The organism is Plantibacter flavus (assembly GCF_051487245.1).
Classification (GTDB): Bacteria; Actinomycetota; Actinomycetes; order Actinomycetales; family Microbacteriaceae; genus Plantibacter; species Plantibacter flavus_B.
Map to the genome: position 1 here is coordinate 55,735 of NZ_JAHVDH010000002.1, position 56,511 is coordinate 112,245.

Annotated in this window: 55 protein-coding genes (2 of these 55 cut by a window edge); 28 read left to right on the forward strand and 27 right to left on the reverse strand. The window is 69.3% G+C overall.

The window, feature by feature from the left end:
• Window positions 1-223, forward strand: partial view of a FecCD family ABC transporter permease gene (locus KXS11_RS04115; RefSeq protein ID WP_437384188.1) — the final stretch only. The gene continues 830 nt to the left of window position 1, outside the view; 223 of the gene's 1,053 nt are visible here — the last part of the coding sequence; the start codon falls outside the window, past its left edge; it ends in the stop codon at window positions 221-223.
• On the opposite strand, the gene KXS11_RS04120 is transcribed toward KXS11_RS04115, so the two are convergent.
• Window positions 220-717, reverse strand: coding sequence for a GbsR/MarR family transcriptional regulator (locus tag KXS11_RS04120; RefSeq protein ID WP_437384189.1), 498 nt, complete (start codon window positions 715-717; stop codon window positions 220-222). The two genes, KXS11_RS04115 and KXS11_RS04120, sit on opposite strands and share 4 nt — an antisense overlap.
• Before the next feature lie 159 nt (window positions 718-876).
• Here KXS11_RS04120 and KXS11_RS04125 point away from each other — a divergent pair, with 159 nt between their 5' ends.
• Both KXS11_RS04125 and KXS11_RS04130 read left to right on the forward strand, forming a co-directional pair.
• A complete protein-coding gene (locus tag KXS11_RS04125; protein ID WP_437384190.1) occupies window positions 877-1,926 on the forward strand; it encodes an NAD(P)-dependent alcohol dehydrogenase in 1,050 nt (349 codons plus the stop codon).
• 9 nt (window positions 1,927-1,935) lie between these two features.
• Complete coding sequence (locus tag KXS11_RS04130) at window positions 1,936-3,159, forward strand: MFS transporter (protein ID WP_437384191.1); 1,224 nt, start codon at window positions 1,936-1,938, stop codon at window positions 3,157-3,159.
• Here KXS11_RS04130 and KXS11_RS04135 read toward each other — a convergent pair.
• Window positions 3,156-3,947, reverse strand: a complete 792-nt coding sequence (locus KXS11_RS04135; RefSeq protein WP_437384192.1) for a PIG-L family deacetylase — start codon at window positions 3,945-3,947, stop codon at window positions 3,156-3,158. The genes KXS11_RS04130 and KXS11_RS04135 overlap by 4 nt on opposite strands.
• Window positions 3,948-3,960: 13 nt before the next feature.
• Window positions 3,961-5,196 carry a glycosyltransferase gene (locus KXS11_RS04140; protein WP_437384193.1) on the reverse strand — a complete coding sequence of 412 codons (1,236 nt, stop codon included), beginning with the start codon at window positions 5,194-5,196 and terminating at the stop codon, window positions 3,961-3,963.
• Between the two features lie 108 nt (window positions 5,197-5,304).
• Here KXS11_RS04140 and KXS11_RS04145 point away from each other — a divergent pair, with 108 nt between their 5' ends.
• The 6 genes from KXS11_RS04145 (at window position 5,305) to KXS11_RS04170 (ending at window position 10,803) form a co-directional block, all read left to right on the forward strand.
• A complete protein-coding gene (locus tag KXS11_RS04145; RefSeq protein ID WP_437384194.1) occupies window positions 5,305-5,742 on the forward strand; it encodes a VOC family protein in 438 nt (145 codons plus the stop codon).
• A 122-nt stretch (window positions 5,743-5,864) separates the two neighbouring features.
• Window positions 5,865-6,647 (forward strand): AraC family transcriptional regulator, encoded by a 783-nt coding sequence (locus KXS11_RS04150; RefSeq protein WP_437384195.1) that lies wholly within the window; start codon window positions 5,865-5,867, stop codon window positions 6,645-6,647.
• A gap of 56 nt (window positions 6,648-6,703) precedes the next feature.
• A complete protein-coding gene (locus KXS11_RS04155) occupies window positions 6,704-7,675 on the forward strand; it encodes an ABC transporter substrate-binding protein (RefSeq protein ID WP_437384196.1) in 972 nt (323 codons plus the stop codon).
• Between the two features lie 68 nt (window positions 7,676-7,743).
• On the forward strand, window positions 7,744-8,634 hold the full coding sequence (locus KXS11_RS04160) for a siderophore-interacting protein (RefSeq protein WP_437384197.1): 891 nt from the start codon (window positions 7,744-7,746) through the stop codon (window positions 8,632-8,634).
• 16 nt (window positions 8,635-8,650) lie between these two features.
• A complete protein-coding gene (locus KXS11_RS04165; RefSeq protein WP_437384198.1) occupies window positions 8,651-9,709 on the forward strand; it encodes an iron chelate uptake ABC transporter family permease subunit in 1,059 nt (352 codons plus the stop codon).
• A gap of 5 nt (window positions 9,710-9,714) precedes the next feature.
• Window positions 9,715-10,803, forward strand: a complete 1,089-nt coding sequence (locus KXS11_RS04170; RefSeq protein WP_437384199.1) for a FecCD family ABC transporter permease — start codon at window positions 9,715-9,717, stop codon at window positions 10,801-10,803.
• Here the strand turns inward: KXS11_RS04170 and KXS11_RS04175 are convergent.
• Window positions 10,800-12,017, reverse strand: a complete 1,218-nt coding sequence (locus KXS11_RS04175) for a glycosyltransferase (protein ID WP_437384200.1) — start codon at window positions 12,015-12,017, stop codon at window positions 10,800-10,802. The genes KXS11_RS04170 and KXS11_RS04175 overlap by 4 nt on opposite strands.
• Window positions 12,017-13,030, reverse strand: a complete 1,014-nt coding sequence (locus KXS11_RS04180; RefSeq protein WP_437384201.1) for a phosphodiester glycosidase family protein — start codon at window positions 13,028-13,030, stop codon at window positions 12,017-12,019. The genes KXS11_RS04175 and KXS11_RS04180 overlap by 1 nt, the downstream gene beginning before the upstream one ends.
• 113 nt (window positions 13,031-13,143) lie before the next feature.
• Between KXS11_RS04180 and KXS11_RS04185 the strand changes: the two genes are divergently transcribed.
• Complete coding sequence (locus KXS11_RS04185; RefSeq protein WP_437384202.1) at window positions 13,144-13,626, forward strand: hypothetical protein; 483 nt, start codon at window positions 13,144-13,146, stop codon at window positions 13,624-13,626.
• Window positions 13,627-13,650: 24 nt separating this feature from the next.
• Here the strand turns inward: KXS11_RS04185 and KXS11_RS04190 are convergent, their stop codons facing one another.
• The 4 genes from KXS11_RS04190 to KXS11_RS04205 form a co-directional block, all read right to left on the reverse strand.
• A complete protein-coding gene (locus KXS11_RS04190) occupies window positions 13,651-14,502 on the reverse strand; it encodes a carbohydrate ABC transporter permease (RefSeq protein WP_437384860.1) in 852 nt (283 codons plus the stop codon).
• Window positions 14,503-14,620: 118 nt separating this feature from the next.
• Window positions 14,621-15,571, reverse strand: a complete 951-nt coding sequence (locus KXS11_RS04195; protein ID WP_437384203.1) for a carbohydrate ABC transporter permease — start codon at window positions 15,569-15,571, stop codon at window positions 14,621-14,623.
• Entirely contained in the window at window positions 15,571-16,917 is a 1,347-nt protein-coding gene (locus KXS11_RS04200; protein ID WP_437384204.1) for an ABC transporter substrate-binding protein, read from the reverse strand. Before KXS11_RS04200 ends, KXS11_RS04195 begins: the two co-directional genes overlap by 1 nt.
• Window positions 16,918-16,949: 32 nt before the next feature.
• Window positions 16,950-19,175: an alpha-galactosidase gene (locus KXS11_RS04205; RefSeq protein ID WP_437384205.1), complete on the reverse strand. Its 2,226-nt coding sequence runs from the start codon at window positions 19,173-19,175 to the stop codon at window positions 16,950-16,952.
• A gap of 141 nt (window positions 19,176-19,316) precedes the next feature.
• Between KXS11_RS04205 and KXS11_RS04210 the strand changes: the two genes are divergently transcribed.
• The 3 genes from KXS11_RS04210 to KXS11_RS04220 all read left to right on the forward strand — a co-directional run bounded on the left by KXS11_RS04210 (window position 19,317) and on the right by KXS11_RS04220 (window position 21,869).
• Window positions 19,317-20,447, forward strand: coding sequence for an ROK family protein (locus KXS11_RS04210; protein ID WP_437384206.1), 1,131 nt, complete (start codon window positions 19,317-19,319; stop codon window positions 20,445-20,447).
• Window positions 20,448-20,571: 124 nt separating this feature from the next.
• Entirely contained in the window at window positions 20,572-21,288 is a 717-nt protein-coding gene (locus KXS11_RS04215; RefSeq protein WP_437384207.1) for a TetR/AcrR family transcriptional regulator, read from the forward strand.
• A 65-nt stretch (window positions 21,289-21,353) separates the two neighbouring features.
• Entirely contained in the window at window positions 21,354-21,869 is a 516-nt protein-coding gene (locus KXS11_RS04220) for a CarD family transcriptional regulator (RefSeq protein WP_437384208.1), read from the forward strand.
• Window positions 21,870-21,943: 74 nt separating this feature from the next.
• Here KXS11_RS04220 and KXS11_RS04225 read toward each other — a convergent pair whose 3' ends face one another.
• The 3 genes from KXS11_RS04225 to KXS11_RS04235 all read right to left on the reverse strand — a co-directional run bounded on the left by KXS11_RS04225 (window position 21,944) and on the right by KXS11_RS04235 (window position 26,012).
• Window positions 21,944-23,785, reverse strand: a complete 1,842-nt coding sequence (locus KXS11_RS04225; protein ID WP_437384209.1) for an ABC transporter ATP-binding protein — start codon at window positions 23,783-23,785, stop codon at window positions 21,944-21,946.
• Window positions 23,782-25,494, reverse strand: a complete 1,713-nt coding sequence (locus KXS11_RS04230) for an ABC transporter transmembrane domain-containing protein (protein WP_437384210.1) — start codon at window positions 25,492-25,494, stop codon at window positions 23,782-23,784. The genes KXS11_RS04225 and KXS11_RS04230 overlap by 4 nt, the downstream gene beginning before the upstream one ends.
• A gap of 116 nt (window positions 25,495-25,610) precedes the next feature.
• Window positions 25,611-26,012, reverse strand: a complete 402-nt coding sequence (locus tag KXS11_RS04235; RefSeq protein ID WP_437384211.1) for a hypothetical protein — start codon at window positions 26,010-26,012, stop codon at window positions 25,611-25,613.
• Window positions 26,013-26,168: 156 nt separating this feature from the next.
• On the opposite strand from KXS11_RS04235, the gene KXS11_RS04240 reads away from it, so the two are divergent.
• Window positions 26,169-27,005 (forward strand): siderophore-interacting protein, encoded by an 837-nt coding sequence (locus KXS11_RS04240; protein ID WP_437384212.1) that lies wholly within the window; start codon window positions 26,169-26,171, stop codon window positions 27,003-27,005.
• 34 nt (window positions 27,006-27,039) lie between these two features.
• On the opposite strand, the gene KXS11_RS04245 is transcribed toward KXS11_RS04240, so the two are convergent.
• Entirely contained in the window at window positions 27,040-28,038 is a 999-nt protein-coding gene (locus KXS11_RS04245; protein ID WP_437384213.1) for an NAD(+)/NADH kinase, read from the reverse strand.
• A gap of 106 nt (window positions 28,039-28,144) precedes the next feature.
• On the reverse strand, window positions 28,145-29,416 hold the full coding sequence (locus KXS11_RS04250; RefSeq protein ID WP_437384214.1) for an acyl-CoA dehydrogenase family protein: 1,272 nt from the start codon (window positions 29,414-29,416) through the stop codon (window positions 28,145-28,147).
• Between the two features lie 258 nt (window positions 29,417-29,674).
• On the opposite strand from KXS11_RS04250, the gene KXS11_RS04255 reads away from it, so the two are divergent.
• The 4 genes from KXS11_RS04255 to KXS11_RS04270 all read left to right on the forward strand — a co-directional run bounded on the left by KXS11_RS04255 (window position 29,675) and on the right by KXS11_RS04270 (window position 34,552).
• Complete coding sequence (locus tag KXS11_RS04255) at window positions 29,675-30,439, forward strand: alpha/beta hydrolase (RefSeq protein ID WP_437384215.1); 765 nt, start codon at window positions 29,675-29,677, stop codon at window positions 30,437-30,439.
• A 156-nt stretch (window positions 30,440-30,595) separates the two neighbouring features.
• Entirely contained in the window at window positions 30,596-31,321 is a 726-nt protein-coding gene (locus KXS11_RS04260; RefSeq protein WP_437384216.1) for a hypothetical protein, read from the forward strand.
• A gap of 40 nt (window positions 31,322-31,361) precedes the next feature.
• Window positions 31,362-31,868: a signal peptidase I gene (locus tag KXS11_RS04265; RefSeq protein WP_437384217.1), complete on the forward strand. Its 507-nt coding sequence runs from the start codon at window positions 31,362-31,364 to the stop codon at window positions 31,866-31,868.
• Window positions 31,868-34,552, forward strand: coding sequence for an RCC1 domain-containing protein (locus KXS11_RS04270; protein WP_437384218.1), 2,685 nt, complete (start codon window positions 31,868-31,870; stop codon window positions 34,550-34,552). The genes KXS11_RS04265 and KXS11_RS04270 overlap by 1 nt, the downstream gene beginning before the upstream one ends.
• 16 nt (window positions 34,553-34,568) lie before the next feature.
• On the opposite strand, the gene KXS11_RS04275 is transcribed toward KXS11_RS04270, so the two are convergent.
• Entirely contained in the window at window positions 34,569-35,030 is a 462-nt protein-coding gene (locus tag KXS11_RS04275) for a DUF3817 domain-containing protein (RefSeq protein ID WP_437384219.1), read from the reverse strand.
• Between the two features lie 187 nt (window positions 35,031-35,217).
• Here KXS11_RS04275 and KXS11_RS04280 point away from each other — a divergent pair, with 187 nt between their 5' ends.
• Window positions 35,218-36,267 (forward strand): LLM class flavin-dependent oxidoreductase, encoded by a 1,050-nt coding sequence (locus KXS11_RS04280; protein WP_437384220.1) that lies wholly within the window; start codon window positions 35,218-35,220, stop codon window positions 36,265-36,267.
• Between the two features lie 33 nt (window positions 36,268-36,300).
• On the opposite strand, the gene KXS11_RS04285 is transcribed toward KXS11_RS04280, so the two are convergent.
• Window positions 36,301-38,763 (reverse strand): ATP-dependent DNA ligase, encoded by a 2,463-nt coding sequence (locus KXS11_RS04285; RefSeq protein ID WP_437384221.1) that lies wholly within the window; start codon window positions 38,761-38,763, stop codon window positions 36,301-36,303.
• 122 nt (window positions 38,764-38,885) lie between these two features.
• On the opposite strand from KXS11_RS04285, the gene KXS11_RS04290 reads away from it, so the two are divergent.
• The 3 genes from KXS11_RS04290 to KXS11_RS04300 all read left to right on the forward strand — a co-directional run bounded on the left by KXS11_RS04290 (window position 38,886) and on the right by KXS11_RS04300 (window position 42,569).
• Window positions 38,886-39,779, forward strand: coding sequence for a Ku protein (locus tag KXS11_RS04290; RefSeq protein ID WP_437384222.1), 894 nt, complete (start codon window positions 38,886-38,888; stop codon window positions 39,777-39,779).
• 40 nt (window positions 39,780-39,819) lie between these two features.
• Entirely contained in the window at window positions 39,820-40,299 is a 480-nt protein-coding gene (locus KXS11_RS04295) for a VOC family protein (RefSeq protein WP_437384223.1), read from the forward strand.
• A gap of 89 nt (window positions 40,300-40,388) precedes the next feature.
• A complete protein-coding gene (locus tag KXS11_RS04300; protein WP_437384224.1) occupies window positions 40,389-42,569 on the forward strand; it encodes a RecQ family ATP-dependent DNA helicase in 2,181 nt (726 codons plus the stop codon).
• 182 nt (window positions 42,570-42,751) lie between these two features.
• Here KXS11_RS04300 and KXS11_RS04305 read toward each other — a convergent pair whose 3' ends face one another.
• The 7 genes from KXS11_RS04305 to KXS11_RS04335 all read right to left on the reverse strand — a co-directional run bounded on the left by KXS11_RS04305 (window position 42,752) and on the right by KXS11_RS04335 (window position 50,193).
• Window positions 42,752-44,236, reverse strand: a complete 1,485-nt coding sequence (locus tag KXS11_RS04305) for an MFS transporter (RefSeq protein WP_437384225.1) — start codon at window positions 44,234-44,236, stop codon at window positions 42,752-42,754.
• A gap of 89 nt (window positions 44,237-44,325) precedes the next feature.
• A complete protein-coding gene (locus KXS11_RS04310) occupies window positions 44,326-45,126 on the reverse strand; it encodes an ABC transporter ATP-binding protein (protein WP_437384226.1) in 801 nt (266 codons plus the stop codon).
• Window positions 45,123-45,944: an ATP-binding cassette domain-containing protein gene (locus tag KXS11_RS04315; RefSeq protein WP_437384227.1), complete on the reverse strand. Its 822-nt coding sequence runs from the start codon at window positions 45,942-45,944 to the stop codon at window positions 45,123-45,125. The genes KXS11_RS04310 and KXS11_RS04315 overlap by 4 nt, the downstream gene beginning before the upstream one ends.
• Window positions 45,941-46,810: an ABC transporter permease gene (locus KXS11_RS04320; protein WP_437384228.1), complete on the reverse strand. Its 870-nt coding sequence runs from the start codon at window positions 46,808-46,810 to the stop codon at window positions 45,941-45,943. The genes KXS11_RS04315 and KXS11_RS04320 overlap by 4 nt, the downstream gene beginning before the upstream one ends.
• A complete protein-coding gene (locus KXS11_RS04325; protein ID WP_437384229.1) occupies window positions 46,807-47,775 on the reverse strand; it encodes an ABC transporter permease in 969 nt (322 codons plus the stop codon). Before KXS11_RS04325 ends, KXS11_RS04320 begins: the two co-directional genes overlap by 4 nt.
• 65 nt (window positions 47,776-47,840) lie before the next feature.
• Complete coding sequence (locus tag KXS11_RS04330; protein WP_437384230.1) at window positions 47,841-49,334, reverse strand: ABC transporter substrate-binding protein; 1,494 nt, start codon at window positions 49,332-49,334, stop codon at window positions 47,841-47,843.
• Window positions 49,335-49,413: 79 nt separating this feature from the next.
• Window positions 49,414-50,193: a DUF1684 domain-containing protein gene (locus KXS11_RS04335; RefSeq protein ID WP_437384231.1), complete on the reverse strand. Its 780-nt coding sequence runs from the start codon at window positions 50,191-50,193 to the stop codon at window positions 49,414-49,416.
• A 130-nt stretch (window positions 50,194-50,323) separates the two neighbouring features.
• Between KXS11_RS04335 and KXS11_RS04340 the strand changes: the two genes are divergently transcribed.
• Window positions 50,324-50,788 (forward strand): GNAT family N-acetyltransferase, encoded by a 465-nt coding sequence (locus tag KXS11_RS04340; RefSeq protein ID WP_437384232.1) that lies wholly within the window; start codon window positions 50,324-50,326, stop codon window positions 50,786-50,788.
• An 18-nt stretch (window positions 50,789-50,806) separates the two neighbouring features.
• Here KXS11_RS04340 and KXS11_RS04345 read toward each other — a convergent pair whose 3' ends face one another.
• From KXS11_RS04345 to KXS11_RS04355, 3 genes are all read right to left on the reverse strand, one after another.
• On the reverse strand, window positions 50,807-51,547 hold the full coding sequence (locus KXS11_RS04345; RefSeq protein ID WP_437384233.1) for a GTP pyrophosphokinase: 741 nt from the start codon (window positions 51,545-51,547) through the stop codon (window positions 50,807-50,809).
• A gap of 97 nt (window positions 51,548-51,644) precedes the next feature.
• Window positions 51,645-52,100 carry a VanZ family protein gene (locus KXS11_RS04350; RefSeq protein WP_437384234.1) on the reverse strand — a complete coding sequence of 152 codons (456 nt, stop codon included), beginning with the start codon at window positions 52,098-52,100 and terminating at the stop codon, window positions 51,645-51,647.
• Window positions 52,101-52,197: 97 nt separating this feature from the next.
• Window positions 52,198-52,569, reverse strand: a complete 372-nt coding sequence (locus KXS11_RS04355) for an RNA-binding S4 domain-containing protein (RefSeq protein WP_437384235.1) — start codon at window positions 52,567-52,569, stop codon at window positions 52,198-52,200.
• 57 nt (window positions 52,570-52,626) lie between these two features.
• On the opposite strand from KXS11_RS04355, the gene KXS11_RS04360 reads away from it, so the two are divergent.
• From KXS11_RS04360 to KXS11_RS04375, 4 genes are all read left to right on the forward strand, one after another.
• A complete protein-coding gene (locus KXS11_RS04360) occupies window positions 52,627-53,325 on the forward strand; it encodes a CDP-alcohol phosphatidyltransferase family protein (RefSeq protein ID WP_437384236.1) in 699 nt (232 codons plus the stop codon).
• Window positions 53,318-53,836 carry an FHA domain-containing protein gene (locus KXS11_RS04365; protein WP_437384237.1) on the forward strand — a complete coding sequence of 173 codons (519 nt, stop codon included), beginning with the start codon at window positions 53,318-53,320 and terminating at the stop codon, window positions 53,834-53,836. Before KXS11_RS04360 ends, KXS11_RS04365 begins: the two co-directional genes overlap by 8 nt.
• Window positions 53,836-54,540, forward strand: coding sequence for a transcriptional regulator FtsR (ftsR, locus tag KXS11_RS04370; RefSeq protein ID WP_437384238.1), 705 nt, complete (start codon window positions 53,836-53,838; stop codon window positions 54,538-54,540). The genes KXS11_RS04365 and ftsR overlap by 1 nt, the downstream gene beginning before the upstream one ends.
• A gap of 221 nt (window positions 54,541-54,761) precedes the next feature.
• A complete protein-coding gene (locus KXS11_RS04375) occupies window positions 54,762-55,310 on the forward strand; it encodes a MerR family transcriptional regulator (RefSeq protein WP_437384239.1) in 549 nt (182 codons plus the stop codon).
• A 172-nt stretch (window positions 55,311-55,482) separates the two neighbouring features.
• Here the strand turns inward: KXS11_RS04375 and KXS11_RS04380 are convergent, their stop codons facing one another.
• On the reverse strand, window positions 55,483-56,364 hold the full coding sequence (locus KXS11_RS04380; RefSeq protein ID WP_437384240.1) for a ParA family protein: 882 nt from the start codon (window positions 56,362-56,364) through the stop codon (window positions 55,483-55,485).
• Window positions 56,365-56,437: 73 nt separating this feature from the next.
• Here KXS11_RS04380 and KXS11_RS04385 point away from each other — a divergent pair, with 73 nt between their 5' ends.
• Window positions 56,438-56,511, forward strand: the 5' portion of a protein-coding gene (locus KXS11_RS04385) for a pyruvate carboxylase (protein WP_437384241.1). 3,334 nt of this gene lie beyond the right edge of the window; the window shows 74 of its 3,408 coding nt (coding positions 1-74); its start codon is at window positions 56,438-56,440; its stop codon lies beyond the right edge, outside the window.

A 56,511-nucleotide genomic window follows, 5' to 3' on the forward strand; every position in this document is an offset into this window, starting at 1 on the left:
CGCGCTCACAGCACCGCAGATCGCCCGCCGCGCCACCCGGACGGCCGGACCCAACCTCGTCGCATCCGCCCTCATCGGTGCAGGCATCATGGTGACCGCGGACCTCATCGTCCAGCAGAGCCCGTGGGCCGATGGCCTCCCGGTCGGCGTGCTGACGGCCGGCGTCGGCGGCGTGTACCTCGGATTCCTCCTGATCCGCGAGTGGCGGGGTGGCCGGGTCTAGTGCTCCCGGGCACCCGGTGAGGCCGCAGCGTCGCGCTCGCGTTTGAAGCGCTCCCACTCACTGCTGAGACTCCGGTTGTCGATGATCCAGCCCATGTAGTCGCGCATGTTCAACACCCGCTCATGCGACGGCGTGCCCGGTGTCGTGTGCGCGAGAGCCGCCTCCGCGAGGCGCCGCTGCTGGTCGAGGTAGTCGTGCTCGCTCGCGAGGAAGCCACCCCAGACGTCTGCGGCCATCACGAAGTAATGGGAGCGGTCACCCGGCTGCCTCACCCGGCGCACGAAGCCGCTGTCGACGAGACGGCGCGTGTACGTCGACACCGACCCGCGGCTCGCACCGAGCGCTGCGGCGAGCTCGTCGGCCGTGACACCCGTCGTGTCGCTGACGAGCAGGTAGCCGGCGATGCGCCCCTCGATCCGTGAGGCGCCGCGGGTCTGCCAGTAGTCGGCGAAGCGTTCGACGAACCACTCCGGAAACCGTGCCTCATCGTTCACCGGCGTATGCCTCCCTCGTACCAGCAGACCCCCAGCTTGCCACGCTCGGGGAGCGATGTGCTTCCACGGCTGATAGCGTCGATGGTGCCTGCGCCCAGCTCCTCGATGCTGGACGATCCGCAGGCATCGCACCCTCATCCACTTCCGCAGAGGAGCACCGTGACCACTGTCGCCGCCATCATCAAGCCCACCGCCGACGCGCCCTTCGAGGTCGGCACCATCGAGCGTCGTGCGCCCCGCGCGAACGACGTCGTCATCGACGTCCGGTACGCCGGCATCTGCCACAGCGACATCCACCAGGCTCGCGAGGAATGGGGCAAGGCCATCTTCCCGATGGTGCCCGGCCACGAGATCGCGGGCGTCGTGACCGCTGTCGGCGACGCCGTGACGAAGCACCAGGTCGGCGACCGCGTCGGCATCGGCTGCTTCGTCGACTCGTGTCGCGAGTGCGAGAACTGCCTCGCCGGCGAGGAGCAGTTCTGCCTGAAGGGCAACGTTGCCACTTACAACGGCCGCGAGTACGACGGCGAGCCCACCTACGGCGGCTACAGCACGGAGATCGTCGCCGACGAGAACTACGTGCTGAGCATCCCCGAGGGCATCGAGCTCGACGTCGCAGCACCCCTCCTCTGTGCCGGCATCACCACCTACTCGCCCCTCAAGCACTGGGGCGCGGGTCCCGGCAAGTCCGTCGCGATCGTCGGCATGGGCGGCCTGGGCCACATGGGTGTGAAGATCGCCCACGCGCTCGGCGCCGAGGTCACGGTCCTCAGCCAGACCATGTCGAAGCAGGCCGACGGTGAGCGCTTCGGCGCCGACCACTACTACGCCACGGGCGAGGAGGGCGTGCTGAAGTCACTGCGCGGCCGCTTCGACCTCATCATCAACACGGTCTCGGCCGACATCGACATCGACGCCTACCTCGCAACCCTGAAGCTCAACGGCTCGATGGTGTTCGTCGGCCTGCCGGAGAACACCCAGGAGTTCCGGGTGTTCTCGCTCGTCGGCGGGCGTCGCTCGCTCGCCGGTTCCAACATCGGTGGCATCCGCGAGACCCAGGAGATGCTCGACTTCTGCGCCGAGCACGGCCTCGGTGCGGAGATCGAACTGATCGGAGCCGACGAGGTCGAGGGCGCTTACGACCGCGTCGTGCGCAGCGACGTGCGCTACCGCTTCGTGATCGACACCAAGACGATCGGCTCGCGATAGCCTGAACAGATGACCTGGCTCCCGTTCCGCCGCACCGGCGGGGCGGGAGCCGTTTCTCGTCCACCACGCGAACCGCTCGGCCGGGAAGTGCTCGTGCTCGGTGGTGTGGCGTTCTTCGTCATGTTGGGCTTCGGCGTCGTCATCCCGGTCCTCCCCGTCTACGTGCGGAGCTTCGGCGTCGGTTACCTCGAGGTCGGCGCCGTCGTCTCGGTGTTCGCGCTCATGCGGCTCATCGCGAACCCGTTCGTCGGTGCGCTCGTCGACCGGATCGGCGAACGCGTCGTCCTCGCGAGTGGCATCGGGATCGTCGCGGTGTCGAGCGCCCTCGTGGGCCTCGCGGCGGACTATCCGCAACTGCTCCTCCTGCGGGGTGCCGGCGGCATCGGTTCGGCGATGTTCTCGGTCGCCGCGATGACGCTCCTGTTGCGCACGACGCCACCGCACCGTCGCGGTCGCTCGGTCGGCTTCTACCAGGGCGGATTCCTCGTAGGAGGCATGGCGGGGCCAGCGGTCGGTGGTCTCCTCGCGACCGTCTCGCTGACAGCACCGTTCTTCTTCTACGCCGCCACGCTCACCGTCGCGGGTGCGCTCGGCCTGATCATGCTGCGCGGCACCAGGGTCACGTCGTCGACCGAGGAGCAGCCGCCGGCTGAGCCGTTCCGCATCGTGCTGCGCGACCGCCGCTACCAGGCGGCGTTGCTCGCGAACTTCGCGTCCGGGTGGGCCTCGATGGGTGTCCGTGGAGCACTGGTGCCCGTACTCGTCGTCGAGTCGCTGCACCGTGAGGCGAGCTGGACGGGGGTCGCCTTCGCGATCGCGGCAGTCGCGCAGACCCTCGCGCTCGCGCCGGCCGGCCGCTTCGTCGACTCGATCGGCAGGCGCCCGGCGATGCTCGTCGCCTTCCCCGTCGCAGCGCTCGCCCTGCTCGCCATGCCGTTCGTCGGCGAGCTGTGGATCCTCATCGTCGTGCTCTGCGTCTACGGGGTCGCGGCAGCGTTCCTCGGAACAGCTCCCGCGGCCGCTGTCGGCGATGCGGCGGGCGGACGAGGCGGACGCGCTGTCGCGGTGTTCCAGGCGACGGCCGACCTCGGAGCCATCGTCGGGCCGCTCGTGGCCGGAGCGCTGCTCGACGCCTTCTCGTTCCCCGCCGCGTTCGGTTCGGCCGTCGTCCTCATGCTGCTCGTCCCGATCCTCGCTGCGCGGATGCCGAAGGAGGTCCGCGGAGCCCTCTAGCGGCGGGTGCGAGGAGCTGACTGTGCCCGGCGCAGGCGCAGGCCGACCGAGGTCGTGATGTCCTCCCGCTGGCCGCCTGAATGGACGAGCCGTGTGCCCTCGACCGTGAGCTGACTCGCGTGGTGTCCGAGAGCTTCGGTCACCTGGCGGAGCCGGTGCTCCAACACGAACCACTCGCTCGTCTCGGGGCTCTCCTCGAGCATGGCACGGTCGTGGACGAGCTCGGCGAACGGGAGGTCGGCCCGTTGCGCGGCTGCCGCTGCTGCGACGTGCATCCGCACATGATCGGGGTGGCCGTAGCCGCCGCCGTGGTCGTAGCTGATCAGCAGATCAGGTCGGACCGCTCCGAGGAGGGCGCCGAGGTCGGCGACGACGTCGTCGAGCGGCGCGAGTGAGAAGGCGCCGGGGGAGACGTCGTCGGCAGGCCCGGCGAGACCTTCCCGGATCCAGCGCATGCCGGAATCGACATACCTCGTCGTCGTGCCGGCACGACACGCCGGTGCTGCACCGAGCCAGTGCTGTTCGGAGACGCCGAGCACCTGGCACGCACCGCGCAGCTCCTGCTCGCGATGGGCCGACAGTGCCGTGGTGCCGGCGAGTGCGGAGAGCGGGCCGGCGACGACCTCTCCGCGCTCGCCGCGCGTCGCGGTGACGAGGACCACCCGGATGTCGCGAGCCGCGAGTTCGGCGATGAGTGCGCCCGAGGAGAGGGTCTCATCATCGGGGTGAGCGTGGGCGAACAGGACGGTTCGCACGCCGTCGAGGATCGAGCCCGGGGTCGAGGTCATGCGGTGGTGGCGGTCATGAGACGGCGTTGGCGGGTGCCGACTGCGAGAACGGGTGCGCCGCGTCGAGCAGCGAGCGGTAGACCTCGACGAGCGAATCGCCCGATCGCTGCCAGTCGAAGTGCTCCGCGCGCTCACGCGCTGCTGCCGCGAGTCTGGCGATCTGTTCCGGGTCAGCGAGGAGGGCGGAGATGGCCTCACCCCAGACGAGCGGATCCCGCGAGTCGAGGACGACACCTGTCTCGCCGTCGACGACCGCCTCGCGGAGCCCACCGGACGCCGCGACGATCGTCGGGACGCCGCTCGCAGCGGCCTCGAGGGCGACGAGGCCGTACGTCTCCGAGTGCGAGGGGACGAGCACGAGGGTGCTTTCGCGGAAGAGCGCGGCGAGTCCCGCGCGAGACTGGGGGCCGACGAAGCGGACGTCGTCCGCGACCCCGAGGCCAGAGGCGAGCGAGCTGAGTTCTTCGGCGTAGCGGTCGTAGTCGACGGAGATGTCACCCGCGATGACGAGCTCCGGCCTGAGCGTGGGCGGGACGGTTGCGATCGATTCGATCGCGAGGTCGAAGCCCTTCAGCGGGTGCAGGCGACCGGCGACCACGGCGCTCGGCCGACCGCCACGCAGTCCGGCGGCAGGGTGGAAGAGCTCGCCGTCGACGCCCGGCGGGACGATCCGGACGTGGTCGGGGTTGGCGCCGAGCCGCGTGATCGCGGTGTCGGCCTCTGCCGCACTGATCGCGACGACCGCGTCGGACTCGCGCGCCAGGTAGGCCTCGCCGGAGAGGCGGCCGGGCGACTCGGCGCGTTCGCCGTGGGAGAGTGGCGTGGTCGATTCGGCGGCGATGCTGTGGAAGCTCTGCACATGCGGGATCCCGAGCTCTCTGGCGAGCGGGAGGGCCGCCATCCCGGAGAACCAGTGGTGTGCGTGCAGCACGTCGTAGCGGCCGAGCTCGGCGAGACGGGTGCGGAACTCGTCGACGAACTCCTCATGCCGTCCCTTCGCCACGGGCTCGGCGGGTCCGGCGTCGAGGAACCGGAGCGTGACGCCCGGCGCGAGCGGCATCGCCGACGGCTGCTCGGGCGCGGAGCGGCGGGTGATGACGTCGACCTCGTGTCCTGCCGCACCCATCGCGATGGCCTGGTGGCGCACCACGACGTTCATGCCGCCTGCGTCCCCGGAGCCGGGCTCGTCACCGGGGGAGGTGTGGAGCGAGATCATCGCGATCCGCAGGGGCTTCGGTTGCGCAGGCACCAGTCGAGCCTACTCGTCGTGTGGGGCGTCGACCCCCACGATTGAGGCTCGCGCCGGGCGGCCTCGCTGGTCGACAATGGGCGGGCGCGATGCCGACCGGCGCACCGCATGACGAAAGAGACCCTCATGACGACGCTCAACCCCTATCTCGGTTTCCGCGGCGACGCCCGCGCGGCGATGGAGTTCTACCACGGCGTCTTCGGCGGAGAACTGACGGTCTCCACCTTCGGCGACTTCCAAGCGAGTGTGGAGCCGGAGGAGATCGACCTCGTGATGCACTCGCAGCTGACGGGGGACTCGGGCGTGGTGTTCATGGCGTCGGACACGCCGAAGCACATGGAGTACTCCACCGGCAGCAACTTCTCGATGTCCCTCAGCGGCTCGAGCGACGACGAGGCTCAGCTGACCGGGTACTTCACCGCATTGGCTGACGGCGGCGAGGTCCTGCAGCCGCTCGCCGCCGCGCCGTGGGGGGACTCCTTCGGCATGCTCAAGGACCGCTTCGGCATCACCTGGTTGGTGAACATCGCAGGAGCCGCTGCCTGATCGACGCCCGCGGGGACGTCGGCCGCCTGCTAAGGTAAGGGTGTCCTTACTTGCCGACGGAGGGTGCCCCCGCGATGTCGATCGCCCAGACACTGGACGAACCTGCGTTCTCGGCACCCCGCGTGAGCACCGGCCGTTTCCACCTCACGGAGGCCGGCTCCTGGTCGGCGCATTCGCACCCGCACCACGAACTGCTCTGGGGTGCCGACGGCGCCGTGTCCGTCGAGACCGCCGCCGGAATCTTCGCGGTGCCGTCGCTGATGGGACTCTGGATCCCCGCCGGCACCGTGCATGCCGTCCGTTCGGCACCGCGTACCCGCTTCTCCTGCACCTACATCGACGGCGCGGTGGGCCGAGGCCTCGACCGCACGAGCGCCGTCGGCATCGGTCCACTCGTGCGCGAGCTCCTGCACCACATGCACGATCACGCCATGGCATTGCCATTGCGGCGAGCGGCGGAAGAACTCGTCATCGGCATGTTGGAGCCTGCTGAGGAGCAGGCCGTCGGCCTACCCGTGCCGCAGGACGGCCGTCTGTCCCTCATCTGTCGACACCTTGTCGACCACCCGGCGGACACCCGTTCGCTGGAGGAGTGGGGGCGCATCGTCGGGAGCAGCGTCCGAAACCTGTCTCGCCTGTTCTCGCGCGAGACGGGGATGACCTTCGAGCAGTGGCGGATCCACGCGAGGATGCGGGTGGCCGTCGGACTGCTGTCCTCGGGGACGCCGGTCGGCACGGTCGCACGGACGGTCGGGTATCGAACGCCGAGTGCGTTCGTCCAGGCGTTCCGTCGCACCATGGGGCACACGCCCGGGCGATACCTGGAAGCCACCTGGCCGTCCGTCGATACGGGGCGTCCGGTGCGCGGTACCGGGGATCTCGACTCGGCTCGCGACCTTACTTAGGATAGGCAAAGCTCAGTTCGAGCACTTCCACCACCGTGTGCCGTCGAGGGAGAACCATGCCCAGAAACACCTTCAGCATCCGCCGTCGTCTGGCGTCGGGAATCGCCCTCGTGGCGGTCGGTTCCGCCGCCCTGACCGGATGCGCCGGCGCGAGCGCGGACGACTCGACCGCGGTCGCGATGCGCACCGTCGACAGTGAGTTCGGTGAGGTCTCACTGCCCGTCGATCCGCAGAACGCGCTCGGCTTCTACACCACCGACGTCGACATGCTCATCACGCTCGGAATCCCGCTCGCCGATCGCCAGCCGATCCGGGGCGACGGGTACAGCGCGTTCCCGTCGTTCTTCCCGCAGGAGCAGCTCGCGGGCGTCGAGACGTTCGCGAACTACCCCGAGTACAACTACGAGGCGGTGCTGACGACCCAGCCCGACCTCATCCTGAACGGGCTCGGCTACGACGCGGAAGCGGTTGAGCGACTCGCCCAGATCGCGCCGACGTACAGCATCAACGCCTTCACCGGTGCGGACTGGCGGGTCACGTTCAAGACTATCGCAGAGGCCTTGGACCGCGTCGACGAGTACGAGGCGTGGACGGCGACGTACCAGGCGCGGGTGGACGAGGTGAAGGCCAAGATCGCCGCCGCCGGCATCTCGCCCGTGGTGGCACCGGTCGCGTACTCCGACGGTCAGATCAACACGAGTTGCTACGGCGTCGCCTGCCTCGTCTTCGCAGACCTCGGGCTGACCATCCTCCCCGCCGCCGACAGCACCGAAGGCACCGACTACAGCCTCGAGCAGTTGGATCAGCTGGCCGACATCGATGTCGCGTTCAGTACCTCGACCCCTGAGGGCATCGCCGCTGGAGAGGACCCCTTCGCAGAGCTCGCCGGGAACACGGTCTGGAAGCAACTGCCTTTCGTGGCGAACGACCAGATCCACCTGCACGACCTCGAGATGATCTACGGCTCGCCCAGCGGACAGATGGCCTTCCTCGACGTCGTCGAGCAGGCACTCGTGCCGCAGGGCTGACCCGGCCACGCCGGACCTCCGCCATTCGCCCGTTCCATTCGCCCGTTCCATCGACGTCAGGATCTCCCATGTCCTTCAGCATCCACCGCGCGGTCGTCACCGCCGTCCGCACGCTCACCCCGGGGATGGTCCGCGTGACCTTCGGCGGCGACGGCATCGCCGACTATCCGACCACGGGTATCGGTGACGAGTACGTCCGGCTGTTCTTCCCGCCGCAACAGGACGCCGAGCCGGTGCTCCCGCACTCGACGGGGGAGAGCTGGGCGTTCGAGGACGATGTGACGCCGTCGCAGATGCGCACGTACACGATCCGAGCCGTCGATCGCGCGGCCGGCACGGTCGACATCGACTTCGTCGTGCACGACGGTGGTGTCGCGGCGGCCTGGGCACTCCGTGCCGCTCCGGGGAACGTCGTGGGCATCACCTCACCGACCGGGCTGTACGACCCGCCAGCCGATCTCGAATGGCAGATCCTCCTGGCGGACGCGACCGGGCTGCCCGCAGCGGCCCGAATCGCCGAGCAGACGCCCGACGGTGTGCGCACCCGCATCGTCATCGAGGTCGGTCATGTCGACGACGTGCAGGAGATCACCGGGCGCGACCTCGAGGTCAGCTGGGTGATCGGCGGCAACGGCCACGGTCCGTCCTGCTTCGACGAGGTCGTCCGCGACCTCGCGGTACCGGAGGGCGTCGGGTACATCTGGTTCGCCGGTGAGACCTCCGTCATGCGGGGCGTCCGAAAGCAGCTCCGGCACGTGCGGAAGCTCCCGAACCAGGCGTACAAGACGATCGGCTACTGGACCGTCGACGTGGAACGCTGGGTCGAGCGGTGGAACGGTCTCGATGAGGCGACGCGTGCCGAGATCGACGCCCTCTGGGACGGCTGGGATGCGCCCGGCACCGACCAGGAGGCGATCACCGACGCCTACCACGAGCAGCTCGAACGCCTCGGGCTGTGAGCCTCGCGGGCGTTCCATGAGCACGGTCCGCGAGCTGCGCGCCGACGCCCGACGCCCCGCCGCCGTCGGCGTCGCCCACCGCGACGGCGTGCGGTTCGCCGGACTCCTCGTGTGCCTGGTGGTGCTCGTCGCGGTGGTCGCGTCGAGTCTCATGGTCGGTTCGAAGGCGATCGACGTGGGGGTCGTGTGGCAAGCGGTGCTCGGCCATCCGGTCGGCGACGACGGCGCCATCATCGTGGAGTTGCGGTTGCCTCGGACGATCCTCGGGGTCCTCGTCGGCGTCGCGCTCGGGCTCTCCGGCGCACTCATCCAGGCGCTGACGCGGAACCCGCTCGCCGACCCCGGCATCCTCGGCGTCAACGCCGGAGCCGGGTTCGCGGTCGTCCTCGCCGTCGCGCTGCTCGGGATCACGAGCATCCACCAGTACCTGTGGTTCGCGTTCCTCGGCGCGGTCGTCGCGACCGTCGTGGTGTACGTCATCGGTTCGGCGGGGCGGAGCGGCGCGACGCCTGTACGCCTCACGCTCGCGGGCATCGCGCTCGCCGCGGTCCTCGGCGGGGTGTCCTCTGGGATCACCCTGCTCGCTCCGCGGGCGTTCGACGCGATGCGGTTCTGGGGCGCCGGCAACCTTGCGAACCGACCGCCGGAGACGATCGGCGTCGTCCTGCCCTTCATCGTGATCGGCACGGTGATCGCCCTCGTCGTCGCCAAGCCCCTGAACGCCGTCGCGATGGGCGAGGAGCTCGCGGCAGCGCTGGGTGCGAACCTCGGCCGCACGAGGGTGCTCGTCATCGTGGCGGTGACCCTGCTCTGCGGTGCGGCGACCGCCGCAGCCGGACCGATCGGCTTCATCGGGCTCATGGTGCCGCACATGGTGCGCTGGTTCGTCGGGCCGGACCAGCGCTGGATCCTCGCGTACACCCTCGTGCTCGCGCCCGTGTTGCTGCTCGTGTCCGATGTGGTCGGTCGGGTGGTGCCACGGTCAGGGGAGCTCCAGGTCGGCATCGTCACCGCCTTCATCGGTGCACCGGTGCTCATCGTGCTCGTCCGGCGCAGGGGGGCGAGCGGGCTGTGAGCGCCGTGTCGACACGCGCAGGCGAGCAGGAGCGCGCCCATGGCGCGCGCTTCGGACGGCGCCGGGCCGTGCTGCGGTTCGCCGGAGGATCGGCCCTCGTCGACGTGCGGACCGTGGTCGTGTGCCTGCTGCTCGTCGTGCTCGCCGTCGCCATCGGCATCGCCGCCCTCGCCGCCGGCGACTATCCCGTCGCGGTGCCGGACGTCATCGCCTCGCTGCTCGGTACCGGTGACCGACGGTCGCACCTGGTCGTCGTCGAGTGGCGACTGCCTCGCGTGGCCGCGGCTCTCGTCCTCGGCGGTGCCCTCGGCGTGAGCGGGGCGATCTTCCAGTCGATCACCCGCAACCCACTCGGCAGCCCGGATGTCATCGGCTTCAACACGGGGGCGTACACGGGGGCACTCGTCGTCATGCTCCTGTTCGGGACGAGCGGCTCGCAGGCGTTCGGCGGCGTTGCGGCAGGGGCGATGCTCGGTGGCCTGCTCACCGCCGCGGTCGTCTTCCTCCTCGCCAATCGCGGCGGGGTGCAGGGCTTCCGCCTCATCATCGTCGGCATCGCGGTCAGTGCGACCCTCGCCTCGTTCAACACGTGGATGCTGCTCGAAGCCTCGCTCGACGACGCCATGGCCGCCGCCGTGTGGGGAGCGGGCAGCTTGAACGCCGTCGGGTGGGCACAGGTCGTGCCGATGGTCGTCGCGATCGTCCTCCTCCTGCCGGTACTCGTCCTCATCGCGCCACGACTGGTGATGCTCGAACTCGGCGACGACGCGGCGCGGGCCGCCGGCATCCGTGCTGATCCCGCCAGACTCGCCGCCATGATCGTCGGTGTCGCCCTGACCGCGCTCGTCACCGCCGCCGCTGGCCCGATCGCCTTCGTCGCGCTCGCCGCCCCGCAGCTGGCGAAGCGGGTGACCGCGAGCGCCTCCGTCGGACTCCTGCCCTCCGCCGTGATGGGGTCCACACTGCTGCTCGCGAGCGACCTCGTCGCGCAGCGAGCGTTCGCACCGATCCAGCTGCCGGTCGGTGTCGTCACGGTCTGCATCGGTGGCGCCTACCTCGTGTGGCTGCTCGTCCGCGAGGCGAAGCGCACCTAGGCAGCGCGCGCGAGGTCGGTCGCGGGAGTCGACCCGGCGTGAGCATGACGTCGTTCCACCCTCGAGCGTCGTCCGAAGACGAAGACCCGCTGCACGTGGAAGCTCACGAGGTACAGGGCTCCCTCCGTCGCGACCTTCGCCGGAAGCAACGGCGCACCGAGCGCGGTGAGCCCCGCGAGGGCCAGATAGTTCGCGACCAGCAGCGCCACGGCGAGCGATCCGTAGCGGAGGACCTGTGCGCGGAGGGGAATCGACGTCCGTGGGGGCTCGTCCGCCGAAGCTGCGGCACGGCGCCGACGCCGGAACACGAGCTGACGGTTGAGCACGAAGTTGCCGCTCGCACTCACGACACGTGCGCCCAGCACCGAGACGAGGAGCGAGTTCGTCGCGGCGTGCAGCACCAGCAGTGCGACGGTGTCGACGAGGAACGACAGGAGGGACGACGCGCTGTAGACCAGCAGCGGGAGCAGGACCCGCATCGAGTCGACGACCGGACGGAAGTGTGAGGAGGCATTGTGGTCGAGGTACACCGTGTCGATCGGAACCTCCACGACCCCGTACCCACGGTTCGAGGCGTCCAGGAGGATCTGCAGCTCGTACGCGAAACGTTCGCCAGGGACGTCCAACAACCAGGGGAGCGCGCGTGCCGGATACCCGCGCAGGCCCGTCTGGGTGTCGTGGAGGGCCGTCCCCGTCGCGAACCGGAAGGCGAACCGACTGAGGCCGTTCCCGAAGCGGCTTCGCGCGGGGACGGCGCCTGCGAAGCGCCGCCCGCCCAGTACCACCAACGGGGTCGCTCCAACGGCGCCCTCCGACCCGCCCGCGTCAGCCTCGTACGCCTGCAACACCTCCGCGACCCGCAGGATGTCGTGCACCCGGTGCTGCCCGTCGCTGTCGGCGCAGATCACGGCGCGACCCGGCCTCCTGGCCATCGCCCACGCGAATCCCGCCCGGAGTGCCGCAGCCTTCCCGCGGTTGTCCGGGGTGCCGATGACGATCGCGCCAGCCGACCTCGCCCACTCGAACACGCGAGCGAACCGTGGACCACTGCCATCGTCCACCACGAGCACCTCGCATCCCGGCGCCCGGAACCGGAGGTCGCGCACGAGCTCGACCAGTCGTTCGTCCGGCTCGAACGCCGGAATGACGAGGAGTACCTGTTCGAGGCGCGGGATCGGGTGGTGCACCACCACGGCGCCGGTCGACATCGCCATCAGCCGGCCACGTAGAGGATGTCGGAGGTGCCGCGCTCCGTGCCCGTGCCGAGCGGATTGTTCACGAGGGCACCGTCGAACACCATCGTCGACGACCCGCCACCGTCGAGGTTGTACGCAGTCGTCGCACCGAGCCCCTGCATGATCTCCGCAAGCCCCGTCATCGTCACGCCCGCGCTGTAGCCGGGACTCCGTCCGTCCACGACGACGAAGACCAGGTGGTTGTCGTCGATCACCCCGACGGCGGTCCGAGGCTGTTCACCCTGGATGGAGTGGTTGCCGACGTTCGTGTCCACCTCGACGTCCTCGATCCCGTCGACGACCGTGCCGTCCTCGACGATCGCCGGACCGAACGACAGCGTGTTCCAGACGCCGTCGGCGACGAGCGTCGCGGCATCCGTCGCCGTCTCGTCGTACACCTCCACACGGCCGTCACGGTAGAACGCGAGCCCCTCGCGAGCGCCCTCGTCCCGGTACGCGATGCCGTTCCGGATCACGATGCCCGTGTCGCGGAAACCGTAGTAGTCGCCGTTGATCGCGAACACCGCCCCGTTGTCGGCGGCGATGTCCGACGTCGTCTCGGTGATGTTCTCACCGAAGCTGTCCTGGGCGAACGCGGAACGCAACGCCGTCGCGTCATCGAGCGTGACGTCAGCGACGTAGAAGGTCACCGTGTCGTCCCCCGAACCCGTCGTCACCGTCCGGATCGTGACGCTCGCGTCGTCCGTCGTCGCTGAGTCCGCCGTCACGACGGTCCCGGACGTGTCAGCGGCGCCCGTGCTCATGTCACTGCCGCCCGTGTCGCCGGTCGAGCCGGATTGCTGCGCTTCGTAGGCGCTCACATCCGAGATCTCCACGTGCTCGATCACGAAACGGTCGAGCGCCCACGCCGCGCCACCACCCAGCGTGAGCGCCGTCACGAGCGAGGCACCGATGATCGTGTTGCGTCGCCGTCGCCGCCGCCTGGGGCGAGCGTCGTCCGGGGCACTGGGAATGAGGATCGGATCGGTCATGATCCAGGAATACGGACCGTGGCTATCACCGCCGCCTGTCACCCCTTGGAACGGGCTAGGACTCGCTGAGCGTTTCCTGGTAGACAACAAGCAGCGAATTCCGGGAGGCACACATGATCGAAGGATGGAGCGACTTCTTCGTCGCGACCGCTGGAGCCGCAGCGGCGCTCGCCGGATTGATCATCGTCGCCATGTCGGTGAACATCGCGAAGATCATCGCCATCCCATCGATGCCGGCCAGGGCGGCGGCCACCATCAGCTCACTCGTCCTGATCGTGGTCGTCGCCGCAGCCGGGCTGATCCCAGCGCAACCGGTCGTCGTGTTGGGTATCGAGGTTCTGCTCTTCGCGGCGATCGCGCTCGTCTTCGCCGGTGATGCTGCGGTGCGCATTCTCCGCGAGGGCGAGCGGGGGCACGGCGGGGTGGCGCTCAAGGCGACGATCCCGGTCGTGCAGATCGTGCCGTTCGCCGTGGGTGGCGTGCTTCTCGTCCTCGGCTCCGATGCGGCGCTCTCCTGGATCGCCGGAGGGTTCATCCTCGTCTTCATCGGCTCCGTCGTGAGTGCCTGGGTCCTCCTCGTCGAGATCCTGCGCTGACGAGGGTGGTTTCGCTCGTTCCACTCACTTCGTCGAGCCTCGCATCACGCCACTCACGACCCATCGCTGGGCGGCGATGTACACGATCAGCAGCGGGGCGAGTGCCATCAGGTAGGACGCGAACGCGACCGTGTAATTGGTGTTGAACTGTCCCTGGAAGACGAACTGCGCGAGCGGGAGCGTCCTGGCCGACGGATCGGAGAGGATTACGAGTGGCAGCAGGAAGTCGTTCCACGCCCACACACAGGTGAGGATGCCCACGGTCGCGTTCATCGGTGCCAGCAGGGGGAACACCACCTTCCAGAACACCCCCCACGTGCTTGCTCCGTCCATGCGCGCCGCCTCCTCCAGTTCGATCGGGATCGACTGGATGTACGCGGTGAAGATGAAGATGTTGAACGACAGTCCGTACACCGTGTAGAGGAGCACGAGGCCGACGGGCGTGTCGAGACCGAGCAGAGCGGTCTCCTTCACGACCGGCAGCATGATGATCGGGAACGGGACGAAGATCGCCGCGAGGAAGTAGAAGTACAGCCCCTTGAAGAACCTCCGGTGCATGTTGCGGGCGATCGCGTAGGCGACGAGGGAGTTCGTGAGCAGGGTGAGCGCCACCGCCCCGACGGTGATGAGTGCGGTGTTGAGGAGCGCCTGCGGGAAGTTCGTGAGCTGGTACGCATCGGCGAAGTTCTCCCAGCGGATGCTGGTCGGCAGTTCGAACCCGGTGCCACCGAGCTGGTCGGGCGACTTCAGCGCCGTCACGATCGTGAAGTACAGCGGGATGAGCACGGTGAGCGAGCACACCGCGATGAGCGCGGTCAACCACCAGTTGGTGCCCCCGTTGCCGCCGGACAGCGTGGTGAGGACGGGGCGACGCATGCGTCCGGTGGAACTGCGGTGTGCGGTGGTGATGGCGCGTGTCGCGCCGGTCGTTGCGGACATCAGTTCGTCCTGTTCTGTCGCGGGGAGGAGATCGAGTGGAGCGTGCGGGCAGCGGTCATGTCGTCGCCTCCCGGCGCTGCAGGAAGCGCAGCTGCAGGAACGACAACACGATGATCACGACGAGGTAGATGACCGCGTTGGCCATCTGGTAGCCGTATTCGCCGCCCTGGAAGCCACCGCGGTAGATGACCATGGCGATGGACTCCGTGCTCGTGCCTGGACCACCGTTCGTCAATGCGACGATCTGATCGAACACCTGCAGGAAGCTCTTGAACGACAGCACCATGTTGATGGTGAAGTACGCGCCGATGAGCGGGAACGTGATCGAGCGGAACCTGCGCCAGGAGGACGCCCCGTCGATGGCCGCCGCTTCGTACAGTTCGCCGGGGATGGTCTGGAGTCCCGCCAGGTAGAGGATGACGTTGAACGCCGCCGCCTGCCAGACGGTCGTGACCACGATGCCCACCCAGGCGAACTGCGGGTCCGCGAGGATGTTGCCGGCCGGGAGCCCGAGCCCTTCCGCGATCGCGGGGAACGAGTTCGCGAACAGGTAGTTGAACACGTAGCCGATGATCAGGATCGCGAGGACGTACGGGATGAAGAAGATCCCTCGGAACGCCGTGCGGAACCGGATGTTCGCGTTGAGCCCGAGGGCGATCGCGAGGGAGATCACGTTCACGAGCACCGTCGAGACGATCGCGAAGAAGAACGTGAACCCGTAGGAGTTCAGCACTCGACTGTCGAGGAAGAGGTTGAGATAGTTCGACAGGCCGACGAAGCTCCACGTTCCGTAGCCGGCGTAGTTCGTGAGGCTGAAGAACATGCCGGTGAGGACGGGGATCGTATGGAGGGTGAAGAAGATCACGACGGCCGGGACGACCATCCAGTAGAAGGCACGGGGGACCTTCAGCGCCCGGCGTCCGCGCGGTCGTGCTGTCGGCGTCTTCGGCGGCGTGCCGAGGCCGGTCTCCGGCGTCGTCGCCGGTGATTCGGTGGTTGAGGACATCATTTGCCTGCTCTCGCGGTAGCGGTCCGAGCGGCGACCTTGCTCCACTCGTTGTCGAGGTCTCTGAGGAACGTCTCGGAATCGCCGGTCAGGACCATCGACTGCAGGAGGTTCACGAGGGGGATCGACGCGGGGATCTGATGGTCGATGAACCCGATGATCCTCCCGTCGGAGAAGTACGGCTCGAGGCCGGCGAGGGCCGGGTCGGCGTTCGGTGCTGCGTCGAGGAGCGGGGAGAAGGTGCTCTGCGACTGTGAGTAGGCGGTGACGACCTCAGGGGACATCAGGTAGTCGACGAAGCGCTGCGCCTCGGCCCGGTGCGGGGTGTCGCGACCGATGGAGATGCCGACGTCGACGCCGGAGACGACGAGTCGGTCGTCTGCGTCATCGGTCACGGGGTAGGGGAAGGTCCCGACGGGCGCGTCCGGGTTCGTCGCGCGGATGGGGGCGATGGCGTAGGAGCCCTGCAGGTACATGGCGGACTCGCCCTTCGCGAAGGCCGCGTTGCCGGCGTTGTAGTCGCGGCTCGCGAAGTCGTCCTGGCAGTACGAGTAGAGCTCCACCTCTTTCTCCATGGCCTCGGAGAAGTCCTTCGTGAAGGAGACCGTGCCGTCCTGGATGTCCGAGCCCTCTGCCCGCAGGTCTGCGAAGAAGTCCTTCGGCATGAGCGCGCCGCCGAGGTTCACGAAGGCGGGACCCGCCGTCCAGGCGTCCTTCATCGTGCAGTACAGCGGGTCGATGCCCTGGTCCTGGAACGTCTGCATGGCGTCGATCAGTTCGCTCCACGTCGTCGGCACCTCGACTCCGGCCTGGGCGAAGATCTCCGGGTTGTAGATGACGCCGGAAGCGTTGCTGGCGAACGGGAGCGCGTTGACCTCGGCGCTCCCATCCTGATCGCAGCTGCCGAGATCCTGCACGATGTCCTGGACGGCGGGGTTCACGGTCCCCGCCGACGGTTCGGCTGCGAGGTCGGCGAACACGCACGCGCGGGCAAGCTCGGCGTAGTTACCGCTGACGTTCAGGGTGAGCACATCCGGCACCTTGTTCTTCACGAGCAGGGTTCGGATCGCGGTGTCCGGGTCGGGGACCGCGTTCTGCACGACACGGATGTCCGGGTTCGCCGCTTCGAAGTCCTCGATGATCTTCGCGAAGTCGCCGACGGCTTCCGGCTTGAACTGGAAGAAGTCGAGGGTGACGACGCCGTCTCCGGCGTTCGACGCGCAGCCGGACAGAGCTGCCGCGACCGCCGTGACGACGAGGACGCCCGCGGCACCACGGAGACGGCGCCGGCTGGCCGACCGACTTCGTGCTGTGCCGGATTCTGGTGGGGATGCTGCCTGGTGCATAACGCCTCCTTGCGTTGGTGCACCGTCACGACTCAGTCGGTGACGGCGGTGATCTCGATGAGGGCCGGGGTCTCCGGGAAGAGGACTGGGGCTTGCACACCCACGGTGCGGAGCATGCGCCCGGTCAGCGTGATCGGTTCGGTCAGCCAGGCCAGCGGGGACTGACCAGTGGACCGGGGGAGCATCGCGGCTGCCCCGAGCCGGGACGGTGCTGCGATGCGGTACAGCCGGTCGTCGTCGAGCCCCGTGAAGCGGAGCGGACCGGCCGGGTAGGACGCACTCGTCGCCACCTGTGTGAAGACGAACACCGCCCGCTCCCGGTCGGTCGAGACGACCCCGCGGAGGTCCATCGACGCATCCGGGAGTTCGACGTGTACTGCACGACCAGCGTGGAACAGGGCACGATGCCGGCGGTGGTAGGCGACCCAGTCTGCGAGTTCCGCACGCTCGGAGTTGGTCGCCGCGGTGATGTCCCATTCGATGCCGAGGTGACCGAACAGTGCGGTCGCGGCGCGGAATGCGAGCGAGGATGTCCGACCGGTGGAGTGCGAGACGGGCCCACCGATGTGGGCGCCGATGAGTTCGTAGGGGACGAGGAGCCCGGTGTAGCGCTGGATGGTCAGCCGTTCGATCGGGTCGATGCAGTCGCTCGCCCAGATGCGGTCCGTGTGGTCGAGGATGCCGAGGTCGACCCGAGCGCCGCCCGACGCGCAGCTCTCGATCTCCAGTCCCGGGTGTCGTTCGCGGAGGCCGTCGAGGAGCCGGTACAGCGCTTGGACGTTGGCGTGGACGGCGGGGCGGCCCGTGCGGGTGCTGCCGGCGTCGAGCAGGTCGCGGTTGTGATCCCACTTGAGGTAGGAGATTGGGTATTCGTCGAGCAGCGCGTCGAGTCGCTCCGCGATGTACGCGAACGCCTCAGGGTGGGAGAGGTCGAGCACCTGCTGCTGTCGTCCGGGTTCCGGCAGCCGGCCGTGCGAGCCGGATTGGAGGAGCCAGTCGGGGTGCTCGCGGGCCAGGTCCGAGTCCTCGTTGACCATCTCGGGTTCGACCCAGAGGCCGAACTGCATACCGAGAGCGGTGACCCGTTCGACGAGCGGGGAGAGGCCGTCCGGCCACACGGTCTCGTCGACGAACCAGTCGCCGAGCCCTGCCGTGTCGTCTCGACGCCCTCTGAACCAGCCGTCGTCGAGCACATAGCGTTCGACGCCAACGGTCGCAGCGGCTTCGGCGAGCGCGAGCAGACGATCGAGGTCGTGGTCGAAGTAGACGGCCTCCCAGGTGTTGAGCGTGACCGGGCGAGGGGAGCTCGGGTGCTGCGGACGGGCGCGGACCGAGTCGTGCAGGCGGGCGGACAGCTCGCCGAGGCCGTGGCCCCAGGAGCCGATCACCCGCGGCGTGCTGTAGGACGCGCCCGGCGCGAGGCGCATCTCCCCGGCGGACAGGAGTTCGCCGGCCTGGAGGAGCGCAGCGCCCGAGACCAGGCGCTCGGCGGCGATCCGGGAGTTCCCGCTCCAGGCGAGGTGGACCCCGTGGACGAGTCCTGCGGAGAAGTCGAATCCGGGAGTGCCGGCGCAGAGGAGCAGCGTCGCGTCTGCTCCAGGACGACCCTTCCGGCCGTCTCGGAGATGACGGCCCACGGTGAACTCGTGCCGCTGCGGCGCACGTTCGCGGAGGTGGCGGCCTGTCGTGTCGTGCAGCTCACCGGCGCTGGCGGGCACGGGGAGGGTCGCGTGCAGTTCGTCGAGCTCGTAGTCGTCGTCGCCGGTGTTGGTCAGCGTGAGGACCTGCGACAGGACTCCGGCCGCGTCGAGCGAGAGGTCGATCCGCAACGAGAGGGCCGTCTCGGCGTCGTCTGCCCAGACGGTGACAGCGTCGGGGCTGACGGCGGTCTCTGTCGTGGAGAACGCGGGGGAGAAGGAGCGCCCGTTCCGGCTGCCGAGGAGTCCGGGCGTTCCCTGCCAACCGGCGGACTCCTGCGGAAGGAGGGTGACGCGTGCTGGGCGGTCGAGCCCACCCGAGACGCGCTGGGTGAGGGTGGCGGTGGCGAGGTGCTGGAGGGTCGTCGGGTCGGCGTCGCCGAGATCCTCACCCCAATGGACGATCACCGGCAGCGCCCGCGGTTCGTGGCGGTCGATGTCGATGACGACGGAGGTGCCACCGTTGCGGAGGTGGACGACGCCAGCGACTGCCGGTCCGCACGGTCGGGTGCCGGAGACGTGATCGACGGACGGGTCCAAGTGGGGCGCGCTTCGTTGCATGAGTTATTTCTACGATGAAATGAATAGGGCTGTCAAGTGGGACTTCCCGCGGTCGACTTCGCGCGTTTCACATCAGATCATCGCGTATTTCGTTCATAATGAAAGAATGATGCGCGAAGAAGCGCGGGAAAGAGGGGGACGATGCCGGGAGTGGAGATCGACGCGTCGCTCGGAGCGCCGTCGCGGCAGCTCGCCCGCGAGGTGCTCATTCACGGTCCGCTGTCCCGAGCGGAACTGGGACGTCGTCTCGGATTGTCCCCGGCGAGCCTGACGCGACTGAGCCGCCCCTACCTCGATGCCGGCCTGTTCATCGACGCGCCGGAGACCGCCGAGCGTGCCGTCGGGCGCCCCGCGAAGCCGCTGGACGTCCGGATCGATGCGCAGCGGTACCTCGGGATCAAGGTCACGGGGGCGGAGGTCCACGGCGTCCGGACGGATCTGCGGGCGAATCCCGAGTCCTCCGCGTTCGAGCCGCTCGACGGGCACGACCCGGAACTCGTCGTCCAGGCTGTCGTCCGTCTCGTGGATCGTCTGGGCGGGACCGATGGACTCTCGTCGATCGGCGTCAGCATCGGCGGGAAGGTCGCCGACGCGCGCCGCGTGGTGCGCGCTCCATTCCTCGGATGGCACGACGTCGACCTCGGTGGACTGCTCGAAAGGCGGCTCGGGGTACCCGTCGTGCTCGAGAACGACGTCGTCGCGCTCACGGCCGCTGAGCACTGGTTCGGCGTCGCGAAGGGCGTGGAGAACTTCGCGGTGATCACGATCGGTGCCGGTGTCGGCTACGGCCTGGTGATCCATGACCGACCGGTCGTCACGGCCGACACCGGGCTCGGGCTCGGCGGGCACTTCCCACTCGATCCGACCGGGCCGCTCTGCGGAGACGGTCATCGGGGCTGTTCGAGTGCGATGCTCGCGATCCCGCACCTGTGCGCCAGTGCCGGCGCGGCGCTCGGTCGTGAGGTCGGCTATGACGAGTTGCTCGCCCTGTCGGACGCCGGTGATCCGGTCGCGGTGGAGGTCGTCGGTGCGGCCCTTCGTGCCCTCGGACGGATGATCGCCGCTTCGGCCAATCTGTCGATGGTGGACACCGTGGTGCTGTCCGGTGAGGGGCTCGCGCTCGTGGACGGGCGCCTCGACCGGGTGCTGGCAGCCGTGCGAACCGACCGCGACCTCGACGCGTCCCCTGTGCGGGTGCTGCTCGACGACAGTGGTTTCTCCGCCTGGGCGCGAGGCGCCGCAGCAGTGGCGATCCAGGCCTCGTTCGGCTGAGCTCCGGATGTGGCCTGGAGGATCCGGTGCCCATGTCGCTTCGTTCACGAGCCTGTCGGTGCCGTTTCCTCGGTCTCCGAGCTTCTCGGACAGCTGTCCGAGAAGTCGTGGTATACTGATCTGAATGCCTCGCACATCTGGAAGTCCCGCCCTCGGTGCGGAGCAGTCCAACTCCGTGCGGCCGACGATGCGGTCGCGCGTCGCCCCGGTCCTCCGTGCGACCGGCGACCCGCGTGCTGAGCGCACCCGGCAGACCATCTTCGACGCCGTGGCCACCATTCTCGCCGGGCGACCGGAACGGGTGTCCGTCGGTGACATCGTCCGAGTCGCAGGCATCAGTCGCAGCTCGTTCTACGCGCATTTCTCCAGCCTCGACGAGCTCACCGCCGCATATCTGCGCGTGCAGTTCGCCGGACTCGCTGCGCCGACCACCCCGGTCCGTCCGCTCGGTGAGCCCGTCCGCAGCGTCGAACGAGCTCGAGAGGCCTATCGGCGCTTGGTCGCGCAACTCCTCGAGGACGCGCCGCTGTATTCGAGTGTGCTCGAGCTGCCCGTCGCACGCAGCGCCTTCGACGACCTCGTGGGTGCGCACGCCGACGACCTCATCGGCTCGCTGCTCGAGCAGGCCGACGTGCCGGCAGGCGTCCCAGCAGACCTCGTGTCCACCTACGTCGCCGGTGGCACGCTGTCCCTGGTCGACGGTTGGCGCCGTGGCCGCATCGACGTCTCGGACGACGAACTCGTCGACGCCCTGGTCGCGCTGCTCCCCGCGTGGCTCTTCGGCGAACCACGGGCGGGCGCGTCGTCGCCCCCGTCCGACCCACGATCATCCGGCCGCTGAACCGCCGGAGCACGACGACGCCGCCGCCTGAGCGCCGGTGACGACCTGAGAAGAGAAGAGGAACCATGCAGTTCATCGTTGGAGAAACCCTGGTCTACCCGCACCACGGAGCGGTCACCATCACCGAGTTGTCGAAGGTGACGATCAAGGGTGTCGAGCAGGACGTCATGACGCTTCGCGTGCACACGTCCGAGCTCACCATCAAGCTGCCGATCGCGAACGCCGACCTCGTCGGTGTCCGCGACGTCATCGACCACGACGGCGTCCAGGCCGTCTACGGCGTGCTCCGCGAGCCGTTCGTCGAGGAGCCGGGCAACTGGTCGCGCCGCTACAAGGCCAACCAGGAGAAGATGGCCAGCGGCAACGTCCACCGTGTCGGCGAGGTCGTCCGCGACCTGTGGCGCCGCGATCAGGACAGTGGTGTGTCGGCCGGTGAGAAGCGCATGCTGCAGAAGGCGCGTCAGGTGCTCGTCTCAGAGCTCGCGCTCGCGCAGTCCGTCACCGACGAAGAGGCGTCCCTCGGTCTCGACGAGGTGCTCGCCTCGTCGATCGCCGCACCCGAGGCCGTCGCCGCGAAGTAACACACGGCTTCGACAGCAGAGCGCCCCACCGTCCGCGGTGGGGCGCTCTGCTGTCTCCGGGGGATCAGCGGGCGTCAGTGCACGGGGTCGGCGCTCGGGGTTCGCACACTCCACGCCGCCCACAGAGCCGCGTACCGCCCTCCCGCTGCCGCGAGCTCCTCGTGGGTTCCCAGCTCGACGATGTCACCGTGCTCGAGGACGACCACCCGATCGGCGACGACCGCCTGCGACAACCGATGCGCGACGACGATGGAGGTCCGACCCTCGAGAGCCCTGGTCGTCGCCCGATCGAGTCGCTCGGCGTCTGCGCTCCCGGCCTCGGCGGTCGCTTCGTCGAGGACCGCGATCGGTGGATCCGCGAGCGCCAGTCGCACGAGCGCGAGGTGCTGGGCCTGCGCGGCGGTCAACCGGTGACCGTCCGCGCCGACCCTCGTCAGCAGCCCCTCCGGCAGCTCGTGCACCCAGCCGGCGTCAAGGCGATCGATCGCTTCGAGGACCGACCTGGGCGTTGCGTCGACCGGTGCTGTCGCCGACTCCTCGTCCCGCTTCGTCCCGCGATGGAGCGTCAGGTTCTCGAGCACCGACCCGGCGAACACCCGGACCTCCTGGCTCACCATGACGAGCTCGCGCCGCAGCTCATCGGGCGACAGCCCGGAGAGCGGCCGGCTGGACAGCTCGATCGTGCCGCCCGTCGGAGCGAGGATGCCGGCGATCACCTTCGCGAGCGTCGACTTCCCGGCGCCGCTGCCGCCGACGATCGCGATCCGCTCGCCGGGCTGCACCGTCAGCGACGTCGGGTGCAGCACCTCGTGACCGCTCCGGTAGGCATAGGAGACACCGTCGAGGCTGAGCGCCGGAGTGTCTGCCGACGACCGCGGACGGTGCCGGTTCCGACCGGTCGCCGGCGGCTCTTCGAGCGAGGTGACACCGACCAGTCTGGCGAGCCCTGCGCCCGCGTTCTGCAGTTCGTCGACACTCGACAGCAGCACGCCGATCGGTCCGAACAGGTTGTGGAAGTACAGCGCGGCCGCGGTCGCTCCGCCGAGCGACACCTCACCAGTCGTGACGAGCCAGTACCCCACGACGAGCACCGCGGACAGCCCGATCAGCTCGGCGACGTTGAGATGCCCGGAGAACGTCGTCCGCAGGCGCATGGCCCGCATCGTGTGGCCGATCGCGGTCGTCGATGCAGCGGCGATGCCGTCGAGGTGCTCCGCTTCACGCCCGAGGGCGGCGACGGTGTCCGCTCCACCCACCGTCTCGAGCACGACCTGGCCACGAGCAGCCTCCGCCGCGCGTTGTGCCCGGTAGACGGGACCCGACCGTCGGAGGAACCAGCGCAGCGCCCCGATCTGGAGCGGAGCCGCGAGGAGGATCGCGATGACGAACCGCCAGTCGATCACGCCGACGCCCACGAGCGTCAACACCACCGTGAGGAAGGAACCGGTGGCGGCGGCGAGCACGCTGCTGATCGCGACGTTGACGACGGCCACGTCCGACGACACGCGCGCGACGAGATCGCCGGTGCCGGCCTGCTCGATGACGCCCGACGGCCGACGCAGCGCGACATCGAACACCCGCTCGCGCAGCTCGGCCAGCGTGCGCTGCGCGAGGCGGACGAGGAGGATCGACGACGCCCAGGCCAGCACTGAGCCGATGACCGCCGCGCCGACGAGTGCCGCGCCGATCGCGAGGATCCCCGGCAGAGTCGCGCCGGCGCCGGCCGTGACACCGGTGGCGGCCGCGACCGCCTCGACGAGGAGTCCGAGCAGGGCGGGGACGAGGAGCCCAGCGGCCGAGGCGGCCACCAGGGCGAGCACGGTGCCGAGGAGCTGCCAAGGGCGGCGACGACCGAGACGTCGCAGCTCGCGCCAGGTGTCGGCGGCACTGGCGATCGGGAGCAGGTTCGTCGTCATCGTGCTGCTCCCGCGTTCGGGACGGCGTCGGCGAGTGCGAGTTCCCCAGCGTCGAGCACGACCACCGAGCTGCAGTTCGCCAGCAGGGTCGGGCTCGAGGTGAGGAGGACGATCGAGCGTCCGGTCGCGCCGGCGTGCGCAGCAAGTCCGGTCGCGATCCGGTCCTCGGTCAGCGTGTCCACGGAGCTCGTCGGCTCGTGCAGGACGACGAAGCGGTGACCCTGCGAGAGGGTGCGGGCGAGGAGCAGGCGCTGTCGTTGACCGCCGGAGAGGAACCGCCCCTGCTCGCCCACGGACGAGTCCAGGCCGTCGCTCAGATGTTCCAGCACCTCATCGAGACCGGCGATCGCAAGCAGTGCGTCGTCCACCTCCTCGACGAAGAGGTTGTCTCGCACGCTCCCCGAGAACACGGCGGCGTCGTGCGGAGGTGCCGCGATGATGCGTCGGAGCGCAGCCGGGTCGATGCCAGCCACGTCGACGCCGTCGACGATCAGCTCACCGGTCGCGAGCGGCGCACGGGCTGCGAACCGGTCGAGCAGTGCGTCCGCAGCACTGCCGGCATCGATCCCGACGAGCGAGCCGCCGGGGACGACCACACGGGTTCCGCAGAGCTCGAGCTGCAGCGGTGCTGATGCGTCACCGGTGGCTGCCCGGACGGTCTCAGCATCCGGCGACGATGTCGCGCGTTCCGGAACCGCTGGGCCGGTCCGGAGCAGCGCGGACAACCGGCGTGCCGAGCCGCGCTTCGCGGCGAGGTAGCCGCCGAAGTACCCGAGGTACTCCATCGGACTCCGGACGAACTGCGCGAGACCGACGACCGCGACGAGGTCGCCGACGCTGATGCGGAACCCGGGCACGCCTCCGAGGGCGAACCACGCGGCGATCACGGCGACGAGGGCGAGCGTGACACCCCCGCCGAGGCCGCCGACCGCGCTCAATCTGGCGTCGGCGTCCGCTGCACGGATCGCGGCGCGCATGGCCCGTCGGCTGGCGGCGTGATAGCGCGACGCGGCGACGGGTTCCGCGCCGAGGCCCTTCACCACCCGGAGACCTGCGACGAGGTCCGTCGCGAGAGCGCCGGCCTCGGCCGCACGGTCCTGTTCGGCGGCGGCGCGTTCGTCCAGCTTCGCGCTCAGGAGATGGATCACGAGCAGCTGGACGAGCGTTGCGACGATGACGAGCGCCGCCAACGGCCACGAGATGAGGAACAGTGCGACGACGGTCGTGAGCACGGCCGCCGAGGAGGCGCCGATCTCCGCGAACACCCAGGCGAGTCCGGCGACGTTCGAGGAGTCCGCCGCCGTGACCGCGAGCACCTGCCCCGCCGCTCGTCGCTCGGCGAGACCGCGCGGGTGCAGGATGCGACGCGCAGCGAGCAGTCGGAGGTCGTGTTCGCCCGCGGTGAAGACCCGGGTCACCTGGCGTGCGGACAGTCGCCACGCGAAGGTCAGCACCACGAACAGCAGTGCGAGGGCGCAGAGCATGAGGCCGAGCGCCAGCGGATCGGCCGGAGCGATCGCGCGGTCGATGACGACGCCGATGAACACCGGCACGAGCGCTTCGGTCACCTGGTGCAGCGCGAGGCCGAGGACGGCGATGGTGAGGATGCGTCCGCGTCCGGATCCGACGGTCGCGAATCGCAGCAACGCTTTCGGCGTCGTGGTCGGGTCGGCGTCGGGGGAGCGGCGGGCGCGTCGGAACAGTGGCACTTCTCCCACGATATGCGTCGGATCAGTGCGCGACAATGCGCGACGCTGACAGCCTGTGCGGGGAACCGGACAGGCTGTGTCCGTCGCAGGACCTGGTGGTCCGCAGGGAGCAGCCCCTACGCGCCCCCGCCGCCCGCGACGATGGCGAGAAGGCCGATGACGGCGATGATCGCGATGGGACCGAAGGAGAGTGCGGCCTTCGCGATGCTCCAGGTTCGGCTTTCCGGCACGGGTGCGGGGAGCTCGGACGGTGAGACGTACACCGGCTCAGCGGCGGTGGCGTCTCCGCCCGTCGAGCCGCTCAGCTGCAGGACGCGGGTGTCCGTCCACGCGCGGCCGTCGAAGTGCACCTGGGTGTCGTCGCTCGTCGGGTGCGGGTACCAGCCGGCCGCCTCGGTCTGGGCGGGCTTGTCGCGCTGGAATCGCAGGACCCGGCTGTCGCCCCACTCGCTGCCGTCGTAGTGCAGCTCTTTGGTGGGGTCGTCTGGGTGCGGGTACCAGCCTGCGGTTGTAGCCATTCCTCCAGTATGACAGCGCCTGCCTGGAGGAATGCTCGAACGGTGGTGCACGGATCCCCGGTCACCGCTGCATTCGTCGCCGACGGGACGGATGATCCCGCCGAACGGACCTTCCGGGTGCCGCCAACCTGGATCGACGGCACAATGGAAGGCATCATGACGACCACTCCCGCGCCCCGAGCCCCCCGTCCACAGACGATCCTCGAGGTCGTCCGCACCACCTGGGTCACGCCGCATCTCGTCCGACTGACCCTCGGCGGCCCGGGTTTCGACGACTTCGAACCGAAGGACGCCACGGACAGCTATGTGAAGATCTTCTTCGCGAAGCCCGAGCTCGGCCTCGAACCGCCCTACGATGTCGCGGCCCTCCGCGACACCCTCGCCCCCGACGACCTGCCGGTCACCCGCACGTACACGGTCCGACGCGTCGACCGCTCCGCCCGCACCATCGACATCGACTTCGTCGTCCATGGCGACGAAGGACTCGCGGGCCCCTGGGCGGCGGCAGCGCAGCCCGGCGACCGCGTCGTCTTCGCCGGGCCCGGCGGCGCCTATCGTCCCGATCCCGCGGCCGACTGGCATCTGTTCGCCGGGGACGAGTCCGCCGTCCCCGCCATCGCCGCGGCCCTCGAGGCGCTGGCGCCGGACGCGAAGGGGCTCGCCTTCCTGGAGATCGGCGGCAGGGACGACCTCGTCGACCTCGTGCACCCGGCGGGCGTGCAGCTCATCTGGGTCGGGCGGAGAGGGCGCGACGAGACGACGGCGGGGCTCCTCGCCACGGCGGTGTCAGGGCACCCGTGGCCTGCTGGGCGGGTACAGGTGTTCGCTCACGGGGAGCGAGAGTCGATGAAGGCGCTCCGCGACGTGTTCCTCAACCAGCGCGGACTCGACCGCACGCAGCTGTCGCTGTCCGGCTACTGGGCCTACGGGCGCACCGAGGACCGTTTCCAGGCGGAGAAGCGCGAGCCGATCGGCGTTGTGCTCCCGGCGTAGCCCTTCGACAGGCTCAGGGGCCGGGTGGCGCGGCTCAGTGGGACGGGTCCGCCGGCTTCGACCGCGCACGCCGCACGCGCGACGGACGCTCGACCCGAGCCCGGATGTCCGGTGGCACGAGGTCGAGCAGCTGGTCGCGTCGGAGCGGTAGATCGAGCAGGCTGAGCTTCATCCGGCCCTTGCGCGAGTGTCGACTGGGGTCGAGGCGCACGACGTTCGCCGCGTCGCGGACCAGCCGGACGGTGACGACAGCGCCACTCGCGACGTCGGCGAGGACCTGGCCGTCGACCTCCACCGCCGCCTGCTTCGTGGCCGACCCGATCGAGAACTGCAGGCGTTCGGTCGGGCCGAGGATGAATGAGCGGTCGATACCCGACATGGGGGCGACCGGGGTCACGACGGTGGCCGCGACCGCCGGGGAGAGCACGGGTCCGCCGGCGGCGTAGTTGTACGCCGTCGATCCGGTGGGGGTTGCAATGACGATCGCGTCGGCCTTGAAGTACCCGTACGCAGTGCCGTCCACCGCGAGATCGGCCATGACGACGCCGGTGCCCGGACGCCGCGCGATGGAGACGTCGTTGAAGGCGAGCAGATGGGTGACCTGGTCGCCCGTGGTGATCGTGACCTCGAGACCATGGTGCGGCTCGAGGGAGAACTCCTTGTCGCTCACGCGCTGGAGTGCGTCGGAGAGTGCGGCCGGCTCGACCTCGACGAGGAACCCGACGTTGCCGTAGTTCACGCCGAGCACCGGGGCGGAGCGTCCGGCGAGCAGCCGCATGGCGCCGAGCATCGTGCCGTCGCCGCCCATCGCCACCGCGACGTCGACGGAGGAGGCGAAGGAGTCTTCGTCGAGCAGCTCGACGTCGTCGCCCAGGCGGCTCGCCTCGGCGCGCAGTCCCACGAGCCTCGCCCCGTGCTCGACCTGCCAGGCACGGAGGATGCGCACCGAGTCGTCGATGTTCTTCGTGGGATGGGTGATGAGGCCGATCGTCATCGACGGGCCAGCAGGATGCTTCGTGCGTGTGGTGGTCACCCCACGAGCTTAGGCTGACCAGCTGACAGGGTGCTCGGGGGATCGGGTGCCCCGTGGAGCGGGCGCGCCGGGCTGGGCGCGAGCCCCGCCCGACGCGCCGTCGCCGCTAGGTGTACCAGCTCGGTGCCGGGATCTGGTTGAGCAGGACGTATTCGCCGACCTCGCGCTTCTTGTACGCGATCGGGTCGTGGAGGCTGTGCGTGCGGAGGTTCCGCCAGGAGATGTCGAGGCCGACCGAGCTCGCCGAGGCCCTGGCGCCAGTGAGTTCGAAGATCTTCGTCGCGACCTCCAGACCGTCGTCGACGGTGCGGAGCTTTCCCGCCGCGATGCGCACCGCGATCTCGCCGCGCCGACGCTCCGTCAGTTCCTCGCGCGGTGCGTGCAGCACGGCACTGATCTCGGCGCCTGCCGCGTCGAGGAGCGCTTCATCGGCCCACAGCTTCGACTGCAGCTCGCCGTAGCCTTCGAGCAGGTACCACTCCTCGCTCGCGTGTTGCTTGTTGTCGCCACCGTACGGCCACGCACGGGTCGAGGTGCGAGTGTATGCCGACGCGGTCTCCAGGGCGCCCTGTGCGATCCCGAGGTAGAAGTTCGCGAAGACCAACTGGATGGTGGGCACGTTCAGGGTGTTGTAGACGAGCGGCTGGAACGTCCGGTCGACGAAGCCTGCGGCCGCCGCCCATGGCACGCGGACGTCTCGGATCTCGACCGAGCCGGACTCCGTGAGGCGCTGGCCGAGGCTGTCCCAATCGTCGGCGAACACGATCCCCGGCTGGTCCGTGGGCACGATCGCGAAGATGTGCGTCTCAGTGCCGTCGAGGACACCCTCGAGCACGGTCAGGTCGGAGATCTGTCCGCCGGTCGAGAAGGACTTCCTGCCGGTGAACACGAGATCGTCACCCTCTTCGCGGATCGTCAGGTCCGAGTCTCGCGGGTTCACCGCGCCACCGAAGACGAACGCGTTCGTCGTGTACAGCTCCTCGACGGCGGCGATCTGCTCCTCGGTGGCGACGAGGCGCGCGGCCCAGGCCCAGAGGTAGTGGTAGCCGAGCACCTGGCCGATCGAACCGTCGCCACGGGCCACCGTGCGGATCACTCGGTAGGCGGTGTCCCACGTCTCGCCGGCGCCGCCGTGCTGCACCGGCCCGAGGAGCGTGACGAGCCCGGACGCCTTCAGGAGCGCGACCTCCTGGTGGGGTGTGGCGTTCGCTCGGTCCCGGGCGACGGCGTCGACGCTCAGGATGTCGGCGACCTCCTGCGCACGGGCGATCCACCCCGCTGCGTCACGGGGCGCGGGCTGCCCCGCCCAACGATCGGTGTAGCCCGCGTCGCTCGCGCGGTCCTGCTGGCCGGTCGGGGCCGTGGTGGTGTCGGTCATCGTCGCTCCTCATGATCTGTGTCGTGGTGATCTGTGTCGTGGATCGCCCGTCCGGCGATCCGGTGCACCGATCATCGGTGGCGTCCGTGGCGCTGTCGAGGAGCATGACGGCTCGTGACCGTGTGTGTCGACGGCGGTGCTCTCCGCAGGTCATCCCGCGTCACTCCGCGTCACACGACACCTACTGCGGCTCTGGGATACTGGATGACAGGCGTCCGTCGATCCTCGAACACGCCGCCATTCCACGTGAGGAGCAGCATGAGTGAACACACCGGCCGTGCGCCACGACTCGGACGGGCGACGTCGATCATCCTGGGCGTGCTCGCGATCCTCGTCGTGGTCGTCATCGGGTTCGTGGTCTGGACGCAGATCGTGATGCAGGGTACCCGTGCCGCTGCACTCGCCGTGTGGGAGAACCCGGCCGTGACCGTCACCGACGTCGGTGACGCGGTGCTGCTCGAGCCCTCTGCCGAGGCTGGCCCTGCGCCGTCCGGCACCGGTCTCGTCTTCATCCCTGGCGCCAAGGTCGACCCCTACGCCTACCTGTACAAGTTGGCGGGCGTCGTCGAGGAATCGGGTGCGACCGTCGTCATCACGAAGCCGACGCTCAATCTGGCCTTCTTCGACCAGCGGCCGCTCAGCACGTTCACGGCGGCGGCGCCTGACGTGGACACCTGGTTCGTCGGTGGTCACTCCCTCGGCGGTGTCCGTGCCTGCCAGCTCGCCGAGGACCCGGCGGTCTCCGGGATCGTCCTGTTCGGGAGCTACTGCGCGAACGATCTCTCCGAGACCGACCTCGAGGTGCTGAGCCTCGCCGGGAGCGAGGACGGCCTGAGTACTCCGGAGAAGGTCGCGGCAGCCCGTGACCGGCTGCCGGCGGACGCGGTGATGATCGAGATCGAGGGTGCGAACCACGCGAGCTTCGGCGACTACGGCGTGCAGCCGGGCGACGGTACCGCGACGATCCCGAGCAGCGAGGTGCGGGCGGAGATCACACGGGCCCTGGTGGGCGTGCTGGGCTGACGGCGAAGCGTGAACGGTCCGGGGCTGACGCGGCCCCCTGACCTCGGCGTGTTATCCCTCAAAAGGGGGACAACTGAGGCTGATCCCCACTAGGCTCGGTCACGTCGCCAGCGCATCCCGAATGCGCTCCTCAGCCCGTCTCAGAAGGAATCAGCCGTGTCCGTCGCGCCCGAGCACCCCGTCGTCCCGCCCGCAGAAGAGGCTCCGGATCGCGAGCGCCGACGCGCATCGCGATCCGACCGGCTCAAAGCCCTCCTCGCTGGTGGAGCGATCCTCGCAGCCGGAGGGGCAGTCACCCTCGCCGCCTGGACGACCGGCTCCTCGGTCGCGACCCCGAGCCTCGCCGCCGGTGAGTTCGGCGTCGAACTCTCCGTCGACGGCGGCACGAGCTGGAAGCGGGCGACCGGGACGGGCGACGCCCAGACGCTCTCGTTCACCGGGCTCGCACAGACCCTTCGGCCGGGCGTCGACGTGACGTCGAGTTTCCTCGTCCGCACCACGGCAGGTTCCTGGGCGGCGTCCGGCGTGCTCGACGCCGCGGGCGTGCTCGACGGCAGCAGTACCCTGCTCCTCGACGGCCTCGCCTACGAGCTCTACGACGTGAGCGATGCGGCCGCCTGCTCCGTTGGAAGCGCCGAGTTCGTCGCCGACAGACTCCTGCTCGCGAAGACGGCGAAAGCGGTCGAGTCCGACGCTGCGCCGACGTCCACCGCTGGCCGGACGCTGGAACTGGCCGGCGCCTCGGCCGATGCCCCGGGCGCGACGAGCACCGTCTGCCTGAAGATCAGCATGGCTGATTCGGCCTACAACAACCGGCCCGCCCTCATGCAGACGTCCGGCGGTTTCGTCTACGACCTCGTCGCGAACGAAGTTGTCGACTGACGCCCCACGCTCGCGGTCGGCTCGGCGGCGACCGGGGTGGGTGCTGACGGCCGCAGCGGCGATCGGTGCGGTCAGCATCCTGCTCTTCCTGATGTCGCTGCTGTTCGGCATCCGCACGTACGCGTTCGCCTCGGGGTCGATGGAACCGACGATCCCGCGAGGCTCGCTCGGATTCACGATCGAACGCCCGGTCGAGTCACTGCGCGTCGGCGATGTCGTCACCGTCGCCCGCGAAGGCGCCCTGCCCGTCACGCACCGCCTCGTGTCGATGACGGCGGCGGACGACGGCGCCGGGGCGGCGCTGGTGCTCCGCGGCGATGCGAACCCCGACGACGACCCGTCCCCCTATCACGCCGAACGCGTCCAACTCCTCCTCGGCAGCGTGCCCGGCGTCGGTTTCCTCGTCGGAGCGGCGCTCGGGCAACCGGTCCTGATCGCGGTGCTGACCGTGCTGCTCGCGATCGGGGTCACCTGGTACTGGTGGCCGGGTAGTGGTCGCCGTCGGGCAGGTGCGACGACCGTCGGCGCCACCGGCGCGCAGCACTGATGCGACAGCGGATCGCCGTCGCAGTGGCGTTCGTCCTCGTCCTGTCGCTCGCGACCGGCTCGAGTCCAGCCTCGGCCGGCTGGTCCGCGGCAGCAACGACGAGCACCGCGGTCCTCGAGACCGGGAGCTTCTCACCGAGCTCGCGTGTCGCCGGGGGGCCCTGGACGCCCTGGGAGCAGCTGCCGGATGCCTGGGGCGCTGCCGCGCAGCTCGACGTCGTCGACGGCGCCCCGGTCTCCCCGGGCTCCACGGTGTACACCGAACTGGAGATCGCGAACACCGGCGATCTCGACGGGTCGGCCTCGATCGGTGCCGCGGCGGTCGAATGGGCCGCCGCGAGCGAGCTCGACGTCGTCCAGGTCGCAGCCGGAGTCCGGCACAGCCTCTTGCTGACCCGTGACGGCAGTGTCTACGCATACGGCTCGGGCGCGGACGGTCAGCTCGGCAGCGGCCTCTTCTCGGGCTCCTCGGTACCCGTCAGGGTCGTCGGCGGTGCGCAGGGCGGCACGGCGCTGTCGCGCATCGTGCAGGTGGTCGCGGGAGACAACATCTCCGCAGCGCTCGCCGACGACGGCACGGTCTACGTCTGGGGTTCCGGCTATTGGGGGAGTCTCGGGACAGGCGTCAACGGTGATGGGGTCCGTCAGCCTGTGCCGTCTGCCGTCCCGAAGACGTGGACCGGGACCATCGTCGAGATCTCCCTCGACACCTGGCGTGGCACGATCCTCGCGCGGACCTCGACGGGAGTGCTCTACGGCTGGGGCAGTGGCGACGCCGTGCTCGGCGGGGCGCGTTCGATGACGCCGAAGCTCATCCCCGCAGGCGACCTCGGGGGCACCGGACTGAGCGGCGTCCGCACGATGAACGTCGGTTCGGGTTTCGCGCTCGCGGTCGCGGCCGATGGTCGGGTGCTCGTCTGGGGCAACCGCGACGGCAACAGTGGGGAGATGGGGAACGGCACGATCGGCTCTCAGCCCGCCGCGTCGTCGAACGTGCCGAGATGGTTGCCGGGTGGCGCGCAGGGCGGGGTCTGGTTCACCGGTGCGGTCGACGTGTCCGCCGGCGGGACGATGGCCGCTGTGGACTCCTCTGGGGTGGCGTTCGTGTGGGGCGGCGGCACGACGGCGGCGACCCGCGTCGGCCTGGTCGGCGTGTCCGGTGTCGACTCGCGGCTGTCGCCTGTGCTGTTCACGACGACGGACGGTCGCGTGTTCTCGGCCGGTGTCGGCGCCTCCAGCGGCGCCGGCGGTGCGTCCGGCACGCTGACGGCACCGGTCCAGGTCGCGTCGGGTGAACAGGGTGAGGCGGGCGGTCTCGCGGGGGTGCATCAGGCCGCTGGCGGTTCGGGCTTCGGCGTCGCCGTGACGACCGGAGGGGCCGTGTTCAGTTGGGGTGGAAACACCCTCGGGGAACTGGGGGTCGGTGGTCGCGTCGAGCAGCTCATCGGTGTGGGGCGGATCTCGCGCGACGCGACGACGGCCGACGTGACGCTGACGACGACCATGAACGTCCAGCGCTCCGCGACCGCCGCCGCACGGCTCGCGGTCCGCGATGACGGTGCCAACCGTCTCGAGGCGTCCTTCCAGTCGATCGACGGCGGTCGACTGGAGCTCGCATCGACGGTCGGCGACAGGCGGCGGGTGTTGTACTCGAGCGTGGGGGAGGTCTCGTCGGAGGTCGTCGGGCTCGGGATCACGGCGATCGGGCGGCAGGTCGTGCTCCTCGTCGACGGCGTCCGGGTGTTCGAGGGGGCCCTGGACGACGTCGAGGCGACTGCGCTCATCTCGACTCGAGTGTCGCTCCTCGTCGACGGGGCATCGGTCTCCCAGACGGGTATCACCGCGCCGGCGGTGTGGCCGGTGCTCGGGGTCTGGACGCCGCGCACGATCGGTGGCGGCGTGAGCTATGCCGGTGACTTCACCCGGCTGCGCGTGAGCTTCAACAGCACGGCCGACATCCCGGGCGTCCAGTACCGCTCACCGGTGCTGCACTGGACCGATGCGACCGGGGCGCACAGCCAGCCGCTCGACCTCGCCGCCTGGACGACGACCGGCAGCGCGACGATCAGTGGCGGGGTCGCGTCGATCCCGACGCCCGGCGGGAGTGTCCTGTCGCCAGCTCTCGCGCTGCCGAAGCAGGCCGTGTGGTCGATGTCGTTCGAGTCGGCGATGACGGTGGATTCGCCTCGGAACGCGACGTACACGGGCTACAACGCCGGGAGCTCCTACACGGATGAAGCCGGCAACGCGGTGCCGAACAACGCGAACTGGACCGGAAACGGCTACGCGGCCGGCGTGCCGACGGAGCGGATCGTGCTCGCGGAGGGCTGGGAGGACCTGCGCAACTGGGTGACGGATCAGGGGGCACCGAGAGTGACGACCTCGGACTCGGCCGGGGGCAGGCTCGGCGACCAGCCGGTGCCCGTGCAGGTGCGTCGGGCGCCCGTCCTGCTCTACTCGGCGTATCTGAACCCGACGAGCTGTTCGGCCGCGGGGGTGTCGGCTGCGACCCGCATCGTGGACGGGTGGGACATCCGGATCGCACCGGGGAAGGTCGTCTCGCTCACGGGCAGCCCGGACGGCACGCCCATCGGAGGTCAGCGTCTCTGTCTGCAGCTCGGCTCGGACCTCGCGGGAGTGCTCGGAGTGGTGTGGCCCATGACCGCCGAGATCACGAAGGACTGACCGGGCGGCCGGCAGGTCAGGCCTTCGGGATCGGCGGACCGACGATGAGTAGGGCGCTGAAGACGGCCACGACGGCGATGCCGCCTGCCACGAGGAGGATCACGGGGTGGCGTACGAGCCAGCGTGTGGCGCGGTCGAGGAGCCGGTGGTCGCGCGGATCGGCGCTCGCATCACGCCGCCAGTCGCCGTCGAGCTTGCCGGTGCGGTCGGCCCAGATGTCGAACGGGATCGTGGCGTAGGGAACGACCGCGCTCACGAGTCCGATGAGGATCGTGCCGACGCGCCACCGCTGGTTGATGCCGATGAGCAGCACGCTCGCGCCGTAGACGAGGAAGACGAAGCCGTGGATGCCTCCGCCGATGCTGACACCCAGGTCGGTGGTCTGGGTGCCGTACTTCAGGATCATGCCGATGATGAGCAGGGTCCAGGTGATCGCCTCGGCGATCGCGATCAGGCGGAAGAGGCGACGCGGCGACACAGGGGCTCCAAGGCTCGGGGTGCAGGTCCTCCATCATGGCGGGTTCGCCTGGGAAGGTGCTCTCAGGCGAGGAGTGCGCTTGCTGCGCCGACTCTGGCACGCTGGTGCGGTCGGGGAATAGTCCTTCCTCGGTCGAGGTTCCATCAAACTGCATGCAGATGCATGTACACGACTTTGGAGAAGCCCCATGACCCAGCCCCTCGAATTCGGTATCGACACCTTCGGCGACGTCACGGTCGACGCCGACGGCGCGACGCTGTCCCAAGCGCAGGTGCTGCGGAACGTCGTCGAGCAGGGAGTGCACGCCGAGCAGGTCGGTCTCGACTTCATCGGGGTCGGGGAGCACCACCGCGAGGACTTCGCTGTGTCGTCGCCCGAGATCGTGCTCGCCGCAATCGCCGCCCGCACCGAGCGCATCCGCCTCGGTTCAGCGGTCACCGTGCTGAGCTCCGACGACCCGGTGCGCGTGTACCAGCGGTTCGCGACGCTCGACGGCATCTCGAACGGCCGCGCGGAGGTGATCCTCGGACGCGGTTCGTTCACCGAGTCGTTCCCGCTGTTCGGCTTCGAGCTCAGCCAGTACGAGGAACTCTTCGAGGAGAAGCTGGAACTCTTCGCGGCGCTTCGCGAGGAGGCACCCGTCACCTGGTCGGGCAACACTCGTGCGCCGTTGCGGGAGCAGTCGGTCTATCCGCGGCTCGAACGAGGCAAGCTGAAGACCTGGGTGGGCGTCGGCGGCAGCCCCGAGTCGGTCGTCCGCACGGCCCGCTACGGTCTGCCGATGATGCTCGCGGTGATCGGCGGCGGTCCGTTGCGCTTCGCGCCGTTCGTCGACCTCTACCACCGTGCGCTCGCACAGTTCCAGCTCCCGACCCAGCCGGTCGGCATGCACTCGCCGGCCCACATCGCGGAGACGGACGAACTCGCGCTCGAGCAGCTGTGGCCGCACTACCGGGTCATGATGGACCGTATCGGCCGTGAACGCGGCTGGAGCCCGATGTCGCGCGGGCACTTCGAGGACGAGGCAGGACCGGAAGGGGCACTCTTCGTCGGTTCGCCGGAGACGGTCGCACGGAAGGTCGCGACGGCGGTGCAGGGCCTCGGTCTCTCGCGCGTCGACCTGAAGATCAGCAACGGATCCCTGCCCCACGAGCACCTCATGGACAGCATCGGGCTCTACGGCACCGCGGTCGTCCCGCGCGTGCACGAACTGCTGGCGGAGACCGCGGGAGCCTGAGCGGACCGCTCCGCCGAGGCGTCGCCCTGAGGATCAGTCGCCGGGGCCGCGTTCCCGTCGCGGGGCATCGAGCCCCTCGACGGTGAGTTCCGGACGCCACCCGCGCCACACGGGGTGACGGAGTCTGCCCTCCGGGGTCCACTCCGTGAAGCGGACCTCGCCGATGAGGCGCGGTTCGACCCAGTGGGCGTCGGCGGCGTCCGGTGCGGGGACACCCACGAGCGGCGTGTCCGGCCGACCGAGTCCGTCGAATCGACGCATGGTCTCGGCGAGGACCCGATCGGTGAAGCCGCTGCCGACCCGGCCGACGTAGTGCAGAGCGCCGTCTGCAGCGGGCACCCCGAGGAGGAGGGATCCGATCCCGCCGGCCCGTCCACCCCTGCCCGGGCGCCAGCCACCGATGACGACCTCCTGCATGCGTTCGTGTTTGAACTTCACCCAGGTGCTGCTGCGGCGTCCCGCACGGTAGCGACCGGCGAGTTCCTTGGCGACGACGCCTTCGAGACGAAGCCCCCGACTCACCTCGAGCGCGTCAGCGAGGGTGCCGTCGATCGTCGGCGGCACCTGCACCACCTCGTCGGTGTCGACGTTCTGCTCCAGCACCTCGCGCCGCTCACGGTATGTCCGCTGGGTGAGGTCACTGGCATCGAGGGCGAGCACGTCGAAGAGCAGCAGGCGGACGGGTGTGCGTCGGCGCTCACGGTCGACATCGCGCTCGGTGACGAGCTGCATGCGGCGCTGCAGCAGCGAGAAGTCCGGGCGGCCGTCGGCGTCGAGCGCGACGATCTCGCCGTCGAGGACCGCCGAGTGTCCGTCGAGCGCGCGGCGGAGTCCCTCCACGACCTCCGGGTAGCCCGAGGTGAGGTCCTTGCCGTTGCGGCTCGTGAGCCGGACCCGACCGGTCGCCCCGTCGACGTTGGAGATCGCCCGGATGCCGTCCCACTTCAGTTCGAACGCCCAGGTCCCGTCGTCGACCGCGTCGCCGGGAGTCCCGGGGCTCGCGAGCATCGGCGCCGGCGGTCCGTCGTCGGTCCGTGCGCGCTGCGGTGCGGTCTCACCGGGCGCGCGCATGCGGTGGATGAGCCACGACGGCGCGTCCTGGCCGCCACCGCCCGAGGTCCGGATGAGGGCGAAGCGCACCGAACCGCCGAGTCGGCCTCCCGCCTCGCCGTGCAGGGTCGCGATGACCTCGTCGTCGCGCCACTTCTCGACCTCGTAGGTGCCGGCGTCCCAGATGGTGACCTCGCCCGCGCCGTACTCCCCGGCGGGGATCACCCCCTCGAAGCTCCCGTACTCCAGCGGGTGGTCCTCCGTTCGGACGGCGAGATGGTTGGTGTCGGAGTCCGCAGGGACGCCCTTCGGCAGAGCCCAGGACACCAGCACCCCATCGTGCTCGAGTCGGAAGTCGTGGTGCAGCTTGCGCGCGTCGTGCCGTTGGATCACGAACGCCGGGGCGCTGCCGACCGGTCGGACCGTCGGAGCACCGCTCGGCACCGGCTCCGGAGTGCGCCCGGCGTCGCGCTTCCGCCGGTACTCGGCGAGCCGATCCTCGTGTTCCGAGGGACGGATCGTGATCGACGGGCGAGGATCACCGAGGACGTCCATCGGGTCGGGTCGGGCATCCGTCGCGAGTCGGGACAGCACCTCGTGGAGCTCCAGCTGCGCCAGGGACGGGTCGTCGAGTTCCTCCCATCGACGCGGCGCCGCAACGGTCGGCCGCAGCCGGCCGCGCAACGAGTACGGGGCGATGGTCGTCTTCGCGCCGTTGTTCTGGCTCCAGTCGACGAACACCCGGCCGGTGCGTCGCTCCTTGGCCATGGCGCTGACGATGAGCGCGGGGTGGTCGGCCTCGAGGGCACGGGCGAGTTCGTGGGCGACGAGGGAGACCTCTTCCGCCGACTGTCGGCCGTCGAGCGCCGCGTAGAGGTGGATGCCCTTGCTCCCGCTCGTCACAGGCACCGGCTGCAGCCCCATGTCCTCGAGCACCGCCCGCGCCAGCCGGGCCGCCACGGCACACTCCGCCAACGTCGCCCCAGGCCCTGGGTCGAGGTCGAGCACGAGTCGATCAGGCGGGCGCCGACCACCGGAGCGGTCGAACCGCCACTGCGGCACATGGATCTCGAGCGCCCCGAGCTGCGCCAACCAGGTGAGGGTCGCCAGGTCGTCGATGAGCGGGTACTCGTTCGTGTGGTCGCTGTGCTCGATGGGACGCCGACGCACCCACGACGGCGCCGAGGCGCCGAGGTCCTTCTGGAAGAAGCCGCTCTCCGGACGCTCCGCCGTACCGACGCCGTGCACCCACCGCTTCCTCGTCGCCGGCCGGTCGGCCACATGGGGGAGCAGATGCTCGGCGACTCCCGCGTAGTAGGCGAGGACCTCGGCCTTCGTGGTGGCTGTCTCGGGATAGAGCACCTTGTCGAGATGCGTGAGCTGGAGACGATGACCGTCGACCTCGACCCACTGCGACTCCCGCCCGCCGCCACCCACCGTCGCCATGGGGCCAGCCTGCCGTCCACCGTCGTCAAGGGCTAGCCCTTGACGGCGGTCCGGGTGTCTACTGGTCCACGAGCCACGGCACGTCCGCGGCGATCACAGCCCGGTCACCGGCAGGAGGCGTCATGCGCGCGATCTGGAAAGGTGCGGTCACGTTCGGTCTCGTGAACGTGCCGGTCAAGGTGTACAGCGCCACCGAGGACCACGACCTCTCCCTCCACCAGGTGCACGATGCGGACGGCGGCCGGATCCGCTACCAGCGCAAGTGCGAGGTCTGCGGGGCGATCGTCAGCTACGACCACATCGACAAGGCCTACCAGGACGGCGAACAGACCGTCGTCCTCACCGCCGACGACCTGGCATCGCTCCCCGAGGAGCGCAGTCGCGAGATCGAGGTCGTGGAGTTCGTGCCGAGCGACGACCTCGACCCCATCATGTTCGAGCGCAGCTACTACCTCGAGCCGGACTCGGCCTCGTCGAAGGCCTACGTCCTCCTCAGACGGACCCTCGAGGAGACCGACCGCACGGCCATCGTCCGTTTCGCCCTGCGCCAGAAGACCCGGCTCGGCGCCCTGCGCGTGCGGGAGGACGTCATCGTGCTCCAATCGCTGCTCTGGGAGGACGAGGTCCGAGAGGTCCGGTTCCCAGCACTCGAAGAGCACATCAGGATCTCCGCCAAGGAGCTCGAGATGTCCGAGGCCCTCGTCGAGTCCTTCTCGTCGCGGTTCCGACCGGACGTCTTCGTCGACGAGTACCAGGCTCAACTGCGGAAACTCATCGAGGCGAAGCTCGAACAGGGCGACGCCCTCGACACCGCGGCGACCTTCGGTGAACAACCCGAGACCACGGACGGCGCATCAGCCGAACCGATCGACCTCATGGAGGTGCTGCAACGCAGCATCGAACGCCAGCGCGGCACGAAACGCGCCGGCGCCCCCGACGGCGGGGCAGGGAAGCCCTCCACCTCGAAGGCCACCGCCACGAAGACAGGCACCCGGAAGACCAAGAAGACCGCCTGACCACCCACCACCGACCCGTCCCACCAAGGAGCACCCCACCATGGAACATCGCGTCACCCCCTTCCTCTGGTACGACTCCCAAGCGGAGGAGGCCGCCGAGTTCTACGTCTCCCTCTTCCCGAACTCCCGCATCACCTCCGTGAACCGCTATCCCGAAGGCGGACCCATGCCGGCAGGCCAAGCGATGGTCGTGGCCTTCGAGATCGACGGCCTCCCCGTCAACGCCATGAACGCCGGTCCCGTCTTCTCCTTCACCGAGGCCTTCTCGTTCTCCGTCCGCGCCGACACCCAGGACGAGATCGACCGGCTCTGGGACGCCCTCATCGCCGACGGCGGCAGCCCCAGCCAGTGCGGCTGGCTGAAGGACCGCTGGGGCCTCTCCTGGCAGATCGTGCCGGGCATCCTCATGGAGCTCCAGAACGACCCGGATCCGGAACGAGCAGCACGCGCCATGCGCTGCATGATGGGCCAGACCAAACTCGTCATCGCCGAACTCGTCGCAGCGGCCGACGGCGACTGACCACGCTCCACAGGCCGACGACCGACCCGACCCTCCCCAGGCACCCTCCACCGGGCGCGAGGGTCAGCGGCGGCTGGCAGACTGGCGGCATGTCCGACAGCACAGCCATCTCCCGCGCACCCGAGCCCACACCGGCGGGCGACTCGGTCGCCGAGGCCACAGCGGCGCTCGCCGCGCTCACGGGTGTTCCCGACGCCCGGTTCCACGACGGACAGCTGGAGGCGATCCTCGCCCTCGTCGACGAACACCGGCGCACGCTCGTCGTGCAGCGCACCGGTTGGGGAAAGTCGGCCGTGTACTTCATAGCCACTGCGCTGTTGCGTCGCCGCGGTGCCGGACCGACGCTGCTCGTGTCGCCGCTCCTCGCCCTCATGCGCGACCAGGTCGCGGCGGCAGCCCGGGCCGGGGTCCGAGCCGTCGCGATCAACTCGGCGAACGCGCACGAGTGGGACGATGTCCGCACGCAGCTCGAGGCCGATGAGGTCGATGTCCTGCTCGTCTCACCGGAACGACTCAACAACCCGCGCTTCCGCGACGAACAGCTGCCGACGCTCGTCGCGCGGACGGGCATGCTCGTCATCGACGAAGCGCACTGCATCTCCGACTGGGGCCACGACTTCCGGCCCGACTACCGTCGTCTGTCGGAACTCATCGGTCGGTTGCCGAGCGAGGTGCCGGTGCTCGCGACGACGGCCACGGCGAATGCCCGCGTCGTCCACGACATCGCCGAACAGCTGACGACGCCCTCTGCCGAGGCAGCAGGTGGAGCGGTGCTCACCATCCGTGGTTCACTCGCCCGGGCCTCGCTCCGACTCGGCGTGCTCCGCCTGCCGGAGTCCCGCGACCGGCTCACGTGGCTCCTCAGCCACCTCGGTGGGCTCACGGGCTCCGGCATCATCTACACACTCACGGTGTCGGCGGCGGAGGATACGGCCAGGCTGCTCCGGGAAGCGGGTCACGAGGTGCGCGCGTACACGGGGCGCACCGACCCCGACGAACGCGAGGAGTCGGAACGCCTGCTGAAGGAGAACCGGCTCAAGGCGCTCGTCGCCACGAGCGCGCTCGGGATGGGCTTCGACAAGCCGGACCTCGGTTTCGTGGTGCACCTCGGCGCTCCATCGTCACCGGTGGCCTACTACCAGCAGGTCGGCCGTGCAGGCCGCGCGACGGAGCACGCCGACGTGCTCCTGCTGCCGGGTACCGAGGACGAGGAGATCTGGCAGTACTTCGCCACGGCATCGATGCCCGACGAGGCCAGAGCGCGGGCGGTCCTCGACGCACTCGACGACCGCCCGCGCTCGACACCGGCGCTCGAAGCCCTCGTCAACCTTCGGCGCACCCCGCTCGAACTCCTGCTGAAGGTGCTCGACGTCGACGGCGCAGTCAGGCGCGTGGCGTCCGGCTGGGTGTCGACAGGGCAGCCGTGGACCTACGACCGCGAGCGGTATCGGCGCATCGCCGAGGCCCGAGTCGCCGAACAACAGGCGATGCTCTCCTACGAGCGGGGCGAGGAGTGTCGGATGCTCGTGCTCCAGCGCGACCTGGACGACACGAGTGCGGTGCCGTGCGGTCGCTGCGACCGCTGTGCCGGCGCATGGTTCCCGACCACCCTCGACACGGCAGCGGCCGCGTCGGCCTCCGAGGCGCTCGGCCGGGTCGGCGTCGAACTCGAGCCACGTGCGCAATGGCCGACCGGTGCCGATCGACTCGGCGTCGCCGTCGACGGCGTCCCGGTCAAGGGCCGGATCGCCCCCACGGAACGCCTCGAGTCCGGGCGCGCGCTCGCACGACTCACGGATCTCGGCTGGGGCGGGGTGCTCCGCGAGCTGTTCGCCTCGGGGGCGGCGGACGCACCGGCCTCCCGCGCGGTCATCGACGCGAGTGTCCGTGTGCTCGCCGACTGGGACTGGGCTGAGCGGCCGGTCGCCGTCGTCAGTGTGCCGTCGAGGTCCAGACCCCTGCTGGTCGACTCCGTGGCGCGCGGGATCGCCGCCCTCGGCCGCCTGCCGTACCTCGGCGAGCTCGATCTCGTGGGCGATGGACCGCGTGGCGGCCCGGGCGGCAACAGCGCCTACCGCCTGGCAGGCGTGTGGGACGCGTTCTCGGTCGGCGAGGAGCTCGCGGCACGACTCGCCGAGCACGCGGGTGGGCCGATCCTCCTCGTCGACGACCGCGCGGACAGTCGCTGGACACTCACCGTGGCTGGACGGGTGCTCCGCCGGAGCGGTGCCGGTCCGGTGCTGCCGTTCGCGCTCGGCATCGTCGGCTGAGGGTGCCACGGCCGCGTCAGCGCCGGTCTCGCCCGTCAGCTCTCGAGCGCCCGCAGAACGGCGCCGGGGGTCGTGTTCGTGACGCGTCGGAAGGCTGCGATGAACGAGCTGACGTCCTGATACCCGACTCCATCAGGCCATCGCAGGTGGATGGCCGGGAAGGAGCCCGGTTCGGGACCGGGTCAACGCTCGTGCAGGCTCGAACGGCTGTCACCCGCGAGGTGCTTCGGCAGGAGGATGGTCAGGATGAGGCCGATCACCGCTGCCGCTGCGCAGATCGCGAAGCTCAGACGGAACGCCTCGGAGCTCGGCGTGGTGACGTCGCCGACGGTGACCACCTGGGCTGCGAGGATCGCTCCGATCACGGCACTCGCGATGGTCGAGCCGAGGGTCCGCATCACCGAGTTCAGCCCGTTGGAGGCCGCCGTCTCGTTCGGGGGCACGGCGCCCATGATGAGCGTCGGCATCGCCGCGTAGGCGAATCCGACGCCGAAGCCGACCGCTGTCGCGGTGAGGACCGTGTGCCAGACCTCGGTCATGAGTCCGATCGACACGACGTAGCCGACGGCGATGATCGCAATGCCGATGAGCAGGCTGAGCCTGGCACCTTTGGCGGCTGTCAGTCGCGCCGCGACAGGCGACATCGCCCACATGATCAGGCCGCTCGGCATGAGGCAGAGGCTCGCGATGAGCATGCTCTGGCCGAGGCCGACGCCGGTCCCCGTCGGCGCTTCGAGGATGCCGGGGAGCACAACGGTGCTGCCGAAGAAGGCGAAACCCACGGTGATGGAGGCGAGGTTCGTGAAGAGGACGGTCCGCTTGGCGGCGATGCGGAGGTCGACGAGCGGGCTGGAGACGCGCAGCTCGTACCAACCCCAGAGCGCGAGCACGAGGACCCCGCCGATGAGGCTCCCGAGCGCGGCAGGACTGGTCCAGCCCCATTCGTTGCCCTTCGAGATCGCGAGCAGGATCGGGATGAGACCGGCGGCGAGGCCGATCGCGCCGATCCAGTCGAAGCCGCCTTCGCTCCGCAGTGTGCTGACGGGCACGTACCGGGCGACGAGGATGAAGCCGATGAGCCCGAGCACGCCGGCGACCCAGAACAGGACGTGCCAGTCGAGGTACTGCGAGATGACGGCGGAGACGGGGAGTCCCACTGCGCCGCCGATGCCGAGCGTCGCGCTCACGAGGGCGACGGCCGGGCCGAGGCGCTTCGCGTGCAGGACGTCGCGCAGGATGCTGATCCCGAGTGGGATGACGCCCATCGCCATGCCCTGCAGAGCGCGGGCGATGATGAGCGGGACGATCGTGGAGGAGAACGCGGCGAGGACCGAGCCCGCCATCATGATGCCGAGCAGGACGAGCACCATCCGCCGTTTCCCGTAGAGGTCGCCGAGCCGACCGGCGATCGGGGTGGCGACGGCTGCCGCGAGCAGGGTCGCGGTGACCACCCACATGCTGTCCGATGCGTGGACGTCGAGGATCCTCGGCAGCGAGGGGACGAGCGGTGTGACCAGCGTCATCATGAACGCGGCCACGAGGCCGGTGAAGGCGAGGGCCGTCACCACCGCCCGTTCCGGCAGTGGTGTGCTGAGGGCGGCGCGTTCCTCGTCACTCAGCCAGTGGTCGTCGTCGTGGTCGTCTGCATGCTGATGATCGTCTGGCACGGATCCTGTTCCTGTGGTGGTGTGAAAGCGGCCGGGGCCACTCGGAGCCTAACGCGAGGGCCCTGGTCGGTATTCCGGCTCGGACCCGTTCAGCGCGGCAGTCGAGGGATCGAGGAGATCAACCGGCGGGTGTACGGCTCACGCGGATCATGCAGGATCTGGGCGGTGTCGCCGGCTTCGACGACCCTGCCTCCCTGCAGTACGAGCGTTCGTTCGCACAGCGCTGCGACCGTGCCGAGGTCGTGGGAGACGAGGACGAGTGCGAGGCCGTACTGTTCGCGGAGTTCCGCCAGGAGGTCGATGACCTGGATCCTGGTCGTCATGTCGAGCGCGCTGACCGGTTCGTCGGCGAGGAGGAGCCTCGGGTTCGAGACGATGGCCCGCGCGATGGCGATCCGTTGGCGTTGACCGCCGGAGAACTCGTGGGGGTACCGTCGGCCCGCGTCCTGCGGCAGGCCGACGGCTTCGAGGGCGGCCGTCGCCCGCCGCGCCGCACCGGAGGCGTCCTCGAGTCCCAGGGACCGCAGTGGCTCGCCGACGATGCGATCGATGCGCTGCCGCGGGTCGAGCGAGGAGTAGGGGTCTTGGAACACCGCCTGCACCGAGGCGCGGAAGCGTCGGACACGTCGACGGTCGCGACCGTCGAGCGGACTGCCGTCGAAGCGGACGGCGCCGATCGTCGGTCGGTCGAGCCCGAGGAGCAGGCGGAGCAGGGTGCTCTTGCCCGCCCCGGACTCACCGACGATCCCGACCGCTTCGCCTGTCCTGATCGTGAGCGAGACGCCCTCGAGCGCCGCCGTGCCGCTGCGGTATCGGAAGCCGACGTCCTCGAGCTCGAGGATCGGGACTGAGCCGGAGTCCGGCGCGCCGAGTGGCTGTGGGTCGGTCATCGGGGATCCTCCAGGGCGTCGTCGATGGCGCGCGCGCTCGCGACGAGCCGACGGGTGTCGTCGTGGACGGGGTCGGACAGCACCCGCTGGACGGGGCCCCGCTCTACCGCCCGGCCCTCGCTCAGCACGATCACCTCGTCGACCATGCGCGATACGACGGCGAGGTCGTGGCTGATGAACAGCAGAGCCATGTCCCGTTCGGCGACCAGACGGTCGAGGAGGGTGAGCACCTCGGCCTGGACGGTGACGTCGAGCGCGGTGGTCGGTTCGTCGGCGATCAGCAGCTGCGGACGACCGGTCAGGGCGATCGCGATCGCGACACGCTGCCGCTGTCCACCGGACAGCTCATGCGGGTAGGCGGCCGCGATCCGTGTCGTGTCGGTCAAGGCCACCTCGACGAGGGCCTCGGTGACGGCCGCACGAAGCGGTTCGCCGCGGAGCCCTCGGTGCCGGCGCAGCGGTTCCGCGAGCTGGGTGCCGACGCGCATGAGTGGATCGAGCGCCGTCAGTGGTTCCTGGAAGACGAGGCCAGCCACCGCGCCGCGCAGCGGACGGAGTGCGCGGTCGGTGGCGCCCACCACCTCGGTGCCCTGGAGACGGACACTGCCGGTGGCGGTGAGCTGCTCGGGCAGGAGGCCGAGGACCGCGAGCGACGTGAGCGATTTGCCGGACCCGGAGCCACCGATGAGTCCGAGGCGCGCGCCGGCGTCGAGGTGGAGGTCGAGAGCCGACACGAGCGGTCGGGCGGTGGACGTCGCTCCTCGGCGGTCGCCCGTGCGGGAGACGGTCAGTCCGTCGATGGTCAACAGGGTGGTCATGCGCCCCTCCTGCGGGTCGGGTCTGCCAGGTCTCGCAGGCCGTCGGCGATGAAGTTGACCCCGACGACCAGCATGACGACGGCCACTCCGGGCGCGATGGCGCCGACGGGCGCCGTCGTGACCGTGGCCTGAGCCTCCTGGAGCAGTCGTCCCCACGAGGCGTTCGGCGGTGGTGCGCCCAGGCCGAGGTACGAGAGACTCGCTTCGGCGAGGACGGCGATGCCGAACTGCAGGGCGAGGTTGACGCTCAGCGTCGGCCAGATGTTCGGCAGGAGGTGCTGCCGGATGATCCCGGGCCAGCTCGTTCCGGACGTGCGCGCGGCCACGATGTACTGCTCGCCGAGCACGCGCTTCGCGAGGATCCGGGTGAGCCGCGCGACGATCGCAGACATGGCGAGTCCGATCGCGAGGATGGCGGTGCCGAGCGACGCCCCCTGCGCCGCGACGATCAGCATCGCGAGGAGCAGGACGGGGAACGCGATCACGACGTCGAGAGCCGCAGAGATCGTGTCGTCGAGCCAGGGAGCGGCGAACGCGGCTGCCAATCCGAGCAGGATCCCGATCACGGCGCCGACGAGCACCGCGCCGGCACCGGTCGCGAGCGCGATCCGTGCACCGATCATGAGCTGCGTCATGAGGTCACGTCCGAGCTTGTCGGTGCCGAGCCAGTGCGCGCCGCTCGGTCCCTCGAGTCGTCCACCCGAGGTGTCGGACGGCTGGTACGGCAGCCAGAGGAACGAGACCGCGGCGAGGAGCACGATGGCGCCGACGAGCACCAGACCGACCGTCAGGGTGACGGAGCGCGGCCGTCCACCCCGGCGAGGCGGGGTACCCGCCGGAGCGGTGAGCGTGTCGACGGCGCTCATCGGAGTCCGTTCCCCGAGATCGAGGTGCGCAGACGCGGGTCGATGATCCGCTGGACGATGTCGGCGACGAAACCCGTGAGCAGGACGACGAGGGTGGAGACGAGCAGGATGCCCTGGATGTTCGGGTAGTCGTGCTGTTGGATCGCCGTCAGGAGCATTGAGCCGAGCCCGGGCAGGCTGAAGACGCTCTCGACGACGACTGCACCGAGGAACGTGGTGGCCAGTTCGATGCCGAGGATCGCCACGACGGGCACGGCGGCGTTGCGGGCACCGTGCCGGAGCAGCGCCTCGCCGAACCCGGCCCCGTGCGCGCGGGCGGACCGCAGATAGTCACTGCCGAGCACGTCGAGCGTCGCCGACCGCACGTATCTGGTGATCGAGGCGCTCATGACGATGGCGATCGTGATGACCGGCAGGGCGAGGCTCGTGAGGGCGGCCACGGGGTCGTCCCAGTCGTCTCTCGGGAAACCTCCGGAGGGGAAGAGCCTGAGGGTGACGGCGAACACGCTCACGAGGAGGATGCCGACCCAGAACACGGGGACGGCGATGCCGAGTTGCGAGAGTCCGGACAGCGCGATGCCGTACCAGCGGTCCGCACGCAGGGCGGAGACGACCCCGGCGACGAGCGCGAGCACGAGCGCCAGGAGGAAGGCCAGCAGCGTGAGCGGAACGGTCACCTGCAACCGCGCGGCGATCTCCGGTCCGACGGGGAGCGAGCTGACGAACGAGGACCCGAGGTCGAGGGTGAGGACGCCTCCGAACCAGGCGGCGAACTGCTCGCCGAGCGGCCGGTCCGCACCGACCTGCTCGCGCGCCGCGTCGATCTGCTCCTGGGTCGCGTTCACACTGAGCAACGCGTTCGACGGATCGCCGGGGAGGAGACGGAGCAGCACGAACAGCACCGTCATCGCGACGAGGAACGACACGATGAGGAAGGCTGATCGGCGCAGGAGGTAGGAGAGCATGTCGGGTTTCACCGTAACGCGCATCGCCCGCCACCGGTGGAGCCGGTGACGGGCGACGCGATGGATCAGGAGCGGACGATGTCCGCCACGAAGAACTGCGAGTTCAGGCCGTTGACGCCGTAGCCCGTCACGTCGGATGCGGCGACGACGATCTGCGGGTACAGGTACAGCCAGACGCTCGCGGCGTCCTCGGCGATCTGCTCGTTGACCAGCTTCAGCTTCGCGGTCTGCTCCTCGGTGGTCGTGGCCTGCTCGGCCTCCGAGACCCACTGCGTCACCTCGGGGTTGTCGTAGCCCCAGTAGAAGTCGGGGTTGCCGTACCAGACGACGTCGCGGTCGTTCACATGCTCCTGGAGGGTGGCCTGGAAGTCGCGCTCCTTGAAGACCTTCGAGTACCACTCGTCGGCGCTGATCGTGTTGATCTCGACGGTGATGCCGACCTTCGCGAGTTCGCTCTGCAGGAACTCGGCCACGGCGGGGTGCGGGTCGTAGCTCGGGGTGTCGAGCGTGAAGGTGAAGCCGTCGGCGTAACCGGCGTCCGCGAGCTGCTGCTTGGCGAGCTCCGGGTCGTAGGGGTTCACCTGGGTGAGGTCCTCGTACCAGGGATCCGTGGGCGGGACCATCGAGCCGATGAGGGTGCCGTAGTCGCCCCAGATCGATGAGAGCAGCTTCTGCGTGTCGATCGCGGAGTACACGGCCTTGCGCACGGGCGCCTGGTCGAAGGGTGCGACGCGGTCGTTGAATGCGAGCAGTTCCTTCGTCGTCGAGTCGCCGTCGGAGACGACGTAGTCGTCGTTGTCGGTGAACTGGCTCAGCTGGTCGGGGCTCTGGACGCTCGTGATGATGTCGATCTGCTTCGTCACGAGGGCGTTGCTCAGTGCGGTCGCGTCGGTGAAGTAGGTGAAGACGACTTCGGCGTTCTTCGCGGCGTCACCCCAGTAGTCGTCCCAGCGCTCGAGGCTGAGCGTGCTCCCGCGCTTCCATTCACCGAGCGTGTACGGACCGGTGCCGTCCTCGCTCGTCTTGAGGTCGGTCGCAGCGTCGTTCACGATCCACACGTAGCTGAGGTTGTAGATGAACGAGATCGAGCGCTCCGACAGGGTGATGACGACGGTCTGGTCGTCGGGCGTCTGGATGTCCGAGATCACTGCGAAGCTGCTCTTCCGCGCCGACTGGGAGTCCTCGGCGGTGACGGCCTCGATGCTCGACTTCACGTCGGCCGAGGTGAGCGGGTCACCGGAGTGGAAGGTCACCCCGTCCTGCAACGTGAAGGTGTAGGTGAGACCGTCGTCGCTCACCGAGCTGTCGGCGGCGAGCACGGGTTCGACCTCGCCGTCGTCGGTGAGCCGGTAGAGCCCCTCGTAGACGTTGCCGGTGAGTGCCTCGGTGACGCCCTGGCCACCGCCGCCGGTGTTGCTGAGGTTCTGCGGCTCGTATAGCGAGCCGATGGCGATGGTCGCGTCGTCGCCGGTGGTCTGGCTGCTGCCGCCGCCGGCGCAGCCCGCGAGGGCGACGGCGGTGGCGACCGAGAGGGCGATGAGCCCGGTGGTTCTCTTCACGGATACTCCTGTGCTGGGTGGGTGCTGTGTGGGAGGGGGTGACCGCGCCGGAGCGCGGTCGCGTCTGCGTACGGTGGTGTCAGAGCGCGTAGATGTCGAAGTCGCCCTGGAAGCGGACGAGGCGTTCGCCGGCTCGGACGTCGCCCGGGAACCGGTTCTGCGCGGGCGGCATCGGGCAGTTGTACTGCACCGAGAAACCGCACGGCGGAACGAACGCACGGTTGAAGTCGAGGACGACCTCACCCGCCGTTCCGAAACCGCCCTCGTCCGCGCGCTGCACGAACAGGAAGCGTCCGGCGCCGTACGTGCCCGTCTCGTCGTCTCGACCGTTCGTCGCGTCGCCGAAGACGAGGAGCAGGGTGCCGCCGTCGTCGAAGGCGCTCATGGTGTGGTCGACGCCGTCGTGGGTGAAGCTGATGTCGCCGGGGACGACGAGGTCACGCGAGCCGCCGTTGTCGCGGATGTGTTCGAACGGCACCGTCCGTGCGCCGTCGATCGGTGTGAACTGCGCCGTGATCACCCAGGCCGGGTCGTAGGGGAAGGTCGGCACCGCGTCGAACGCTCGGATCGCGGGGGAGTGGGCGTCCCACCGACGGATGCCGACCTCGGCCGCGCCGGTGTCGAGATGCGTGCGGCCGAGTGTCGTGACCGTGACCCCGGACGGTTGCTCGGCTGCGATGGCGGTCGCCCTGGCATCGATCGTCTCCGGAGTCTCCTCGGGGAGCCAGCGGGTCTCGACGAGCGCGAGGTTGCCCGTCGGCCCCGTGAGCGAACGGCGCCGGTCCGCGCGCCACGCCTCGTGAGCGGCGGTCGCTGCGGTCGTGCTGTCGGTCGACTGGGTGGGGGAAGTGCTCGGCATGTCTCGATTCTCCGGAGAACGACGGGCGGATCCCAATCGTGTGTCCTTCGGAGTCCAGCTCATTCCGGTTCGGTTGTATTCCCGAGACGGCTGAGCGGGCGCCCGAGCGCCGTTCTGCGAGGATGTCCTCATGAACACCACGCTCGTCCGCATGCCCGCCGATCGACTCCGAGGATGGATGCTGGCGGCGAACGCACAGTACCGACTGGAGCGCATCGAGGCGGGGGAGTCGGAGGTGGAGGCGACCGCGAAGGCCGCTCAGTCCCTCGCCGACACCTTCCCGGCCGGACGCCTCCAGGTCGGGCACCTCGTGTTCGAGGTGCGCCTCGACGATGCGGCGGTCGGCGTGCTCTGGATCGGCCCGCGCAGCACCGTGCTCCCTGACGAATGGTGGATCTGGGACGTGGAGATCGACGAGGCGTTCCGTGGTCGTGGCCTCGGGCGGCGCGCGATGGAGCTCGCCGAGGGCGCGGCGAAGGAGCAGGGAGCGAAGACGCTCGGTCTGAACGTCTTCGGGTTCAACCGGGTCGCCCGCGGACTCTACGAGTCGCTCGGCTACGAGACGATGGCCGTCCAGATGCGCAAGCAGCTCTGACGTCTCGCTGACGCGGGCTCAGAGCCCGTCGATGAGCTCCGTCATCACGCGGTCCGCGAGCGACGGTGGCAGCGGCTGTCCGTCGGCGGTCGTGCGCGCGGGTGTCGCCGCGTCGAGGGCGAGCACCTCGGTGTGCAGGTGCTCCATCTTCGCGTCGAGACGCGAGGCCGCCTCGGCAGCGTGCTTCAGCTCGGCGAGGAGCGTGTCGGGGACGGCCTTGTCGTATTTGTAGTAGATCTTGTGCTCGAGGCTCGCCCAGAAATCCATGGCGATGGTACGGAACTGGATCTCCACGGGGACCTGCACGACGCCGTCCGACATGAAGACCGGCACCTCGACGATGACGTGGAGGCTCTGGTAGCCGTTCGGCTTGGGCTCCCTGATGTAGTCCTTCACCCGGACCACGGTGATGTCCTGCTGGCTCGTGAGCAGCTCGAAGACCTTGTAGGTGTCGGAGATGAAGCTGCAGGTGACGCGCACGCCGGCGATGTCGGTGATGTGCTCGCGGATGTCGTCGATGTCCTGGCCGTACTGCTTGCGTTCGATCTTGCCGATGATGCTCTCCGGTGACTTCAACCGGGAGCTGATGTGCTCGATCGGGTTGTAGTCGTGGATCTGGCTGAACTCCTCTTTGAGGATGTTGATCTTCGTCGTGATCTCGTCGATCCCGAACTTGTACAGCATCATGAATCGCGTGAACTCGTCCTTGAGTCGCTTCAGCTCCTCGAGGTTCTCCGCAGACGATGATGGTCCGGTCATGGGGGTTCGCTCCAGCTCTGGTCCTTCGGGCCGATGGCCCGCTGGCACTCTACTGAAGTCGTCTTGGAACGTCTCCCAGCCAGCTGTGAATCGGCGGTCAGTGCTGCAGGGCTGGTCGACGGTGGCTGGCCGTCTGCAGCCGGCGAGCCCTGCCGGCGGTGAGGACGAGCCCCGTGATGACGCCGCCGACGGCTCCCGTCGAGTTCGCGATGAGGTCCCGAGGATCACTCACGCGTCCCGGGATCATGAGCTGTGCGGCCTCGATGCCGACCGTCAGTGCGGCGGCGAAGAGGACTGCGAGCCACCATCGGCTGCGGCCGAGCAGCAGGAGGAAGAAGACGCCGATCGGGACGAACATGGCGATGTTCGCGCCGAACTCCAGCCGGTCGTAGGTGATCCATGAGGTCGCGTCCGAGCGCTCGAGCACGCCGAGCACGCGGTACACGAACGATTCCGTCGACCCGTCGAACGGCCGCGGTGCGAGCGTCACGAACCCCACGAGCGCGAGGTACGCGACGGTGAGGCTGCTGAGCACGGGGTGGCGGCGGAACATCGTGTCAGGATGCCCGAGTCACCTTGGTGCGCCTTGAGCGTTTGCTGAACGCCACCCATGGGCCTGCCCTGCGAGTGCGGTGCGCCAGGGCCTCGACTCAGTGTCCGCGCAGCCGCTCGATGTCGCGCCGTTCGCGCTTCGTCGGGCGTCCGGCGCCGCGGTCGCGCACACCGACGACCTGGCGCTCCTCGGGCGTCGGGAGCGGGGGAGAGCGGTCGATGAAGCACTCGGCCGCGACGTCGGCGCCGACCCGCTTGGCGATGAGTCGACGGACTTCGACGATGCGGTCGAACCCGGCGACGCGGAGGCGCACCTCGTCGCCGACCCGGACGGGCTGCGCGGGCTTCGCGCGTTCCCCGTTGACCCGGACGTGCCCGGCGCGGCAGGCCGAGGCCCCGGCTGACCGCGTCTTGGTCATTCGGACCGCCCAGACCCAGGCGTCCACCCGTACGCTCTGCCTGCTCTCCATTCCTCGACTGTAGAGGAGCACCGGTCGCCGTGGAGCGTGCCTCGATAGACTCGGTCCGTGGCTGGAGCGGTGGGGCGACGGGGGCGGCGGACCGGTGAGGACCGCATCGTCACCGTGCCCAACGCGCTGAGCGCCTTCCGGCTCCTCCTCGTGCCCGTGTTTCTCGTCCTCGTCATCCAGGGCCACGACCTCTGGGCGCTCGCGACCCTGGCCTTCTCGGGATTCACCGACCTGCTCGACGGGTGGATCGCGCGGCGGTTCGGTCAGATCACCAGGCTCGGACGTCAGCTCGACCCGGCGGCCGACCGGTTGTACATCATCGCCGCGCTCCTCGGCCTCGCCGCGCGCGGACTCATCCCGTGGTGGTTGCTCGCCGTCATCCTCGCTCGCGATCTGCTGCTCGTCGGGCTCGCCGTCGTGTTGCACCGCTCGGGCGCGACCGTGCTGCCCGTCATCCGTGTCGGGAAGTGGGCGACGGCTCTGCTGTTCATCGGCCTGCCGGCGCTCATGCTGGGGCAGGCGTTCCCTCCCGCCGGCGTCATCGCGACGCCGCTCGGCTGGGTCTGCTCCATCGTCGGCGCGGTCCTGTACTGGTGGGCGGGTTTCCTCTACCTCCGGCAGACGCGCGACATCGCGCGCGCGGCCCGCGACGAGGATGGGACTCAAGCTGAAAACCGTCCGTCACCCTCGACTGGGCGGCTCGACAGAACCGCCACATCGGATACGCTTGACGGAGAGGAGGTCGACGGTGGCTGAGCACGATGAGAAGAATCCCGCGACCGGGGCGTACACGCCGGGAGCCGATGACGGCGCCCCGACGAGCGGCTCGGGCGATCGCGAGGTCGACACGACCGTCACCTTCGGAGAAGACCTCGGAGCGGCCCTCGCGGCCATCGACTCCGACGTCACGGCCGAGGAGCACGAGGCAATCGCGGCACTGCCGTCGTCGTCCGCGTTGCTCATCGTCCGCCGTGGTCCGAACGCCGGAGCCCGCTTCCTGCTCGACGCCGACGTCACGACCGTCGGGCGCCACCCGGAGGCCGACATCTTCCTCGACGACGTCACCGTGTCCCGCCGGCACACCGAGTTCCATCGGCACGGCACGGCGTTCGAGATCCGCGACCTCAACTCGCTGAACGGTACCTACTTCGACGGCGTCCGCATCGACAAGGCGATCCTGCGAGATGGGGCAGAGGTACAGGTCGGCAAGTTCCGCCTCACCTTCTACGCGTCCCGCATCGATCTCGCCTCCCAGCTGGGAAGCTAGTGGCGGCCGCCGGCGCACAGGCGCGAGGCGACGGAGCTCCGCTGCTCAGCATCGGACAGGTGCTGGCACGACTGACGCCGGAGTTCCCCGAGCTGAGCAACTCGAAGCTCCGTTTCCTCGAGGAGCAGGGTCTCGTGTCGCCGGCACGCACGAAGTCGGGATACCGCAAGTTCTCGAGCGACGACCTCGAGCGGCTGCGCCTCATCCTCTCGATGCAGCGCGACCACTACTTCCCGCTCAAGGTCATCCGCACCTACCTCGTCGAGGTCGACGCCGGTCGGTCGCCGGTGTTCCCGGGCACGAGCCCGTCGAGCGGCGCTCCGTCCATCCACCCGAGCGCGAGGCGCCTCTCGCGCAACGAGCTCATCCGTGAGGCCGGCGCGACGCCGATGCTGTTCAACGACGCCGTGAGCGCGTCGCTCATCATCCCTGCCGACAGCTACGTCGACGACGTCGTCTCGTTGCTGCGGATCCTCGTCGAGCTCCAGCGTTCCGGTATCGAGCCGCGACACCTCCGTGGTTTCCGCGCCTCGGTCGAGCGCGAGGTCGGACTCATCGAGAGTGCCCTGAGCGCGGTCGCCAAGCGGAACGATGCCGCGGGCCGTGCCCGAGTGGCCGACCGATCCTTGGAGATCGCCGCGCAGCTCGAAGGCGTGCGCTCGAACCTCGTGCGATCGGCCCTCGAACGACACCGATCCGCCTGACGACGGTGGTGGGGCGTAGACTGCCCTCATCCATCACGATCGGGCCTGTCCATCACGGTCAGGTCACGGTTCGATCACTCGTCGCGACACGCCGCCCACTTCGGGCGGATGTCGCGGTGTTGAGCGGGCCGCATCGGTACCGTGGTGAGAGCGGCCGAGTCGTCACGACGTTCCCGTCGAGATGACACAGCTGCCGCATCGAACATCGAGGAGAAGCAGACATGAGTGAACTCAGTCGCGACAGTGCGTCACGATACGGTGACCTCGGGCTGCTGTTCACGGACGGACTGCCGGAACTCGAAGAGGGTCAGGGCTACCGTGGCGCCGTCGCCGCTCGCGCCGCCGGCATCAGCTATCGCCAGCTCGACTACTGGGCTCGCACCGGACTGGTCGAACCGACGGTCCGCGGGGCGTCAGGTTCCGGTACGCAGCGCCTCTACGGCTTCCGCGACATCCTCGTCCTGAAACTCGTCAAGCGTCTGCTCGACACCGGGATCTCCCTCCAGCAGATCCGTACGGCCGTCGACCAGCTTCGTGAGGCCGGCATCGTCGACCTCGCGCAGACCACGCTCATGAGCGATGGAGCGAGCGTCTACCTCTGCACCTCCAACGACGAGGTCATCGACCTCGTGAGTCGCGGTCAGGGTGTCTTCGGCATCGCCGTCGGCAAGGTCCTCCGTGAGGTCGAGTCGACGCTCATCGAGTTCGATGCACAAGCCAGCGACCCGCTCGACGAACTCGCCGCTCGACGTTCCGCCCGCAGCGCGTAGAGCCGTCGAGCCTGCTTGTCGGTCGCTGAGCGTGCGCCTGTCCGGGCGCTGAACGCTTCTTGATCGGACGCTGAGCCTCTGCTCATCCGCGTGCCGAACGACTCGTGCCGAACGACTCGTGCCAAACGCAGCGTGTCTGGTCGTCCGGTCCTTGAGCCTGTCGAAGGGGCGGTCAGTCCTCGGTGGTCGACGCAGCGTCGATGGCGGCGGGGGAGACCGTGCTCGGCACGACCGCGGACGGCTCCGGCGGTGCTCCGTCGGCGTACTCGCCCACGCGGCCGGTGCGCAGCACACGGTCCAGCAGCGAGTCGAAGTTCTTGGCCATCTCCTGGGCGGTGTCGCCCGGCCACACGTGCACCGGCTTCGCCGCGCCCTGGGCCTGCTGGAGCGACGTGCGCTCGAGGAGCTGCGGGTTGAGGATGAGCGGCCCGAACATGTCGCGGAGCTCCTTGATCCGGAACTGGTGCTCCATGGACTGCGGTCGCACACGGTTCACGATGATGCCGAGGGGCTGCAGGCGAGGGCTGAGGCCGCGACGGATCTCCTCGACGGCGCGCAGCGCACGGTCGGCGGCGGAGACCGAGAACAGACCGGGCTCGGTCACCACGGCGACACGGTCGCTCGCGGCCCAGGCCGTGCGGGTGAGCGCGTTCAGTGATGGCGCGCTGTCGATGAGGACGAGGTCGTACTCCTCCTCGACGTGCGCAAGTGCCTCTTCGAGCCGCCAGATGTCGCGGATGCTCGGGTGCGGGCCGTCGAAGTTGATGGCGGAGGGGCTGCCGATCATGACGTCGATCTTGCCCGGGTGGATCTTGGTCCAACCGCTCGCGACGATCGCCTGTTCGACGATTTTCTTCTTCGGCGAGGTGAGGACGTCGGTCACCGTGAGGTGGCCCGCGACGTCGACGGCCATGCCGGTCGAGACGTCGGACTGGGGGTCCAGATCGACCACCAGGGTGCGGATGTCCTTCGAGAACGCGGCGGAAGCCAGGCCAAGGGTGACGGTGGTCTTTCCGACGCCCCCCTTCAGGGAGCTAACGCTGAGTACATGCACAAGGCACAACGTTACCTTGACTAGGCTAGGTAATCTCAACGTTTGCTGAGTTGGCTGTTGTGGGAAGGGTTCCATGTTCAGGAAGATTCTTGTCGCCAATCGCGGAGAGATCGCCATTCGGGCGTTCCGTGCCGCGTACGAGCTGGG

Coding starts and splice junctions, on each gene's coding strand:
- KXS11_RS04250 (WP_437384214.1), bottom strand. CDS start 29,416: ATGACCGACACCACCACGGCCCCGACCGGCCAGCAGGACCGCGCGAGC.
- KXS11_RS04190 (WP_437384860.1), bottom strand. CDS start 14,502: ATGCGTCGCCCCGTCCTCACCACGCTGTCCGGCGGCAACGGGGGCACC.
- KXS11_RS04300 (WP_437384224.1), top strand. CDS start 40,389: ATGTCCGACAGCACAGCCATCTCCCGCGCACCCGAGCCCACACCGGCG.
- KXS11_RS04310 (WP_437384226.1), bottom strand. CDS start 45,126: ATGACCGACCCACAGCCACTCGGCGCGCCGGACTCCGGCTCAGTCCCG.
- KXS11_RS04280 (WP_437384220.1), top strand. CDS start 35,218: ATGACCCAGCCCCTCGAATTCGGTATCGACACCTTCGGCGACGTCACG.
- KXS11_RS04205 (WP_437384205.1), bottom strand. CDS start 19,175: ATGCAACGAAGCGCGCCCCACTTGGACCCGTCCGTCGATCACGTCTCC.
- KXS11_RS04285 (WP_437384221.1), bottom strand. CDS start 38,763: ATGGCGACGGTGGGTGGCGGCGGGCGGGAGTCGCAGTGGGTCGAGGTC.
- KXS11_RS04295 (WP_437384223.1), top strand. CDS start 39,820: ATGGAACATCGCGTCACCCCCTTCCTCTGGTACGACTCCCAAGCGGAG.
- KXS11_RS04195 (WP_437384203.1), bottom strand. CDS start 15,571: ATGTCCTCAACCACCGAATCACCGGCGACGACGCCGGAGACCGGCCTC.
- KXS11_RS04220 (WP_437384208.1), top strand. CDS start 21,354: ATGCAGTTCATCGTTGGAGAAACCCTGGTCTACCCGCACCACGGAGCG.
- KXS11_RS04130 (WP_437384191.1), top strand. CDS start 1,936: ATGACCTGGCTCCCGTTCCGCCGCACCGGCGGGGCGGGAGCCGTTTCT.
- KXS11_RS04210 (WP_437384206.1), top strand. CDS start 19,317: ATGCCGGGAGTGGAGATCGACGCGTCGCTCGGAGCGCCGTCGCGGCAG.
- KXS11_RS04165 (WP_437384198.1), top strand. CDS start 8,651: ATGAGCACGGTCCGCGAGCTGCGCGCCGACGCCCGACGCCCCGCCGCC.
- KXS11_RS04215 (WP_437384207.1), top strand. CDS start 20,572: ATGCCTCGCACATCTGGAAGTCCCGCCCTCGGTGCGGAGCAGTCCAAC.
- KXS11_RS04175 (WP_437384200.1), bottom strand. CDS start 12,017: ATGGCGATGTCGACCGGCGCCGTGGTGGTGCACCACCCGATCCCGCGC.
- KXS11_RS04320 (WP_437384228.1), bottom strand. CDS start 46,810: ATGAGCGCCGTCGACACGCTCACCGCTCCGGCGGGTACCCCGCCTCGC.
- KXS11_RS04225 (WP_437384209.1), bottom strand. CDS start 23,785: ATGACGACGAACCTGCTCCCGATCGCCAGTGCCGCCGACACCTGGCGC.
- KXS11_RS04185 (WP_437384202.1), top strand. CDS start 13,144: ATGATCGAAGGATGGAGCGACTTCTTCGTCGCGACCGCTGGAGCCGCA.
- KXS11_RS04135 (WP_437384192.1), bottom strand. CDS start 3,947: ATGACCTCGACCCCGGGCTCGATCCTCGACGGCGTGCGAACCGTCCTG.
- KXS11_RS04255 (WP_437384215.1), top strand. CDS start 29,675: ATGAGTGAACACACCGGCCGTGCGCCACGACTCGGACGGGCGACGTCG.
- KXS11_RS04290 (WP_437384222.1), top strand. CDS start 38,886: ATGCGCGCGATCTGGAAAGGTGCGGTCACGTTCGGTCTCGTGAACGTG.
- KXS11_RS04355 (WP_437384235.1), bottom strand. CDS start 52,569: ATGGAGAGCAGGCAGAGCGTACGGGTGGACGCCTGGGTCTGGGCGGTC.
- KXS11_RS04270 (WP_437384218.1), top strand. CDS start 31,868: ATGCGACAGCGGATCGCCGTCGCAGTGGCGTTCGTCCTCGTCCTGTCG.
- KXS11_RS04235 (WP_437384211.1), bottom strand. CDS start 26,012: ATGGCTACAACCGCAGGCTGGTACCCGCACCCAGACGACCCCACCAAA.
- KXS11_RS04350 (WP_437384234.1), bottom strand. CDS start 52,100: ATGTTCCGCCGCCACCCCGTGCTCAGCAGCCTCACCGTCGCGTACCTC.
- KXS11_RS04325 (WP_437384229.1), bottom strand. CDS start 47,775: ATGCTCTCCTACCTCCTGCGCCGATCAGCCTTCCTCATCGTGTCGTTC.
- KXS11_RS04160 (WP_437384197.1), top strand. CDS start 7,744: ATGTCCTTCAGCATCCACCGCGCGGTCGTCACCGCCGTCCGCACGCTC.
- KXS11_RS04200 (WP_437384204.1), bottom strand. CDS start 16,917: ATGCACCAGGCAGCATCCCCACCAGAATCCGGCACAGCACGAAGTCGG.
- KXS11_RS04375 (WP_437384239.1), top strand. CDS start 54,762: ATGAGTGAACTCAGTCGCGACAGTGCGTCACGATACGGTGACCTCGGG.
- KXS11_RS04345 (WP_437384233.1), bottom strand. CDS start 51,547: ATGACCGGACCATCATCGTCTGCGGAGAACCTCGAGGAGCTGAAGCGA.
- KXS11_RS04180 (WP_437384201.1), bottom strand. CDS start 13,030: ATGACCGATCCGATCCTCATTCCCAGTGCCCCGGACGACGCTCGCCCC.
- KXS11_RS04335 (WP_437384231.1), bottom strand. CDS start 50,193: ATGCCGAGCACTTCCCCCACCCAGTCGACCGACAGCACGACCGCAGCG.
- KXS11_RS04155 (WP_437384196.1), top strand. CDS start 6,704: ATGCCCAGAAACACCTTCAGCATCCGCCGTCGTCTGGCGTCGGGAATC.
- KXS11_RS04315 (WP_437384227.1), bottom strand. CDS start 45,944: ATGACCACCCTGTTGACCATCGACGGACTGACCGTCTCCCGCACGGGC.
- KXS11_RS04145 (WP_437384194.1), top strand. CDS start 5,305: ATGACGAAAGAGACCCTCATGACGACGCTCAACCCCTATCTCGGTTTC.
- KXS11_RS04240 (WP_437384212.1), top strand. CDS start 26,169: ATGACGACCACTCCCGCGCCCCGAGCCCCCCGTCCACAGACGATCCTC.
- KXS11_RS04340 (WP_437384232.1), top strand. CDS start 50,324: ATGAACACCACGCTCGTCCGCATGCCCGCCGATCGACTCCGAGGATGG.